This is a genomic window from Paenibacillus sp. EB106-05-06-XG162 (assembly GCF_058791655.1).
This window is the reverse complement of sequence record NZ_JBYTDT010000008.1, coordinates 173,015-230,685: the sequence shown is the minus strand read 5'-3', so window position 1 is coordinate 230,685 and position 57,671 is coordinate 173,015. Positions and strand designations below refer to the sequence as shown.

The window sequence follows — 57,671 nt, the reverse complement described above, 5'->3', positions numbered from 1 at the left end:
TTGCTTTACGAATTTTCATGCATGGACCTCCTTTAGTTGAAGCCTATCTACTTATTCTCCATATTATACAGGATTTCATAGATATCGAAACTTCAAAACATAAAGATGATAAAAAGAGCCTCCACGCATAATGCGTCGAGACTCCTAATTGTTATATCCTACTTCACCAGCTGCCCCCGCGTTACACCCAACTGGTTCGTCGCCTTCAGCGTCTTCCAGACCTTCGTGCCGCTGATCTTTCCTTGCAGCGCGCGCTTGTATAGATCGATGACCTCGTGGACTTGGTCAGCTGTCTCTTCCAGGAATTCAACCCGGTAGTGAGATACGCCAAGCTCCAAGAAGTTCTGAATGTACTCGGCACCGGACTGCTCAATGGCGTTGTAGACTGTGTTACGGCAGCCTTCATCTACACGTACCGGATGAGACATCCCGATACGGTCTTGCAAGGAAGCACGATGCTCTTCACAAGGACGACCACAGTTCGTGTAGTCTGTGCCTTCACTCATGAAGGTACAGTACACGCAGTGCTCTGTATGGAACATCGGGAGATGCTGATGGATAACGACTTCCATCTTCGATGTATCTGCACGACCTAGGAGGTCGACCATTTGTTGAATGTTCAAATCATATGATGGTGTGACAAGGTCACAACCTGCTTCGACGAATAAATCCGCTGCTTTATGGTTCGCGATATTCAGCGAGAAATCACCGATTAGACGCGGGAACTTCTCCATCTTCGCGAACGTATCCGTAAGGCTGCCCGTCGAAATGTTCGACGGCCCGGTCGCGGAACCTGCATGCAGGGTATCGCCGCTTGCCACAGCGTTCACGTTCATGCCGCTGCGCATTGCTTCGAACTCCGCACGAGCGCGCATGTAGAAGTACAACGCGCCCGTATTGCGCACCAGGATCGCATCCGGCTGCAGCTTCAAAATGTTGCGATGGTAGCCGTTCTCGTTCGGCATATGAATGCGCGGTGTTACAAGCGCAATCTGTTTGCCGGCTGCACGAGTCACTTCAACCGCTGCAGGGAACTGCTTGATGAACTCGAAGTCAGCATAGATCATGCCGACTTCACTCGCAGCCGCTGCCTGCACTTGTTCTAGCGTGCGGCACAATACCGTAAGCTTCGACTGCAGCGAACCAGCTTCGCGCCCCTTCGCATCCCCGTACACCTCAACCGCCCGTTTCACGTACACGGGCGGCTTCGGTCGCTCTCCTGCGAGCTGCTCCACCGCAGAGCGGCGCAGCGCGTTCAGCTCGCGCATCGGCAAGATGACCGCGCCCTCGAGGTGCGCGTCCATCACCTCCAGCTGGAACAACGTGCCGCCGAGACGGCCTAGTTGTTCCTCCAGCAATGCCGCGTCCATCGGACGCTTGAGCGCCTCTTCGAGCATGAGCTCCGAATCGACCTGCACGGTCACGCCCTTCTGGACGTCCGTCCACCACGTGCGAAGCGGCTCGCCTACGCGACCCTCGACACGCACGTGTACCGGGAATACCCGATACGGCTTCTCCGTCTCGAACGTCTGACGCAGACGCTTGTCCAGCGCCGGATCGCTCGTCTTCCAAATCCGGTCACCTACATTAACCTTCTGCAGGTTGACGTCATTCCGACCTGGCACAATATCGATGATCCAGCCTTCCGCCGCTTCTCCTTCCAGCTTCACGCCTTGGCGACGCACGTCATAGACGCGTCCGCCCTCTTCTTTCTTCGTCGGATCTCCCGCGTCGAACACGATACCGTCTCCACGCTTGAGTGGCGCTTCGATCTTACAGACAACACCGTCGCGAAGAATCTTCTCGACACGACCAAGATACACGCCGCGTGATTTCGGGAACGTCCCCTCCACTAACTTCTTGTTGTTCGTACCTTCCAAGAATCCATGCGTAAAGCCGCGTGAGAAGCTCTGCTGCAATTCCCGAATCTCTTCCTTCGACGGACCTGAACGATCGCCCTCAAAATACTGGTCAATCGCCTTCCGATACTTGCTCACCACGTTCGCAACATACTCCGGGCTCTTCAGGCGCCCTTCGATTTTGAACGACGTTACGCCCGCTTCAATCAGCTCTGGCACGATATCGATCGCAGCAAGATCTTTCGGCGAGAGCAAATACGCCACATCACCCATCGGCTTCTGCTCACCATCCACCATCAGATCATACGGCAAGCGGCATGCCTGCGCGCACTCCCCGCGGTTCGCGGAACGTCCGCCCCACATCTCGGATGTGAGACATTGTCCGGAATACGACACGCAGAGCGCACCATGCACGAATACTTCCATTGGAAGCTTTGCTTGATCGCCGATCATTTTGATTTGCTTCAGGTTATTTTCGCGGCCCAATACGACCCGCTCCATATCCCAAGGTTTCGTGAACTCAACCGCCTCTGGCGACGTAATCGTCATCTGCGTCGAACCGTGAATCGGGAAGTCCGGCGAGATCTCACGAATCATTTTAACGAGTCCGAGATCCTGCACGATCACCGCATCAACCCCAGCATCAATACACGCATCAATTAACACCTTCGCCTCAGGCAGCTCTTCCTCAAATACAAGGATATTGAACGTCAAAAACCCCTTAACCCCATAACTATGCAGAAACGCCATAATCTCTGGCAATTCATCCATCTGAAAATTGTTCGCCCGCGCACGCGCATTAAATTTCTCCACGCCGAAGAAAATCGCGTCCGCACCATTTGCCACCGCCGCACGCATGCAATCCCAATCCCCTGCAGGTGCTAACAGTTCAATATCCGCCCGTGTGAGCGTTGTCTGACTCATTACATTTACCCCTCTATTCCTATCATCCGCGGATGACTAATCTTTGAAAAAAAGCTCTACTCTCTAGTTTACCAAAGTTTCGTCCTAATAATCTATATGAATTCCAAGGAATTATCCAATTGGATAAATTACCTCACACCCCGTCCTCTACCCTACCACTAACGAACCCGGAAACTCTTATTTGCCTCATTATGGTCATTTCGAAATTGTAACGAATCCAACAAACGCTATTCCCTCCACGTTCCGTACCAAAATAAAACCGCAACCCCCTCCGGGAGCTGCGGCCTTCCTAGGCGAGCACATTCATTCACCACAATGTACCTGCCCTACCTTCTTCAATTCAACCATTTCAACGACTGGAACACGCTCTGAATCGCCTTCTCATTCACATCCGTACGATTCGCCTTCATGATCGTCGATAACAACGAGTACACTTTGCCATTCTTCACGATAACATATTGCTCGTGATGCGCATCTTTGCCGTCCAGCACGATCTTATAAGCCGGTTGACCTGCGAGCGTTGTGGATTCCGTGCTCGTTACTGTGTAATTCTTATACAGAATACGCTGCTGCTCATAGACGTACTTATACGCCTCAACCTCTTCGCTAAGCGTACGATCCGACGGATTCACCGACACTTCGAACGAACCACCCGGGAGCTGATACTGCATTTTTCCCGGATCTGCTCCATACTCGCTTTCGATACGCATCCAGTAATTCGGAATCGTTAATGAATAGCCGTTTTTCTTAGACGATTTCACCGACGTGAGACTACGATCTACATACGCCCGTGTATCCTCCAGGAAGCCGAAGTTGCTGCTGAGCTCCTTCGCATTGAGCTTAATCCCTTTCACCAACGCCCCGAACAAGCTGTCAGCCGATGTGTTTTTCGAATCGTAATCATATTGAATCAAATACTTGTAAGAACCTGAAATTAGGAAAATTTCCGACTGTACATATGTATCTTCCCCAGTTGTATACTGATATTTCTTAAGGACACCCTCTTGTCCGTCTACCTTAATCGGCTCGGTCGTGAGCAGCTTCCATGCATCAGGGACGAACACATCCTTGAAGTATTGATCCATCTGCCCTGCCCATGCATCCACTTTGAGACCCGAAGCTGCCGACGAAATATCGAACGTTAACTGCGCAGAACCGTCTTCATTCCCGAAAATCAAATCCTCCGGGTACAAACTCCACGAAGCCGGAACCGTTACCGTTACGCCATAGTCACTGTTAACTGCTTTCCGCATGCCACCCACAACAGTAGACAAATCTTTCAATTTCGCATTTCCTTTGTCATAAGCTGGTCGGAACGAATTAAGCAGATCATTGTGTTTTGCAAGATCTTTATAGTTTTTCGCTAATCCGTCGCTGTAGTACAGCTCATAATAAGTATCGTTCGCAAAATACCCCCGGATCGCGCTAAACACGCCATCCTCACCTTTGGAGATCACTTGCGCATATGGTGTTGCTCCACTTTTGACCGTTTTTTTATCGACAACCAAACCATTCTCCGATAGCGCCGCGTTCGTTAATTGCTTCAATAGATCCTCATCCGTCATCGGATCATCGACCTTCGTGACAGATACAGCAAGCAGGTACGTTCCTTTCTCATCGGTAAAAGAAACATAATCATCCGCTTCGCTCTGGAATTGCTTCACAAGCCCTGTCGGATAGCGCATCGACCACATGTAGTAGCTGTCGCCAATCATCGTCTTGCCCGCATCGCTATCAATGCCGCCGACGGCTCCAGACCCTGCGCTCGCATCCAGATTAGCTGTAATAACGATCGTACGATCCGCTTCCACCTTCACATTTGCCCCCAGCGCATCCGTCACGACACGCATCGGCACCATGACCACGCCACCGACCAGCTTCGGCGCTGCTCCCGTCTGGACCGTTCGTCCATCTACTGTCGCATTCGTACTACCAATCACGAATTGGATCGTATGCTCCCCGGAAGTGATCGTAATTTTCTTATTATTTTCGAACGAAAATTCCACCTGGAACGCCTTCGTAATAAGCGAGAGCGGCACCATCGTCGCACCATTCTCCGTATAAGGCTTGGCAATACTGATTCGCTGGCCGTTTAATGTTGCGTTCGTACTGCCCAGCTTGAACTTCAGTTCCACACTATTTCCTTCACTTGCCATAGCAACGCCCGGAATCACCATCGTGAATACCAGGGCAAGACATATCAACCAACCGCTTAACTTTTTCCCCATTACTGCTTCCCCTCTCACTTCTAGCTCTGTTCCGTTAATTGAAGCTTACGTTCGACCAAATCGCCGCCAGATTGCATCATTAGCTTCACGGACTGGCCTGGCATGTACCCCTTGAACAATTCATTAATATCGAGCATTGTCGTCACTTGCTTGCCGTTGATTGAATAGAGCACATCGCCAGCTTTGATCCCCGCTTTCACCGCTGCATCAGAATCGACCCGTGTCACCGTTAATGGTTCATTCGTCGGCAGACCAACAATCGCGGACCAGCTCTCCTCCATGTCAAAACCAAGGGTCGGACGCTTGACCTTACCGTATTGCATCAACTGATTCACGATATATTGCACCGTATTCGTTGGAATCGAGAACCCCATATTCTCCACACCGACTGCGGAATACTTCAATGAGTTAATGCCAACGACCTCACCCTTCATGTTCACGAGCGGGCCGCCGCTGTTCCCTGGATTAATCGCTGCATCCGTCTGAATCAGCTTGTAGATCGAATCCACACTGCGATTCAAGCCGCTAATGACACCGACCGTCGCCGAATTCCGGAAAGAGAACGAAATCGGCGTCCCGAGTGCCACGACCGACTCTCCTACCTCTACACTTGCATTCGAGGGCGAGAATACCGCTGGCGTTAAGTTCTTCGCATTAATCTGAATGATGGCAATGTCGCTGATCTCATCGACGAACTGCTTTGCAATCGTGTAGGACTTGCCGTCCGACGTCACGACCACCGCATGCTTCAAGCCGCTAACCACATGCGCATTCGTTACGATCCATCCATCCTTCTTTAGCACCACGCCTGTCCCATGCGCAAGATTATAACGATCCGATGTATCAACCTCGCCTTCGGACACTTTCCCAATAATCGCGACGACTGATGGAGATAATTTCTTAACAATAGAAGGGACTGAATTTCCCGCTTTATATTGATAGGTTTGACTCTTCGCATCATAGACGCCTTGTCCACCTAATTGACTTACGAGAGAGCTCGCCTTCACATAGACTTGTCCATTCACCACTTTCGCTTCTAGCGCTGCATCGCCAGATTGGCCTGCCGCTAGCGCACCTGCTGCATTCCCGAACACCATGAGGGCAATCGCACTCCCACATACCATTCGACGTACCCGCGCGCGATTTCCGCTCTTCATTCCTAACATCACTTGGCCTCCTTCTCTACTTTAATACTATAGATACATGATGAATCTCGTATCCTCGCATTCTTGTGATTATACTCTTTTTTCTCAACCCAAACATAAACAACTTCGTCGCCCTTGAATAGACGGGAAGCGTTTAAGCGAGAAATATAAGAACAGTTTATTTGTTAAACTGAAAATTCTTATATTTTGAAAAGACTTAAACTGAACCCTCCGTTATCATACGAAATCGAAGAGCAGATGGATGCATCATTTTGGAAAAAAGACGTATCTCAGTTGTAGCACATCCTTCCATTTATTTCAATTTAAGACCTCTACCATCCTACGCATACTCTCTCTCTAATATGACCTATTAAAATATCCTTAACACTCCAACAAAACTTTCTTTCAGACTAACAAACTTTTTGTTTGATTCAGGTCATTCCTGTGCTATCATGGGAACCATAACCACTCTATATGAGAACGGAAGTGATTTCACATCATGGAACAAGTGCAAGCTGAATTTGAATTTCTCACCTCTCTCGTCCGCGGGATTGCCGCCCAATTCGGAGACAACTGCGAGGTGGTGCTGCATGATCTCACAAGGTCATACGACAGCACAATCGTCGCGATTGAAAATGGTCATGTCACGGGACGCAAAGTCGGCGATCCGGGTACGAACCTAGGGCTCGAGCTGCTGCGCGGACAGTCCGACAGCGGCAATAAGATCAACTACGTCACGCAGACGAAGGATGGGCGAATCCTACGTTCTACTTCGCTCTATATGCGGAACAGCGAGGGCACTGTCATCGGCTCGCTCTGCATCAACTATGATATTACCGATCTCATGATGGCGGAGAAAACGCTGCAATCCTTAACAGCGAGCGGGCTCCAGCCAGAGGTAAGGGAAAGCTTCGTCTCCAATGTCTCCGATCTACTCGATCAATTGATTCAAGAGGCACAGGAGCACGTCGGCAGACCTGTCGCGGCGATGACCAAGGAAGACAAGATGCGTCTCATCCAACTGCTCGACCAGAAAGGCGCCTTTCTCATTAAGAAAGCGGGCGAGAAAATCTGCAGTTATTTGAATATCTCGAAATATACGCTATATAGCTATTTAGAAGAATCGAAAACAAGCGAATAGAGGAGAATCGCTATGTCCACACATTTGGAAACACCTTGTATTGTGATCGATGCGGCCAAAGTACGTCAGAATATCGACCGAATGGCACAGACCATCCAGTCTCACGGCGTGAAGCTTCGTCCACATGCCAAGACGCATAAAATGCCGTCTGTCGCCCATGCTCAGCTCACAGCAGGAGCAAGCGGCATTACCGTCGCCAAAGTATCGGAAGCCGAAGTGATGGCTGCGAACGGCATTACGGACATCTTCATTGCCTACCCCCTCGTCACGCCGTCCAAAATTGCCCGTGCCATCCTGCTTGGCCGCTCGATCCGACTGATTGTCGCTGTCGATAGCCTCGTAGGGGCGCGTCGTCTTAATGAACAAGCAGCGGCAACTGGCACTACGCTCGAAGTGAGGCTTGAGATTGATACCGGACTTCGCCGCACAGGGGTGAACGCGGATCACGCTGTCTCCTTGGCGCAGCAAATCGCGGCCTTCGACCATCTTCGACTCACGGGGATTTTCACGTTCCGTGGTGCACTTATGGACGGTGCAGCCACGCTGGACTTAGAACGTGCCGGTCGCGATGAAGGCGAATGGATGGTGCGGATTGCGACAGCGATGCGTGATGCGGGTCTCTCCATCGAGGATGTAAGCGTCGGATCTACACCGACAGCAGGATACGCAGCCACGGTTCCTGGCATTACGGAAGTTCGCCCTGGTACATATGTGTATCAAGATCGGATGCAAGCAGCATTTGGTGTATGCGCTATCAACGATTGTGCCGGCAGCATTCTCGTTACGGTCGTTAGCCGTCCAAGTCCAGAACTCGTGGTCATCGATGGCGGCAGCAAAACGTTCGCGACGGATGTACAGCCGGGTACGGCCCCCTTGCATCTTGTGGGCTTTGGCCATGTGATCGGTGCACCAGAGGCTGTTCTCGAACGACTCAGCGAGGAACATGGCATGCTCCGGGTTCCCGCAGATTGTCCTTGGCAGATCGGCGATCAGCTTCAGATCATCCCGAACCATATTTGCAGCACGGTGAATTTGCATAATCAAGTCATTTGGCAGGACCAAGGCGAATGGACAGCCATGCCTGTTCAAGGCCGAGGCATGCTGGAGTAGCAGAACTGTTTATCCTAATCACATTTAAACTCTTCTATTTTTAAAAAGGAGTGCAGCGCGATGCTCGATCTCATTTTAAAAAACGGCAAAATTGTTGATGGTACAGGAAACCCATGGCTCGCTGGAGATGTAGGGATTAAGCAAGGACAGATCGTTCATGTGGGGCAGCTTAGGCAGGAAGCCCACCGTACGATCGATGTGCACGGTCAAGTCATCGCACCGGGATTTATTGATGGTCATTGCCATTCAGATCTGATGATCCTCGATCATCCGTATAGCGAGATTAAGCTGCAGCAAGGGGTAACGACCGAAGTCGTCGGCAACTGTGGTCTGGCGCCAGCTCCCTTTTTCCCTGAGACAGCAAGTCTGCTCCAGACCTATGTTGAACCCATCCTCGGGAAGACCAAGTGGAACTGGCCTTGGAAGACGGTTGAACAGTATATGGAGGCCCTCGCGAAATCGAATCCATCGGAAAATATCGCGACGTACGTCGCGCATGGCGCACTGCGGATTGCGGTCATGGGATTCGCGAACCGTCCAGCGACGCGTGAGGAGCTGGATCGAATGAAGCAGCTATTAGAGGAAGGACTTCGTGCGGGAGCCATCGGTTTCTCGATCGGATTGCTCTATGCGCCGGGCAGCTATACCTCCCGCGAGGAAATCGCCGAGCTGTGCAGCGTCCTACCGAAATATAACGGACTGTTCTCTACCCATATCCGCGGCGAAGGCAACAACCTGCTTCCTTCCATCGAAGAAGTCATCTGGATTGCGGAGAAGACGGGCGTATCGCTGCATATTAGTCATTTGAAAGCCGCAGGCCGGGCCAATTGGGGCAAAATTCTCGAAGCCCTCGAGCTGATTGAAGACGCACGTGGTCGAGGTATGGATGTCACCGTGGATGTCTATCCGTATAACGCAGGATCGACGATGTTAACGACGGTGCTCCCGCCTTGGGTTCTCGAAGGGGGCATTGAACGGACGCTCGAAGCGTTCCGCGATCCTGCCATCCGGCGTCGTGTTCACGAAGAATTGGGTAGCGAGCAGCAAGATTGGGATAACCTCGTCTATTCGACAGGTTGGCATAGCGTCTACCTCTCTGCGGTACAGACGGAAGCGAATCGTCCACTCGAGGGCAAACACATCGAGGAGATTAGCGAGCTCCGCGGGCAGCATCCTGTCGACTGCGTGATGGATTTACTGCTCGAGGAAGGCGGACAGATCTCGATCGTCTACTTCCATATGTCGGATTCCGACGTGAAGGAAGTTATTCGTTACGACAAGTCACTGATCGCTTCCGACAGCCTGACCTGTGAGACGGGCAAGCCGCATCCGAGGCTATACGGTTCCTTCCCACGCATTTTCGCCAAGTATGTTCGTGAAGAGAAGACGTTAACGCTGGAGCAGGCTGTCCGCAAAATGACATCCTTCCCAGTCCAACGCTTCAAGCTCGGCAAACGCGGCTTAATTGTACCAGGGTATATCGCAGACCTCGTCGTCTTCGATCCGGAGACCATTACGGATACGGCGACCTACCAAGATCCGCGACAGTATCCGACAGGCATCTCGGAGGTCATTGTACGTGGTGAGCCAACGCTCTCGCAAGGACGCCATACAAGAGCTCGTGAAGGGGCATTTATTCTGGCTCAGCACTGCTGTAATCATTGATTCGTTGTTACACCCTTTTATATCATTCCACAAATCTACGTAGCCATATCAGGCTTCAAATTCAGGAGGATCTTATCATGTCCAAAATTGAACAACGTCTGCAAGAACTCGGCATTACATTACCTGAAGTCGGCGAACCGAAATTCGCTTACCTGCCTTGCAACCAAACAGGCAACCTCGTCTATACGTCTGGCCATGACTGCCGTATTAACGGTGTATTGATGTATGAAGGTAAGCTGGGCAGTGAATTAACGATCGAACAAGGCCAAGAAGCGGCGCGTCAAGTGATCATTAACTGCCTTGCTGCCCTTCGTGCGCATTTAGGAGACCTCGACCGCATTGTTAAGGTTGTCAAAATGCTCGCATTCGTCAACAGTGCGCCGGGCTTTGCCGATCAACCTTATGTCATTAACGGTGCTTCAAACCTGCTTATCGATGTGTTCGGCGAGAGCGGACGCCATGCGCGTTCTGCGATAGGGACGAGCGATCTGCCTTTCCATACCCCGGTGGAGATCGAGCTCATCGTCGAAGTACGCGATTAATCAAATCTAATGATGAACGCAAAAGACCCTCTGACAGCTGTCAGAGGGTCCCTTCATGATTACGTTAAGCTAACCAACTTGTTTTTACCATCGCAACGTCTGCAACCAAGAACACGATAAGGCTTACAGTCGTGAATGCGATAGCAAATTTATTCTTCTCACGTTCGCTCAATAGACGTACAAGAGCCACTACGAGGATAAGCGTTGCGACAACCATGATGACATCGAACCACTCGAATTTCTTCGCAGCTTCTGCAGCTTCAGCTAACAACATGCCGGGACCCCCTTGAAAATTCTCACAATTTACCTATCTTCATCTATGTTAGCGCCCAGTGCCAACATATGCAAGCAAAAAACATGAACTTTAACAAACTTGTCACCTATTATATCCCATTTTGCAATGAAACTAGTCACATTTATCATAATAAATTTTCGATCTATTTATAATATTTCCTTATACATCGAATTGATAATAATGAATTTACGCCAAACTGGAAATATGTTACGATAAATCCATATTTCATACCGTTTTAATCGGAATTAAACTCAGGGGGCTTCAGAATGGCATATGAACCGTTGTGGACAGCGGATCCGTCAAAGTTAAATAAGTTCGAATTTGTCAAACTCGAGAAGGATGGCCTTGATGTCATTCGTACGATCATCGAGAAATACGCGTTAGAAGGCTATGATTCCATTACACCCGAAGATATGGACCGCTTCAAATGGGCGGGTGTCTACCAACAGAAACCGAAAAATGGATTTTTCATGATGCGTATTCGGATTAACGGCGGGATCCTCACGACAGCTCAAGCCCGCGCAATTGCCGAGATCGGCCAATTGTACGGACGCGGCTTGATCGATGTGACCACACGTCAAGCGATTCAATACCATTGGCTGACCGTTGAGTCGTTGCCGGATATTTTCAGACGCCTGGAAGAAGTCGGACTCTACTCCTACGAAGCTTGCGGCGATTGCCCGCGGACGATTGTGGGTAACCCGCTTGCAGGGATTGACCGCGATGAACTGATAGATACGGTCGATCTGGTCGAACAGATCAACGATTACTTCTTAATGAATCGTGATTTCTCGAACCTGCCTCGTAAATATAAAATGTCGATTTCAGGCAATATTTATAATAATGCACACGGGGAAATCAATGATTTGGCATATGTACCGGCTACGAAAGTCATTGACGGTGAGGAAGTCATCGGATTCCACGTCTTGGTCGGCGGTGGATTATCTGCCAAGCCTCATTTGGCACAAAAGTTAGATATCTTCGTCCGCCCAGAGGAAGCTTTGAACGTAGCGATAGGTGTCACGACGATCTTCCGAGATTACGGATATCGCGAGAAACGCCACCATGCACGTCTCAAATTCCTTGTCGCAGACTGGGGCCCAGAGAAGTTCAAAGAGAAGCTCATCGAACTAGTCGGTGAATTGCCGTCTTGCGGCGAAGATAAACTTGTTGGCTGGCAAGCCGCTTACTACGACGGTGTTCACCCACAGAAGCAAGCAGGCCTGAACTACATTGGTCTGAACGTTCCTGTCGGGCGCTTGAACTCCGATGAATTGATCCAGCTCGCAGACGTGGCAGATCAATTCGGTGAAGGCAAGCTACGCACGACGATGTCACAGAACATCCTTATTAGCGGTGTGCCAGACGACAAAGTCGAGGAAGCACTGAAAGCGCAAGTGTTGCAGCGCTTGACGCCATTCCCTGAACACTTCATGAGCCGTACGGTTTCCTGCACAGGCAACGAATTCTGCAACCTTGCTGTCGTCGAGACGAAGGAACGTGCACGTACAGTAGCGCAGTATCTAGATGAGAACGTCGAACTCGATGAGAAAATTCGCATCCATTTCATCGGATGTCCGAATGCTTGCGGTCAGAAGCACATCGCGGATATCGGCCTCCAAGGTGCTCTTGTAAAGACACCGGATGGTATGATTGATGCTTTTGATATCGCGGTTGGCGGCACGCTTGACCCGCATGCACCGAAGTTCAACCAAGTGCTTAAGGGCCGCGTTAAAGGGGATGATGTCGGTGCTGTCTTATCACAGCTCATCTTGTTCTACAAGGAAAACCGTAAGGCTGAGGAGACCTTCCATCAATATGTGAACCGTGTTGGGATTCCTGCCTTCCAAGAGAAGCTTACTGAAATTTTAGCATCTTAATCATAGAAATCGTGGATCTCGTCCAGCATTGGGTGAGGTCCATTTTTTTTGCTCAAACGCTACATTCCATCGTTCACACCAAAAATAGCCGTGTCCTATTGAGGACACGGCTATGGCTATATAGACATGATGAATGTTGTTACACCGAAGCTGTCTCCAGCTGCTCCTCTGTACGAACACGGTCGCGTTCCAGAATTGGCTTCAGATATTTCCCGGTGTATGAGATCTCAGTCTGAACCACTTGCTCAGGCGTGCCTGTTGCGATGATCGTTCCACCGCCACTTCCGCCCTCTGGTCCGAGGTCGATCAAGTAATCCGCTGTCTTAATCACATCCAGATTGTGTTCAATCACAAGAACCGTCTCTCCGGAATCAACCAGCCGATGAAGGACCTTGAGCAGGCGGTCGATATCATGGACATGCAGACCTGTCGTCGGCTCATCCAGAATATACATCATCTTACCTGTGCTGCGGCGATAGAGCTCTGCTGCCAGCTTCACACGCTGTGCTTCCCCACCGGACAATGTCGTTGCAGGTTGGCCTAGATTGACATAACCCAAACCGACATCCAGCAAGGTCTGCAGCTTGCGATGAATCTTCGGAATGTTCTTGAAGAACTCTACCGAATCTTCCACTGTCATTTGCAATACATCCGCGATGCTGCTGCCTTTATATTTCACCTCTAACGTCTCACGGTTGTAACGTTTACCTTTGCAGACTTCACATGGCACGTAGACATCCGGTAAGAAGTGCATCTCAATCTTAATGATACCATCGCCACGGCAAGCCTCGCAGCGGCCGCCCTTGACGTTGAAGCTGAAACGGCCTTTTTTGTAGCCGCGAATCTTCGCTTCGTTCGTCGAAGCGAACACATCACGAATATCGTCGAACACGCCAGTATAGGTCGCTGGGTTGGAACGCGGCGTCCGTCCAATTGGCGATTGGTCAATATCGATAACACGTTCGATCTGCTCGATACCTTTCATCTCTTTATACTGACCTGGGCGCACTTTCGCGCGGTTCAGATCACGCGCCAAGGTTTTATACAGAATTTCATTGACGAGCGTCGATTTCCCAGAACCAGATACCCCCGTCACCGCCGTGAATACACCGAGAGGTATTTTCACATTTACGTTGCGCAGGTTGTTCTCCTTGGCTCCCTTGATCTCAAGCCAACGGCCATCGTTCTTACGACGTTCAAGAGGTACCGGAATGAACTTACGACCGCTCAAATATTGACCTGTTAACGAGTTCTCATCCGCCATGATCTCTGCCGGTGTTCCTTCGGACACCACAGCACCCCCATGAATCCCGGCCCCTGGTCCCATATCGATAATATAGTCCGCAGCCAGCATCGTATCCTCGTCATGTTCAACGACGATAAGCGTGTTCCCCAGATCTCGCATATGTTCGAGTGCTTTAATCAAACGATCATTATCCCGTTGATGCAAGCCGATACTTGGCTCGTCCAGAATATAGAGAACGCCCATCAGACTCGAACCGATTTGTGTTGCAAGTCGAATCCGCTGCGCCTCACCACCGGACAACGTTCCCGCTGCACGACTCATCGTCAGATATTGGAGCCCCACATTGACCAAGAAGCCAAGCCTTGCATTAATCTCTTTCAAGATCAACTGCGCAATCTTCTTTTCCTTCTCCGTCAAGACAAGTCCGTTGAAGAATTGTTCCGCATCACCAATCGATAATGCCGTCACATACGCCATGTTCTTGTCATTGATCGTGACCGCAAGACTCTCTTTCTTCAAGCGATCCCCTTTACACGTACCACAAGGCTTCGCGCTCATATACGCTTCGATATATTCACGAATCCCTTCGGATCCTGTGTCACGGTAACGGCGCTCTAGATTGTGAACAATCCCTTCGAACGGTACGAAAGCTTCCTTCTTATGCCCGAAATCATTCTCGTATTTGAAGCGAACCTTCTCTTTACCGGTGCCGTACAACAGCTTCGCAATCTGTTCCTTCTCAAGTGTTGATACCGGAACATCCGTCTGAATACCATAGTGTTCGCAGACCGATTTCAAGAATTGCGGATAATAGTTCGATGTACTTCCCGCCCATGCCTCGAAGGCTCCATCTTCAATCGTCGCTTCGGGATTCGTCACGAGCAAGTCAGGGTCTACAATCATCTTAAGACCGAGTCCATCACAATCTGGACAAGCCCCGAACGGGCTGTTGAAGGAGAACATCCGTGGTGCAAGCTCATCCATACTGAATCCACAGACAGGACAAGCAAGATTCGAGCTGAACATCAGTTCTTCTTGATCGATGATATCGACAAGCAGCTGCCCGTTCGATAACTTCAATGCCGTCTCAATCGAATCCGCCAAGCGTGTCTGAATATCTTCTTTAATCACAATCCGGTCGACGACGACTTCGATATTGTGCTTCTTATTCTTCTCCAGTTCAATGGTCTCACTCAAATCACGAATTTCGCCATTCACACGAACCCGTACGAAGCCTTGCTTCTGTACATCGGCTAACAGCTTCGTATGTTCGCCTTTACGCCCTGATACAATTGGCGCCAGAATCTGCAGCTTCGTCCGCTCTGGATATTGCATGATCCGGTCCACCATTTGCTCGACCGTCTGCGAGGTAATCTCGATACCATGCTCCGGACAATGCGGTCGTCCGATTCTCGCGAACAATAGACGCAAGTAATCGTAAATTTCGGTAACGGTACCGACCGTTGAACGCGGGTTTCGGCTTGTCGTCTTCTGGTCAATCGAGATCGCAGGAGACAATCCGTCAATCGAATCGACATCCGGCTTCTCCATCTGACCTAGGAATTGTCGTGCATATGCAGACAATGACTCGACATAGCGACGTTGTCCTTCCGCATAAATCGTATCGAATGCAAGCGACGATTTCCCGGACCCACTCAGGCCTGTTAATACAACGAAGCGGTCGCGCGGAATGGTCACATCAATATTTTTCAAATTATGCGCACGTGCGCCTTTGATTACTATGTTATCACTAGCCAATCGAAACCCTCCTAAATGTCTCCCTTACTTCTCTTAAAGGAATCTTTCTCCCCTATATCCCCTCCGGGGACTACCTTCAATCTCTCTTGAAGATCCCCCTAAATCCCCCTTAGAAAGGGGGACCCCAGAGGGCTTGCCCTCTGGACACCCGAAAGTCTGTCTAGCGAGCTAGCCATGCGATCCCTGGATTTAGCGAGGGAGGAACGCTATCGTTCAAAATCAGGGGTTAGCCCCTTGCTAACCCCTGATTCCGAACACGCTTTATGTTAACGTGACTTTGCTACTCAGAAATAACCATATATCTTACTGAACTATGATCTACACCATCTATCTCCATCATGCCCACCTAAGCATGCTCATAGACTTATAGATTCAATCGATTCCGCTGGATCTTAGTCCTGCGACTTCAATTCCATCAACGCGTCACGTAGCTCTGCTGCACGCTCGAACTGCAAGTTCTTCGCGGCTTCTTTCATCTCGGCCTCGAGACGTTCGATCATCGAACCACGGTCTTTCTTCGACATCTTCGCAGCAGCGCCTGTGAGATAATCGGCCTTCTGCTCCGCAACCTTCGTCGCCTCGATGACTTCGCGCACCTTCTTCTTGATCGTCTGCGGCGTGATGCCATGCTTCTCGTTGTAGGCAATCTGAATCGTACGACGACGTTCCGTCTCCGAAATCGCCTTGTTCATTGAATCCGTCATTTTGTCCGCATACATCAGTACCCGACCTTCCGAGTTCCGTGCAGCACGGCCTATCGTCTGGATTAATGAGCGCTCAGCGCGCAGGAAGCCTTCCTTATCCGCATCCAGAATCGCGACGAGGGATACTTCCGGCAAGTCGAGACCTTCCCGCAGCAAGTTGATACCGATCAAGACGTGGAACGTACCTAGACGGAGATCCCGCAGGATCGACATACGCTCTAATGTCTTTATATCGGAGTGAAGGTAACGCACCTTGATGCCGATCTCCTTGAAGTAGTCTGTCAGATCCTCTGACATCTTCTTCGTGAGTGTCGTTACGAGTACACGCTCATCTTTCGCGATCCGATCACGGATCTCCCCGATCAGATCATCAATCTGCCCTTTCGTTGGGCGAATCTCAATGATAGGGTCCAACAGTCCTGTCGGACGAATGATCTGCTGTACCATCTCGGGACAACGTTCCAGCTCATACGGACCCGGAGTCGCGGATACATAGACACACTGTCCAGCCTTTTGCTCGAATTCCTCGAACTGCAGCGGACGGTTATCAAGTGCGGACGGCAGCCGGAATCCATGCTCGACCAGTACCGTCTTCCGTGCACGGTCACCATTGTACATCGCCCGAATCTGCGGCAATGTCACGTGGGACTCGTCGATCACGATCAAGAAATCGTCCGGGAAGTAATCCATCAGTGTATAGGGTGTTGCGCCAGGCTCACGGAACGTCAGCGGGCCTGAATAGTTCTCAATCCCCGAACAAAACCCGACTTCTTGCATCATCTCAATATCGTATCGCGTACGCTGCTCAAGCCGCTGTGCTTCCAGCAGCTTACCATTGGAACGCAATACTTCTAACCGTTCTTCCAGTTCACGCTCAATATTTACAAGCGCGCGCTTCATCGTCTCTTCTTGGGTTACGAAGTGAGATGCCGGGAAGATCGACACATGTTCACGTTCACCGATCAATTCACCGGTCAAGACATCGATCTCTGTAATCCGTTCAATCTCATCACCGAACAGCTCGACCCGTATCGCATGTTCTCCCTTCGAAGCCGGGAAGATCTCCACAACATCGCCGCGAACCCGGAACGTCCCCCGCACGAAATTCAGATCATTGCGCTGATATTGAATCTCTACAAGCTTCGAAAGAATCTGATTCCGCGGCTTCTCCATGCCAGTTCGAAGCGACAATACCATGCTCTTATATTCCATTGGCGATCCTAAACCATAGATACACGACACACTCGCGATAATAATGACATCTCGACGCTCGAACAAAGAAGATGTCGCGGAGTGGCGTAGCTTATCGATTTCTTCATTGATGCTGGAATCCTTCTCGATGTACGTATCCGTGGACGGAATGTACGCCTCCGGTTGGAAGTAATCGTAATAACTGACGAAATAGGACACCGCATTATTCGGAAAGAATTCCTTGAACTCACTGCACAGCTGCGCTGCCAGCGTCTTGTTGTGTGCAATGACTAAGGTCGGCCGGTTCACTTGAGCAATCGTCTGTGCAATCGTAAATGTCTTCCCTGTGCCCGTCGCACCGAGCAGCGTCTGATATTTCTTCCCGTTATGAATCCCTTCCACTAATTCCGCTATCGCATGCGGTTGATCCCCTTGCGGCGAAAATTCAGATTCAAGCTGGAACTTACTAGAACTTACGACAATATCACTCATTGGACTCTCATCACCCACACATGTAAAATATTTACCTGCACGCCTAACGCAGCAGGTGCTAAACTATATATTCGAACTTCCCGATAAAAACATCAGGAAGATGTTGCTCCATTCTGGACAGATAGGAATATTTGTTCCCGTTCATTATACCTTTTTCTGTTAGTTGTTGCAAATTCTAAATCCAATTCGGGAGTGTAATGTTTCATGGATATGACCACAATCTTCGGCTTACTAGCCGGCCTAGCCGCTCTGATTAGCGGATTTCTCTTGGAAGGCGGTCAACTAAACGGTCTGTTCAAGGCAACAGCTGCGCTTATCGTATTTGGCGGCACCTTCGCAGCTGTTGCTGTCAGCTTCCCGATGTCTCGTTTGCGTATGATTCCGAAGGCGCTCCAATTCGCCTTCACGAAGCCGCAGCATGATCCTTACGAAAAGATGGACGAGTTCACGGAATATGCGTCGATCACAAGGCGTCACGGGATGCTCGCGATTGAGAAGCGCGTCTCTGCCCATCCGGACGATTTTATGCGCGAAGGATTAATGATGGTGATGGATGGGACAGACCCCGCTTTGATTCGACAAATCTCGGAACTTCAGATGGATGTCGCTGAACAGCGGCATGAAGGATACGCCAAAATATTCGAAGCCGCTGGCGGCTATGCGCCGACCATGGGGATTATCGGAACAGTCATGGGGATGATTCACGTCTTGGGCAACTTAACGGATCCGGGTACGCTCGGACCGTCGATCGCAATCGCCTTTACCGCAACCCTCTATGGGGTGGTTAGTGCGAACCTCATCTATTTGCCCATTGCCAGCAAGATTAATACGCGCAGCATGGATGAGATCCAACATATGGAGTTTATGATGCATGGGATTCTAGCGATTCAAGCTGGGGAACCGCCGCATGTTATCCGTAAAAAGCTGGACGCGCTCCTCCTGACCGACGATCCGTCCATAACACTCATGCAGCTGAAGAAGAAGGCGGTCGAACATGAGATACAGGAGTAGACGCCGAAAATCCGCCGCACCCAAAGGACATGAACGGTGGCTCATTACCTATGCGGATTTAATAACGCTGCTCATGATATTCTTCGTCATCATGTTCTCGGTCAGCCAGATTGACCCTGATAAGTACAACTCCCTCTCCAAGGATCTGCATGCGACTTTTCACGATCCCAATGGAGTTCTCGAGCAGGGCAAAGGAGTCATGCAGCAGCCTGGCACGAACAAGACGTCTCAGCAGCCCGCATCCAAGGCCGCTACCACAGAACCAACTGCGGCACCGATGACCGAGAGAGAACTGCAATTCCGCAAGCAGGAACAAGAGCTGCAGACGTTCAAATCCGTCATCACATCTTACGTGCAAGACAATCAATTAGGTGATCAAATCTCGATCTCCGATACAGAACAAGGGATCTCCATTCGATTAAACGATCAGTTCTTGTTCGATCTCGGCAAAGCCGATATTAAGGAAGTATCTGTACCGATGCTGCACAAGCTCGCCAGTCTATTCAATCAGCTCGATACCACCATAAGCATTGAAGGACATACGGATGATCTACGTATTCAACCCGGTGGGGTATTTAAAGACAATTGGGAGCTATCCGCCGGACGCGCGTTGTCTGTCCTTCGTTATTTCATGGATCAAGAGCAGATGAATGCAGCGAAATTCCAGATTGCCGGATATGGGGACACCCGCCCTGTCGCACCCAACAATTCAACCAGTAACCGTCAGAAAAATCGTCGCGTCGAAATGATCGTACTTCGCAAGATACAACAGCAATGATAAAATCTTCAATCGGATTACATACGATGATGAGCGACCAAGTATAGATGTTATCTCTATTGTGGTAAGCATAAACTGAAGAAGGCTGCTCTAACGTCAATCAAAACACCTGACGATTGAGTAGCTTTTTGGTATAATTTCCCACATTCCCCGTCCCGAGTCTAGGAGGAATCCCGACGTCCGCATGTTTTCACCAAACCTTTCCTGACCTACAATAAAGGTATTATTAAACAGGTTGGTGAACTGATTTGAGTAGGAAAGTCTATATTCTTCTAACAGATACGGGAACGTGGTTCTCCAAATTAATCGGGTTGTATACGAGAGCAAAGCTGAATCATGCTTCGATCGTGCTCGATGAGGAAATGAAAGAAGTCTATAGTTTTGGTCGTAAAAATTCATTAAACCCCCTCAGCAGCGGTTTCGTGAAAGAAGAGGTATTCGGAAATCTCGTTCGAGCCGTAACGCGCAGAACCGAATGCGAACTTTACTGCTGTACGGTTAGTGAAGAGACTTACGAGCGCATGCGTTTGCAAATTCGTCATATGGAGTATCATCAGCACAAGTATAAATATAATTTCCTGGGCCTCTTCGGTGTGGTCTTTAATATATCCATTGAGCGGAAAAACGCGTTCTTCTGCTCGCAATTCGTTGCCTATATGCTGCAAAAGCATGGGGTTCCCATCGTGAATAAATCAATCGCTCAGATTACACCGGAAGATCTGCAGAATTGTGAGAGCTTGGAGCTGATCTATTCAGGAGATCTTCGCCATAAGGCTAAGAATCTGCATCAGCTGCCGATGACCTCATAACGAGTATTTTGAAAGGAGAGCAAATGGCTAATTGGTTTGAGCATACCTATCACTATTTATCCCAGCTTGATATGAATCAAATTGAAGGACTTCTAGATAAGTACTCGTCGCTCGGCCCGTTGCCAGGCATCCTCCTGCCATTTGCAGAAGCCTTCTTGCCGTTCCTCCCACTCTTTATTATCGTGGTGGGCAACGCATCAGCTTATGGACTAGGACTTGGTTTTCTCTATTCTTGGATCGGTTCCGTGCTTGGGGCGCTGATCCTCTTCTTGTTAGCAAGACGCTTCGGCGGGCGATTCAACGACTATCTGTCACACAAGTATCCCAAAGCAGAGCATTTCTTCAGCTGGGTGGAACGCCGAGGGTTTACCCCCCTATTTATACTATATTGTTTTCCATTCACACCTTCATTTTTCATTAATATAGCCTCCGGCATGAGTCGAGTTCCACTCGTTATTTTCATGGCTTCCGTTGCACTTGGCAAAGCCGTCATGATCTTCATGATATCTTTCGTCGGGCATGATTGGCAAAGCTTCATCACTGAGCCGTGGCGTATCCTCGCCTTAATCATTGGACTTGCCGTGCTGTGGTTCGGCGGTAAACGAATCGAGAAACGTTTCCAAGTTAACTAAGAGCCCTTCTCCTGATCCAGGGGGCTCTTGTCATTTAGTGGTCCTTACGCTTGTCTGCGGTACCACGGCAGCCGACTTAATGGTACATCAATCTCATGTCGCGATGGGCCTGTAATAACACTCCCGTCATCCCCGAGCCATGTTCCAGAAGGAAATACGACAGTACGGGATCTCGTTCCTTTGGTCGTGACTGGCGCAGCTAGAATCTGACTTCCGAGCATAAATTGATCCTTCATTTCTTCGAGTCCTTCTTCCGGGAATTCATAGGCCATCGCTCTTAACATCGGCTCTCCGCTTGCTGCAGAATCTTGCGCGATTTGCCAGATTTCCTCCCCGAGCTGGGTATGCAGCTGTGCGGCTTCAACACAGAATGCGAGATGCTCTGCATCCAAGATGCGCCACGGCGCAGCAGAGAACTGCATCATCGGGAACAGTGCCGAACACTGTGCATAACGCACGATCAATTCTGCATCCAATCGATCCGATTGCGTCGTGAAACTCATATATTCACCGCCGCCAATCATATCCGGACAGATGAAGGCATAACCGAGCAGGCCCTGCGCAATGCCATCCGGAATGAGCGATGCTAGACCACTATAGCCCCATTCATGCCCTTTATCCTTCAAGCGTTGTACCAAGGGCTGCCCAGCGAGCTTCCAACAGGCACGATACTCATTCAGCGGGTAGCGTAGACCTACCTTCGCCCAAGCTTCACAATGCCCATTGCGGCTTGACTGTACTGCACTCTGATCCGATACCTCATAGAATGGCAAATCCCCTGCATCCAGCTTAAATCCGTCAATCCCATAGGTCGTCTGAAGATGATCCAGCTTCGCATGAAGCCATGCTACAGCATCCTCATTCGTACAATCGAGTACAGCGCTCACACCGTTCCACCACCGCCTGAATGCAGTATTACCCGTTTCATCTTTCAAGAGATAGCCTTTGGGCTCGACTTCACGGAAGGTCATCGAATCTGCGCTCACGAATGGGCATACCCATAACATCACTTTGAAGCCCATTTCATGCAGCTCATCCACCATGGCGCGCGGATTCGGGAATCGACCACTGTGGAATGTCCAAGCACCATAAGGCTCGTGCCAATTATCATCAATCATGATTACGCCTGGCGCCATTCCATTCGCGAGCACATCTCTAGCATATTGAAGAACGCCTTCCTGTGTCGGCTCATACAAGAGCTCAATCCATAGATTATATTGTGGTGCCGTGAACAAGAGCGGCTCTGGCGCCTCCCCAGACGATGGAAAATAGGTTGCCGATGCATGACGGTAAGCTCCTCGCACATCCAGTAATCCTTCATGAAGCTTCAAATCTCCCAAGTCACTTTTTACTTCTAATTTGCCGCCATGGAATCGAAACCGAAATGGCTCCTCCGACCAGATATATCGCCCTTTGCTCGATAGGAGCAAGGGACAAGCCTGATTGCCATGCAAATCCGTTGATAAATCCACTTGAATATCTATCATCCCATAAGGCATCTGCTGCCCATCCGATACACGGCCTCCCCACCAATATTCCTCGTGCTTAACATCAATCGTTAACTGGTTTGTCGCCATCGCTGCCCCTACTTTCTATGCATTTTCCTAAATTGACTCCATCTTATCAGCGATAGATTGCAGCGACAATCTGAACATATTGCCCTATACTATAACGAGATTGATCTATTGAATTGAAGGAGGTTCTCGGAGTGAAACCGTTCAACATCGGCTTTCAAGCAGCGGAAGAAGCGCCTTTTATGACACTGGATTCCTTAGGTTGTCAGGAGGTCGATTCAGCCAGCTATTCCTTTCAAGGCAATGAACGTCCGGACCGCGGTCATATCATATTTCAATATACGCTGTCGGGCGAGGGACGTGTAGAGATCGAAGGAACGACATACTGGCTGCCCGAAGGCACTGCCTTTCTCGTTCAAGTGCCCAGTTCGCATCGTTACTATTACGATTCCGCATCCGAGCAGCCATGGAAGTTCATTTGGCTCAATGCCCGGGGCGAAGATGCACAGCGAATTTGGGATCGCATTATTGCTCAAGAAGGCCCAGTTGTAACACTCGATGAGCACGCCGAACCCATTCGCGCATACTGGAAACTCTATCATCGTATCGTAACGGAGCAAATCCGCGATCCTTATATACTATCTGTACTTGTCTATGAATGGATGTTGACCTTACTTCGGCCCCGATCCCATGCGACCACAAACGCGCAGGATAGTCCGGTGATCCTCCAGGCCAAACAGTTCATGGACACCCACTATGCTCAGCCTATTACACTCGAAGAAATCGCTGCGAGCAGTCAGGTAAGTCGACATCATCTGTGCCGCATTTTCCAGAAGATCGAACACTGCTCCCCCTTCGAATACTTGCGCCGGCGACGTCTGGACGCCGCAGTTACTCTACTCCGCCAATCAGACCTTCCGATCCATGAAGTTGGGGTACACTGCGGGTTCGAGAGCCCCAGCTATTTCGGCAAAGTCTTTCGGCAGCACTATAACATGTCGCCAACCGAGTATCGGGCTAAGTCTGTCTTTTCCGGATAAGTAGTACTCTTCCTTTCCCATTCGACGGGAACTTCTGTTCAAAAAAAGGCTGCCCTCAGATCACTTCGCGTGATGCCGAGGACAGCCCTTTTGCTATAAAAACTTATTTACTTGTGACATAGAATTCGTAGTAATCCGGATTCCATTTCAATTGACCACCAAATGCTTCGACGATGAATCGCAGTGGCACGTTCGATGCATCATAATCATCAACCAATACCGGTTGAGACATCGTCTTCGCTTCACCGTTCACATAAGCCGTTGTCGATCCGATCTTAAGCTCTACGGTAATATCGTTCAGTGCATCATAGACAACGATTTGTTTCGTAGCTGCATCCCACTTCACTTCTGCCTCAAACCCATCTGCAATGACGCTGAGTGGCACCATACCAACGCCGTCGAGTGTCCACCAGCCTGGATAGTAGTCATCACTTCCATAGCTATCTTCTTCGAATACGGAGAAGTTGGTAATGCCAAGACCTAGGTCATTCTTCAGAATTCCGAAAGCAGCCGAGCTCTTATCGAAATTCGCCAAGAAGCCTTTGCCCGAAAGCGCATATCCATCCATCTTCTCTACGCCTCTCGTTGTGTCGATGACATCTAGCTTCACGGCTTTATTGATATTCCACGTCTGACTTGAGGTACGCACAATAATCTTCTGAACCGGAATATCTTCAGCATCTGGAAGAACAACCGCAAGCTCTAGGTTCTGTTTGCGTACTTGATTATCACTATCTACGTAAAGGTCTAGCTTCAAACCGGATTCTTTGCTAAGTACTTGCTTCACTTCATCTTGTTTCATAAGCGCTTCTGCTTGCGCATCGAAATCCTTCAGGATTTCATCAATTCCGTTCTTCACGAACTTGTAGAGTACCAACGAACCAACTTCCTTGTCCTTCGCTATGGAAGAAAAGAAGTTATCTTCTGCGCCTTGATCAGCGTATATCCCCATTTGACTTTCAACAATTGGATAGAACGCATCGTATAATGCGGTTGTAATCTCGCGTAATCCCGCATCATCTTTGACCATATTCGTTAATAATGTCTTCACGAGACCGATGACTTCGTCACCATTAATCTCGATATGGAGCTTCTGCAGATTCAGGCTCTCCCCGTATACTGTATATGTTACGGAAGATACCGATACGGTGTTCGGTACAGGTGCTTGCTTCACGAGGTAGGCACCTAGCTTCTGAACAGCTCCCCGGAACACATCTTGCGATTTCTCGATTTCGGCAACCAGCTCGCCTTCCAACTCTTCATTGGCTAGAGAGACAACGACCGGTTTCTTAATCCCTTCAATCCACACGGTTACATTCGTGTCTTCCATGCCAAGTTTGAAAGGTACAGCCTTCCCGCCATATGTAATCTTCCCTGCTAATGACATATGTGATGGATCTTGTGCTACCGCATGGTCAATGTCCAATTTAAAGCCATTTACAAGATCAATAATCTTCTTGTCCTCAGCTGTTAATGCGCCATCTTTGCGAGGGATTAACTCCACAGACAAGTTTTGGCTGGATTCACTAGACTTCACGTTGAGACTGTTCTCAACAACTTTGACAATATTCACTCCGCCGATCGATTGACAGCCTGCAAGCACGACCATCATCGCGACTAGCGTGACGCCTAACCACTTTTTCCACGTCTTCGCTCTCATTTCTTTTTCCCCTTCCACTATGTAACAATTATACTAATCTCTTTATTATCCCAAAGCTTTCCAAAACTGTACAGTGAAAAAAAACCTATATTTCTTACAATATTCGATCAAACATGGCATTTTTATGACAAAATTGATAGAAACGGATCGTAAAACAATCTAGCCTTCGAGAACCTATGAATATAGCGCTTACTTCAATCTACAGCTTCTCAAACTTCAAAATACGGTGATTCCCACCATTTTACAAAAATCTCACACAGGCGTATGATACAGCCAATTGATTAATCGCTGAATTCTCATGATGAGAGAAGCGGGGGAACCAACATGTGAAGCTAATCTAGCTTCTTGGGGTGAATCGGCTGTAAGCCGTAGGGTCATCTCTCAGACCCGAATCCGACAGCTAACCTCGTAAGCGATCCATTGAGAGAGGTCTCGCATCGTATTGCGCGCTCTCTTCGTGCTGCTCATTGCCCAATCGAGCGGTACGTAAGAAGCCCACAAACAGAGGAATCCTCTATTTCGTGGGCTTCTTTTTGTCGATCATATATATCGTTAAGGAGATGCTTCGTATGAACATGAACGTAACACACACGGTTTCGATGAAGAATCAACTATCAAGCCAACTGAGACAAATCGAAATTTTCCAATTGGAGAATCCTGACCATGCCACCACACTGATACTCAAGTTATTCAATGGCTTGCGAGTCGGCTGGGGGGAGTATCGAATCGTTACCTCTCCACCGACCGATTTGGTGAAATGGGCCTCCACGTACCATCATTTAGCAGGTATGAGTGCCATCCAAGCGATCGACTATCTCGTCCGTTATGGTGGTTCATGGCATCCCGCTAAAATCCAGCTCATCGAATCGGCACTCTTGGATTTATGCAGTACGAACGATCCTACATTTACCTATAACGTCAATGATCTAACAAACTTAGCTGTAGCTTATTACATCTTCATTCTCGAGTGAACGCCTGCTAGCTTCATCCGCACGATCGTGAAGATCGAAGCTGGCCCTTTGCCCACATAATAAGAAGCATCCTGATCCGGGGCGAGAATAACGCCAAGCTGATGGTGTTCCCCTGCGAATATCGCCCGCTGCAAGAACTTAATCTCTCCTGCAAGGTTAATCACTTCCAGCTTACAAAATGCGGGGTTGGTGCGAAGCGCTTGGTGCAGCTCTTCCTTCGTACGCACTGCAACCCCGTTCACTTTATGTACAATCTCGCCCGGTTCAATCCCGAGCTCCTGTGCAGGCGTCCCTGGGATAACCGCCAAGACGTGCAATCCTCGATCATCATGAACATACAACGGGCTGCGCTCGGCTTCTTCCTTCGTGCTGTACCAATAGATCCATTCATGCATCGCGATCGCGAACAAGGCTGCGATGAGCATGAGCGGACTCCATAGCCCCGCAGCGAATGCGAGCCCTAGCAAAACAATACTATATACCATTAACCAGAACGAGCTCTGTTTGACCTTCTTCTGCGGCAATCGGGATTGTGTCCATTCGCTGAAACCGATGACAACAGGAAACGCCATGAGCATCCAGCCATTCGTCCACGCTTCCCCACCGAAGAATGGCGTCCAAGGAAGTACCGATCCAACCGTCTGTGCCGGAATCATCAGAAACAAGGGGACAGGCCAATAACTTTGCATTTGATAGCCCCCTACGAGCTTCCCTCGTTTCCCTTCCACAAATAACGGACTCGCGAACTTTGCCCCTTGCAAGCGAATCAGAATCGCTTCCGCCAAATGTAGCAATGCAACCAAAGCCGCTAATGCCGGTATGTCGAGTGATCGAAGCGTCGTAAGCACTGATCCAGCGAACCCCGTCAACTCCCAATCCGGGAACCGATCGGCAATAAACTGTAGCACACCAAGTACCCCTACGGCATATGCAAGACATAAGAACCGGACACGGAATAGCATTAAAATCAGTGCAACGAACCATACGAGCAGGATTGCCTCCGTCGTCAGCGTCATTCCTGTGAAAGCTGAGACGAGTGAGATCCCAATCCCCGCAAGTAATCCACCAAGTAAGGTACGTATCAGTTGATCCCCTAGTGCGTGCATTTTGACAGAGAACAGCTTACGTTCCAACATCACCTGACGACGATATTGGAAGACAATCAGAATAATCGCTATATATAGAAACGGCTGTAAAAACATCTGCACGATCGCTTCAATAATATTCCATAAGATCTCCATCACAATTCCCATTCCTCAACCCCCAATTCATTCATAAGTAAGGCACAAAAAAGAGAAGGCTACATCCTAAGCCTTCTCTCCATATTCGACGCGGACTAACGGATTTCCTCCCGGAGCACCTCGACTGCTTTGTTCAATTGTGTATCGTACTTCGGATCTTGAATACGTATCTTGATGCCATCCTCGAGCTTCTGGGCTGTCGCATCATCCACATAGCCTGTCTCCGGCAAGCCGGATTGCATCTGGAACGCTCGCACCGCCTGCTCAGTCTTATGATCGAAATAACCGTCCTTACGGCCCGGATGATAAGCAAGACCCTCCAGCATCACTTGCAGGTTCTTCACATCTTCATTATTCATATCGTATTTCAGTTCTTCCTTCTGAGACAGCCGAGCGACGAAATAATAATCCGGCTCCTTCACTTCCAAATCCGGCTTAATGCCGCTCTTATGCACCCAAGTCCCTTTGGGGGTGAGCCACTTCGCGAACGTCATCTTGAGCAAGCTGCCATCATCGAACTCTTCCTTGTATGTGACCTGCATGGTTCCTTTGCCAAAAGACGATACGCCCACAAGCTTCGCTAACTGATGATCTTGCAACGCGCCAGCCAGAATCTCCGAGGCGCTCGCGCTGCCTTCATTAATTAACGTAATTATCGGATATTTCTTCGTCCCTTTTCCACGGGACAACGCCTTCGTCACCTTCTCATCCCGACGCTCCTGCTGATAGATCACCTGTCCAGATGGAATGAAATTCTCAGCAATGTCCGTTACAACAGGAACGAAGCCGCCAGGATTGTTACGCACATCAATGATTAGCCCTTTCATGCCGCCTTGCTCCAGCTTCGTTAGTTCCTCTTTGAATCGTTTTCCCGTATTCATCGAGAACTGACGAATTTCAATCAGTCCGATTTTCTGATCTAACATTTGCCCATGCACCGTCTCCAGACTAATGTCCTCCCGGACCACCTCGAACTCGAGCAATGCATCAACACCTGCACGGCGAACTTTTATTTTCGCCTTCGTTCCTTTCGGACCACGAATGCGGTCAATGGCTTCACTTAGCTTCAGCCCGTCCAGCTTCTCACCATTAATCGAGACGAATACATCCTTCGGTAAGATTCCTGCGCGTTCTGCCGGAGTACCCTTGATCGGTGACAATACCGTTACCTTGTTATCCTCCATGGTCACTTCCGCACCAATGCCCGTGTAGGTCCCTTCCAAGCTCGATGCGAATTGCCCTGCGGATTGCTCATTCATATATACGGAGTAAGGGTCTTTGAGCGCATCCATCATGCCATTCACTGCGCCGTCAATGACCTTCTCCCGATCAACATCACTATAATATTGACCTTCGATCAATTGCAGTGTTGTGTTCAACTTCTTAAATTCATTGTTCGTAAACCCAGAGAACTTCGTCGTGCTCGCTTGTCGATCACCACTTGTCAAAATCGGGTTCTCCACCACCGTCAACGTAATTAGGCACGTTGCGAACATGGTGAGCAGAACAAATGCGATCACTGCCCGACCTGTAAATTTCACAAGAATCACCACCTTATAACCAACTCCCGCAGGAGAGGTTTCCATCTTTTCACAAGATTCTCGTGGTAGTATATGACAAGCATGCACCTTTTATTTGCATATTTCAGGCGAGCGCGAGAAAAGTCTACCCTGCAGTCTATAAATGCATGTTCAAAAAGTCAGATTTTCAGCACCGAGAAGGTTGCGAGAACCCGAAGAAGGAGGAACGGAGTTTAGGAGAAACCTAAATGAGTACCGGACTTCGAGGGTGAACGCAAGATTCGATGCTGAATTCGCTTCATGACACACTTCGTGATCAAAAGATGACTTTTTGAACTACCATTATAAATTCAAGTAACCGACTGGATTCTTCGGTACTTCATTCACCCGCACTTCGAAATGCAAATGGTTTCCTGTCGACTGCCCCGTACTTCCTACTTCAGCTATTTTCTGGCCTTTCTTCACTTCCTGGCCTTTCTCAACGACGATCCCGCCATTACGGATATGTCCGTATAACGTCCATATTCCATTGCCGTGGTTAATAATGACACAGTTCCCGTAACCGCTAACCGTCTGGGCAACGATGACGATCCCTGCTTCTGCAGCATAAATTGGTGTGCCTTTCGGCGCGGCGAAATCAAGCCCTGTATGCATTTTCCCCTTTTGCCCTGTCACAGGATGGGTCCGTGGTCCGAATCCAGATGAAATTCGGAAGGTCTGGATTGGCATACCCAGCTTGCCGCCTTTATATTTCGGCTTGAATTTTTTCTTCTTCTCTTGCAGCTCCGCTGTCTTCTTCGCGAGCTCCATGACGAATTTCTCTTGCTCATCGCTGATCTCTTCGCCCTCTTCAATCTTCTTGCTGAGGCTCGCGATCATCACTTCTTTTTGCTTCTCTTTGCCTGCAAGCTCTTCCTTGGTGAGGTTCATTTTGGTATAGAGCGCTCGAACTTGCTTCAGATCGCCCTCAACCTGCTTCTTCTTATCGATAACTAGCAGCTTGTCCCGTTTGTTGTCAGCTAAGATATCTTTGTCTTGACCTACAACCGATTTCAGCATATCAATACGATCTAGAAAATCTGAGAAACTCGCCGAATCGAGCAGTACATCGAGATAGGAGACAAATCCATTCGTATACATGAGACGCAAGCGTGAATCAAGCAGCTCACTTCGGCTCTGAACACGTTCGGTCGCTTCTTCAAGTTCAACCGCTGCCAGGCGAAGCTTCTCCTCCGTCTGGTCGATCTGTTCAGAGGTATTCATCATATCTTTGGTCACATCATTAATTTGCGCCATAATAGCCGTGATTTCTGTAGCCGTACGTTCTTTGGCAAACTTCGCTTCCTTCACGCTCTTCTCAGCTAGCTGCTGTTTCTTCATCGCGGAACGCTGTTGCTGTTGTAATTTCTTAATTTCTTTATTAATTTTATCGAGCTCCGACTCCGCATGGGTCTGCATCGGTGGCACCATCGTAAAGATAAGACCCATCATGATAAGCAATAACATCAGTTTCTTCTTCAAAAGACTTTCCCCTCCATGTTCTTCAGGTTCTTCTTCGATTATGAAACTAAAATAATAAATAAGAGTTCAAAATTCGACTTGCTAGCACCTGAAAGTTTCCAAAGGAAACTCTCATCGGAAGCATAATCTTAGGTTGCGAGAACCTAAAGCCAGGCTTACGAAGCGAGTTTTTCTACGAAAAACTTTCAGGAGGAGCGGAGTTTAGGAGAAACCTAAATGAGCACCTGAAATGTTTCTGAAGGAAACATCCTTCGTAAGCATATGCTGTTCAAGGGTGAACGCAAGATTCGATGCCGAATATCCTTCTCGATTATTCTTCGTGATAGTAAGATGAATTTTGAACCACCATTAGACTCTTAAGAATTTGCGGATGGAGACGGTTGACCCCCAAACCCCAATCAAGACACCTAATCCGAGGATAACCCCACCTACCGATAACCATAGCTCTTGCAGTGGCATCAGCTTAATCAGCATAAGTCCAAGCTCCACCTGTGTGAGCTTCACTAGACGATAGTAACCGGTGAACAGAATCCCAATCGTAACCGCGGAACCCAAAAATCCAATCAAGGCACCCTCAATAAAAAATGGCACACGGATAAAGTGGTTCGTTGCGCCCACCAGCTTCATGATACCGATCTCTCGACGACGCGCAATGATGGTCACTTTGATCGTATTCGAAATTAAGAACATCGACGTAATCGCAAGACCCGCCACGACGATGAGACCCGCATTCCGGATCGTGTCCGTCACGGCGAACATCTTCTCAACAGTGCCTTCACCATATTTGACTTTAGCAATGACTTTCTCGGTCGTCGTCTTCTTGAGCTCTTCAATTTTCTTCGCTACAGTCGGAATAGTCGTTGGTTCCAAGACATCGACAACCAATGTATCTGGCAGCGGATTCGTATCCTCCGTATATCCGGATAACAGCTCCTTACCGTCTTCACCTAAATTTTCACGGAAGATCTTCATGCCCTCTTCCTTCGTGACAACCTCTACCTTGCTGACTTCACTCATGTTGCCGATTTCGGTATGTAATTGCTCCCGCTGCTCTTTCGTCGTGTTCGGCTCCAAGTACACTTGGATTTGAACCTGACTCTCGACTTGTCCAGCGAGCGCGTTAATGTTCAGTGATAAGACCAAGAATACACCTAATATAAATAGAGAAATGACGATCGAGCTAATGGAAGCAAAGGACATCCATCCATTGCGAATCACATTCTTCGCGCCTTCCCGCAAGTGTCGAAGTATTGTTCTAAATGTCATAGCCGTAATCTCCTCGCACTTGATCTCGCACGATTTGGCCGCCTTCGATCGCGATAACACGTTTACGAATCGTATTTACAATCTCTTTGTTATGCGTTGCCATAATAATCGTCGTTCCGCGGAAATTAATCTCTTCCAGCAGGTTCATAATGCCCCACGATGTCTCAGGGTCTAAATTCCCCGTCGGCTCATCCGCGACAATCACGGATGGATTATTCACGATCGCGCGAGCAATCGAGATCCGCTGCTGCTCACCACCTGAGAGCTGGGCCGGAAGGCTGTTCGCCTTACTTTTCAACCCGACCAGATCCAGCACTTCGCTCACGCGACGCTTAATCAGCTTGCGCGGGGCTTCAATCACTTCCATGGCAAACGCAATATTCTCGAATGCCGTCAAATTCGGCAATAACCTAAAATCTTGGAATACAACGCCGATGTTACGGCGTACATAAGGAATCTTACGCTGCTTCAGCCGGCCTACATTAAAACCGTTCACTGAAATTTGACCCTTTGTTGGAACTTCTTCTCTATAAATAAGCTTCATAAATGTCGATTTACCAGCACCAGACGGTCCTACCAGATACACAAATTCATTTCGGTCAATACGAACTGAAACCCCGCGAAGGGCATGTGTTCCGTCCGCATACGTCTTCCATATATCCTGCATTTCAATCACAATATCACTCCCGGAACATAGTTAGCCCTTAATATATTCGACACATTACCCAAAATTCCTTTATTCCCATGTGATTTCCAACAAGTTTCGAGCGTTTCATAAATCGTTCAGAATGAAAATCATCTTGAAAATCGAACCAGCATATACATGAAACAAGGGTTGATTTTTAAAGATAAATTCAGAGGAGCGTTCAGCAAATGAAACGGATTCATATCGGATTCATCGTAGTAGCATTCATCGTATTGGTCGGTGTTGGCACGTGGGGTTGGCTGCACAGTTATGCATCGCAATCCACATTGCCGAAGGGCGTAACACTCGCAAATTGGAACGTTGGCGACATGAAAATGAACGAAGTGATCGCAGCTTATCAGCAGCAGATTGAGCAGCTTAACGAAAAGAAAATCACACTAAGAATCGATGCACCGAAGGCTGTCGAACGGGTTGTCACGATGAAGCAGCTCGGCGTAACGTTCGAGGAATCGGGATTATTACAAGAGATGAAGAAATTAACCGAAGGAAATCTGTGGGACCGCGTGCAATATCGCTACTCGATGCCTAAACAATGGAATCTCATCGTCAAGTGGGATGACACCGCCTTGATGAAGCAATATGATGCCGCTTGGGAGAAAAAATATATGGGACAGTCCGTGAATGCCGTACGGCTTATCAGCCCGCAAGATGTCGTCAGCTACATACCAGACCAGTCGGCCAATCGTATTGATTGGGAGCGAACCAAACAAGATATTGCGAAGCAAATTCCGCATGAATTTATAAGCGAGACAGCGGCAAAACAAGTTGCTACGGTTCAATTCACACTCAAGGAGATGCCTGCCAAAATCACACTCGATGCACTTAAGGCAGAGGGTGTCGAGCGCAAAATCATGGAGTTCACAACAAGCTTCGCAACGAGCACACAGGGTCGGGTGTACAATGTTACCGCCGCAGCCAAGACGCTGAACAATACCATTCTCAAACCTGGTGACGTATTCGATTACGGCAAAATCATTGCGGCAACAGAAAAGAAATTCGGTTTTCGTGAAGCCCCGGTTATTTTCAAAGGGAAGCTCATTCCCGGAATCGGGGGCGGGATCTGTCAAGTATCAAGTACCCTTTATAACGCTGTCATACGTACAGGGCTTCAAATTGTCGAACGGCGCAATCATTCTCTACCTGTAAGCTATCTGCCGATTGGGCTAGATGCGACGTTCTCCGAAGGCAATATTAACTTCCGCTTCAAGAACACGACAGGCAAAACCCTGCTTATTCGCGCAGAAGTTGTCAATAAAGAGCTGACCATCAAACTTTTCGGTACGATGGATAAAGATACGCGTTACGATATCAGCTCTAGTACGGTTAAAGTCCTCGAACCTCCGGTCAAATATGTCGTCGATAGCAGCCTGCCGGCCGGCGGACGTGAAGTCCTCTCAGAGGGCAAGCAAGGATTTATTGTAGAAACTTATCGGACGCTGACGAAGAACGGGAAAGTAATCGAGAAGAAGCGCATTTCACGTGATACGTACCAGCCTCAGCCCATGCTCGTCGCGGTTAATAATGGCGAGGAAGTATCGAACTCCAAATCGAAGGATGATACGAAGGAAATTTTGGAGGACGGCGTTTCTTGAAAAAACTAGTTCTTACCCTCGCAGATCGGTTATAATGAATACCGTGTTTTCGGGCGCCGTGCTAATGCCTCGGTGCCGTCGGACCAAACGAAACAACATCATCGCTCTTCATCGGGCGATGTGCGAAGGCAGGGTGTGCAACATGCAGGAAATCATCATGAAAGATCGCCCTTTCGGTGCGCGCGCGGAAGCGAAAATACCGCGTGCGCCATGGACGGATGGAAGAACAAGCGCGGAAGCTGTCCCGAATACGGCGGCTGACGCGTTTTATTTTCGTGCGCTGGAGGAGCGAGGTATCACGTTAAATGAATCGCAAATTCAAGCCGTTCGGCATGGTGACGGACCGTTATTGACCATCGCAGGGGCCGGCTCTGGCAAGACATCGGTTCTGGTCAGCCGGACAGGCTATCTCATCGCAGTGCGCAAGGTGGCGCCTCGTAATATCTTACTCGTTACTTTCACGAGTAAAGCCGCAGCGGAGATGAAGTCGCGGATTGCACGGCTTCCAGGAATATCGCCTCGTGCAGCGAATGAAGTCCAAGCCCGGACCTTCCATGCCTTCTTCTTGATGATTCTGAAGCATCATGGATATACCCAGCGCTTATTAAGCGAGACAAGGTTCCAGCAGATCGTCATGAAGCGCATCCTGCGTGAGCTCGGCTTGCACCAATCCTATGAGCCCGAGACTGTGCTCGCCCTACTCTCTTCCTATAAGATGAAATGCGTCCTACTCGATGAGCTGCCGGAGCAATCTCTCGAAGAGCGAGACTTAAAGGCAGCGATGCTCCGGTATGAGACCTGGAAGAAAGAGACCCATCAGATGGATTTCGATGATGTCCTCGTCTTCGCTCATCAACTGCTGCTTGAGAATACCTCACTCCTCGCCTCCTTGCAGCGGCGCTTCCAATATGTGATGGCCGATGAATTCCAGGATACGAATCATCTACAATATGTGCTGCTGCGCATGATCGTTGCAGGCAACCGCAATCTGATGGTCGTCGGGGATGATGATCAGACGATCTATACGTTCAACGGCGCGGAGCATACGTTTATATTGAATTTCCATTTGGAATATCCAGAGACGAAGACAATCACGCTCGACATTAACTATCGGTCGAACGCGAATATTGTCGGGCTCGGCAACGCCGTCATCGTCCACAATAAAGAACGGAAAGTCAAAACCTTGAAGGTCAGCGGGGAACAGCATAAAGAATGGCGCGAAGACGACTTTAAGCCGCAGTATATGCGCCCAGGCGGCACCGATGAAGAAGCAGAGCTCATCGTGCGGCATATACAGGAACAGATCGCATACGAGCAATTCGACTATCGGGAGATTGCCATTCTCCATCGTACCGCAAGCAGCAGCCGTGCTATGTTCGAGCAGCTGGTCCTAAGCGAGATGCCGTTCGTGCAATACGGCGCGGGGCCTCTCTTCTATGATCAGTGGCTGGTGAAACCCGTCATGGACCATCTGAGGCTCGCCTTGAACCCGAGGGATATGGTCTCGCTCGAGAGCGCCGTCGCGGCGCTTTACGTCTCACGCGAAGCTGGTAGCGCATATATCCAACGCCAGGATAAGCTGAAGCCGAAGAAATATCCGCTCATCCATTTGCAGGATTGGCCAGAGCTGAAGAGCTATCAGCGAGATGCCGTGAAGGAGCGTATTCGGTTGATCAAATCGCTCAAAGCGATGAAACCGATCTTCGCGATTCAAGAAATTCGTCGTCAATTCTATGAGAAATACGTCGAAGTGCATGATGTGCATAAATGGACGCAGCATAAGGAGACACTGACGGAGACATTAGATGAACTGGAATCCGCGACCAAGCGATTCGATACGGTGGAAGCCTTTATCGCCTTCGTCGACGAGATGTCCGCGAAGCATACGGAAATGACCGAGCTGATGCACAATAAAGATGCCGATGCCATCACGCTCATGACGATTCACCGCTCGAAGGGCCTCGAATTCCCATGCGTCTATCTCATCGGCGCATCCGAAGGAATTCTGCCGCACAGCTCTGCGCTGCAGGAAGCAGAAGAGCCGAAGGGCGACGCGAAGCGCGGTGAACGAGCGATGCGGCGCATGAAGATGCGGACTGAGCGGCGAGGCGAGGGCCGTGGCGGTGATGACGCCGAAGCCATGGCTGCGCGCAGCGAGATCGCAGCTGCTACAAGCGAAGCGGCAGGCGGCATGTCTACCGCCGCTGCCGCGCTAGAAGAAGAGCGACGTCTCGCGTACGTCGCTGTCACCCGGGCGCAGGAGGAGCTGTACATCAGCTCCCCCGCGCACTACCGCGGCAAAAAAGCGGACGTATCCCGCTTTTTTGCCGCAGCCTTTGGCGGCGCCGTGCCGGAGCGCCGCCCAGCCGCCCCGCACGCGCGCACGACGACAGCGCGTGCGGGCGGGGCCCGCACCGCCGCGGCTCCCGCAGGCGCGGCGATGCGGCGCGTCCGTGCATGGCTGTGCACGGACGCGGGCTGCCCCGCGTGGATGCGTATGAATCCACGCGAGGCAGCTGACCCGGCAGCGGCGAGCAAGGCGTGCCCGCTGTGCAAGGGCCCCATGGCACCTGGAGAACGCCAGGTGCCTGCCCGAGACTAGCGTGGCTTAGTCAGGCCATTACCTATCTTTTATCCTTTTTCACGCATTAAACTTGATCAAATGAACTACTATTATTAGCCATCCTTCTTCAGGTGGTGCTCGCCTTCTATTTTTAGTACACTAGAAGTAGAGTATAACAGGATAGCGCATGACCCGGAAAGGAGCATCCTCTGATGGAATTATACCCCGCCCAATCAGACAACCAGGCGATGAAAATCCCGAGCAATCTGGATCACCTGATCTGTAAAATTGAACAATGGAACCAGGTTCCAACCTTGTACCAGCTGGCTCTCAAGGAGCTTGAGAATAAGATGAAGGTCATCGAAGCCGAATGGAAAATGCGAGATGGCTATTGTCCGATTGAACATACGAAGACGAGGATCAAATCCATCAACAGCGTTATTAAGAAGCTGGAGCGCAAAGGCATCGGCGTTACGATCGAGAACGCCATCACCCAGATCTACGACGTCGCAGGCATGCGAATCGTCTGTGCCTTCGTGAACGATATCTATATGATTCTAGATCACCTCAAGCAACGAGATGACTTGAGCATAATCGAGATTAAAGACTATATCGCGAATCCGAAGCCGAATGGTTATCAAAGTCTGCATGTCATCGTGCAGGTACCGCTTGTGTTATTCGAAGATACATGCTGGATTAGCGTCGAAATTCAGCTCCGCACCCTTGCGATGGATTTCTGGGCGAGTATGGAGCATATTATCTTCTATAAATATGACAAGGAAGTACCACCTCACGTGCTGCAAGAGCTCACGAAAGTAGCGCTCGCCGCCGACGATCTCGACAAGAAAATGTTCGCACTCCGCAAGGAAGTGCAGTCTTACAGCGTGACCCAAATCGAAGCGGAAGAGTCCCCTAAATCGATGTCCGTTCGCGACCTACTTTTCGACACGAACGACGCATAGATCAAATGCGGTTCCCCATACTAACCCTTATAGAGAGGGGGGAGAACCGCAGATGGCTAAGCAACAAGGACATGCTCGTCAGAATACAACGACACGCACCAAAGACCGCAAAAGCGGCAAAGGCAAGGGCTAACATCCAATTATAGCTACAAACGGCCCGAGCCGATCTCTTCGACGAGGCGGTCCGAGCCGTTTTTCAATTTCTTTGCACTTGCTGCCAATCCGAATGATCGATAAATTTTTATATTTGCAAAAAGTCATGTATGAAACGCTATTCCCATGAGATAATACACCTATTCTGCATTGCCTCGTTCTTCAAATTCGCAACTTTTTCTCAATCTGAATTTTATCGTGTTTACATGGGCACTAAAATCCATTAAAATTTGAGTGACAAGACGTAATGAGGGCATCATAAACACTTAAACGCTTGATCACGGAACACATGTGTTATTGAAGCAAATCTTATTGACTTCATAAGAGGAGGAATGATGGATGAGTAACATTAAGTTGCAGCATATGATCGATAACACCGTATTGAAAGCAGACACTCGTAGGCAGGAGATTATTACGCTATGTGAGGAAGCTAGAACATATAATTTCGCTTCGGTATGCGTCAATCCAACGTGGGTTGAGCTTGCTGCGAAGGAACTTGAAGGATCCGACGTTAAGGTATGTACCGTTATTGGATTCCCACTTGGGGCGAATACACCCGAGACGAAAGCATTCGAAGTGCGTGATGCGATTAGCAAAGGCGCAGGAGAAGTGGATATGGTCATTAACATCGGGGCGCTGAAGGATCAGGACGATGCATTGGTCGAGCGTGATATTCGTGCGGTTGTTGAAGCCGCTGCAGGTAAAGCGCTCGTGAAGGTTATTATCGAAACTTGTCTGCTGACAGAAGAAGAGAAAGTCCGTGCGTGCAAAATTTCGGTGAAGGCTGGCGCAGATTTCGTCAAAACATCGACAGGCTTTTCAACAGGCGGAGCAACGATCGAAGATGTTGCGTTAATGCGCAAGACAGTCGGTGAGCATGTTGGCGTGAAAGCTTCTGGTGGTGTACGCAGTCTAGAAGACATGAACAACATGGTCAAGGCTGGAGCCAATCGAATTGGCACAAGCTCTGGCGTCAAAATTCTTCGTGGCGAGCAATCCACATCCTACTAAACGCCAAATATACAAAAAGCGGCTGAATGCGATTCAGCCGCTTTTTGTTGTATATCGAATGATCCGCCGATTATGGCAGAATCTCTTCGGTAAAATAATCCAATATCATACAGCCCGCCCCTTGCGCCACACTATTGTAGTCCGTTGTTGCCTTCGTAATCTCGATATGACTGTTCGGGTAATGCGCCATTCGCTTCAAGGCCGCATCGGACGCCACTTCGTAGAAGAGCGGTTTCGGGACGAGCGTCCCTCCGCAGACCACAACATCCGGATGCAAGAGGAAGATGAGGTTCGTAAGTCCGATGCCGAAATAATAAGCGGCTTCCTTGATCACTTCCAGACACAGCGGATCTTCTTGTTCAAGCGTATCTAGAATGTGATGGAAGTCGATCTCCTCCACGTCAGCCACCTGTTCTTGAAGGGATGAGTATTTCCCTCTCTTCATCTGCCGAATGACTTCATTCCGTATCGCCGGCAGACTGCTGTAGGCTTGCAGACATCCATAAGAGCCGCAGGAACAACGCTGCCCATGAATATCGACAATGATATGACCGAAGGCATCCTCCATACCGTTCTTATGGCTCACCATGCGGCCATTCTGAATGACACCGCAGCGAATCCCCATGTCGCTCGAGACGAACACGAGACTGTCCTTATCCTTCCAATGGTTCTTCCGATATTCTGCTAGAGCCGCCAGATTGGTTCCATTATCGAGCAGCACGAGCGTGTTATTTTGCTTCGTCAAATATTCTACAATATTTAGATCCCAGCCCTCCGCCTTGAACGAATGATGGTGGATCGCGCCCCGCTCAGGATCGATCGGATCCAGGACTCCTACGCCGATGCCAAGCAGTTTATCTCTATGGATATGATGTTCCGCGAGCAGAAGATCGATACACTCGGTTACGTAATTCAACGTGTACTCACCTGTGTACTTTTCATTCATCTTGAGCTTCTTGGATCCTAGAATATCGAGACTCAAATTCAGAAGCAGTACGGTAGTGTAAAGGTTGGTCACCTCAACGCCAATTAAATAATGGGCATTCGGATTGATCTCATACATCAGAGGCTTCCGCCCCCCGCTCGACTCCCCTAGACCGCTGTCCTGCACAAGCCCCACTTGCGCCAGCTCGTCCAACAGGCGTGCACAAGTTGTATGCTTGTAGCCCGTCATTTCTGACAGAATATTAATCCTTACCGCACCTAACTTGCGGATCAGGCTATATAGAAGTTTTAAGCTTTTCATCTTTGGCGATGTCACACCAACGAATTCCGTTAACATAATGCCCTCCAGAACAGTTCATTTTATCGGCTATGCCTCTCATTATACAACAAAAAAATGCCTAACAGCGGTTATGAGCCTCCCCTTTAATCATTTTCTGGTTTTTCTACACATCACCCTCCCAACTTTATCTATATATTTGAGTAAAGATGATTAATTTCACCAATTAATCGAACATTCTATAGATATTCATTTCTATCTTTTATTCAATTTGAATTTTTCTTATTTACTTTCAGGATAAGATCCGATACACTTGAACCATACTAAATGAATAAGCACTTAGGAGGTATGAGATTCATGCATAACTTAGAACAAATTAACGAAGCAAGCGATTTCCTACGAAACAAGACGGATTATCGTCCAACGATCGGTATGATTTTAGGTTCCGGCTTAGGCACACTTGCTGACGAGATTGAAAACCCTTTCAAAGTCCCATATAGCCAAATCCCGCACTTTGCAAAATCCGGTGCTGTAGGCCATGCGAATGAATTGGTCATCGGACAGCTTCAAGGCAAGACCGTTGTAGCGATGAAAGGCCGCTTCCACTACTACGAAGGTTTTACGCTCGATGAAGTGACATTCCCGGTTCGTGTCATGAAAGCATTAGGTGTGGAGAATATTCTCATCACCAATGCATGCGGAGCAGTTAATACGTCATTTAAGCCTGGCGATTTGATGCTCATTACCGATCACATTAATCTCGTGGGCACCAATCCCTTAATTGGACCAAATAATGATGCGCTCGGTACACGTTTCCCTGACGTCTCCCAAGTCTACAACCGTGAATTGCGTGCGCTTGCCGCTGAGGTTGCGAAGGAGCAAGACATGAGCTTGCAAGAAGGTGTCTATGCTTGGTGGAGCGGCCCGGCTTATGAGACGCCAGCTGAAATTCGGATGATTCGTACGCTTGGCGCCGATGCCGTCGGGATGTCAACGGTTCCTGAAGCAGTCGTTGCGGTGCATGGCAATATGAAGGTGCTCGGTATTTCCTGCTTAACGAATATGGCTTGCGGGATTCTCGATCAACCTTTGAATCATGAAGAAGTGATCGAAGTCGCAAGCCAAGTAAGAGCGAAATTCGTGGAACTCGTCAAAGGCATTTTGCGCAAAATGAAGTAAAGAGGCGACAATCCTTCAATTTATATCGGCTTCACTAGCTCGGGTAACCGAGTAGCTATATTTAACACCCAAGCCAAAAAGACCCTGAACCGCCAAAGTTCACAGGGTCTTTTTTGTTATTTTAAAAAGCCATTTTTTGTGCCTATTCTTCTACGCTTTCGTCGAACCCGTATCATCAAGGTATTGTTCCAACGTCACGCCTGCAGCTGCAATTTCCTTCGCCAGATCTACGCCGACATAACGAATATGCCAAGGCTCATAGACATAGCCGGTAACATCCTCTTTCCCTTCGAGATAACGAATAATGAATCCGTACTCCGCAGCATGCTCTGCAAGCCACTTGCCTTCCGTCGTATCCCCGAACATCTGCTCAAGGCCGAAGCTTGCACTCTCACTAGATACATCCATCGCAAGACCTGTCTGATGTTCACTTTTCCCAGGAACCGCACTTACCTTCTCTGCGTATTCACGACCGTTTCTTTTCACATTGCTGTTAAACACAGTCACTTGGCGTTTATACGAGCGGTACCCCGATACGGCAAACAGATGAATCCCATCCTGCTTCCCGCCTTCGAACAGCTTCTCCAGCGCTTCAGCAGCTTCTTTGCGCATCAGACGCTTCTCTACTTTCTCATTAAAAGAAAACTTCACATTCGGCTCCACCAAGTCAGGCGGTTCATAGCCATCGGGCAAGGATCGTTGTTTGTTGACAACGACTGCCATGGATTCCGGATTCGTCACTACTTCTTTATCCCCCTGCTGGGTAACTGTCTTGCTAAGCGCATATTCACTAGCAAGCGTTGATTGAGTCTTATCTCCGTCAGGTTTCTCCTGTTGTTCTCCCGTATTCCCCTGCTGCTCCTCTGCCGACGTCTCAGAATCGGCATGTACCGATTGAACGATTTCTGTCGATTTACAAGCAGTCAAGCCGACACATAGCGCGAGTAACATCGACATCAGCACCCGTTTCTTGACTTTGTTCATCACAGTCTCTCCCTACTCTTCACATGTTGATAGCTCTTTTAAGTATAATCGAGTGGAAAATAGGGGTCAACATCCGACAAATTCTATCAAAAATGCAAAAATGTCCATTCGACGAAAACTTGCATTGACAGCATTACCCAGGCAGGCCTACAATACAGTTTATTATATTGCTAAGGTAGGCGAACCCTTTGGATTCTAAGGCTCCACGCCTGAATCAAGAAGGGTTCTTCCAGCACTCGGAACGTATCGTCTCCCTCGTCCTTCAGAGGATGTACAGCATGGAAGAAAGGTGTGATCCGCAGGGTGACAAATGCAAAGAGCGCAACTGCTGCGCAGACGGTATTCCCGATTATATTCGCGGTATGCTTCGTCCATTTATTGAATGATACCGTCCAGGCGGTCATTCCTTCGATTTACCCGATCCTAAAAGTATCGCTAGATCTCAGCTATACCCAGATCGGTCTCATCGGATTTGCGCTAAGCGGCACGGCGTCGGTCCTTCAACCCATCATTGGCTTGTACACCGACCGCAGACCAATGCCTTACCTGCTGCCGATCGGCGTCGTATTTACACTTGCTGGTGTCATCAGCGTCGCATTCGCGTCCCATTTCTTGATGGTCATGCTCGCCGTTATTCTCATCGGAATCGGCTCTGCGATTTTCCATCCGGAATCCTCAAGGGTAGCATTCCTAGCTGCCGGCCCACGCAAAGGCATGGCGCAGTCCATTTTCCAATTTGGCGGGAACGCCGGGCAAGCCCTTGCACCGATTATGACGATCCTGATCTTCGCCAAAGTCGGTCAATTCGGAGCCATTTGGTTCTCTTTTGCCTCGATTATCGCGATTGTCGTCCAATTCTTCGTCGGCAGATGGTATGCAGGATATCTACATACGGCACAGCTTGAGCGCAAACAAAATGTGAAAGTCATCAAGGCGAACCCACTCAATCGGAACGCAACGGCATTTGCGATCTTCATCTTAATGCTCTTATTGTTCTCAAAGAACGTCTATACGGCGGCGATCTCGAATTACTACTCGTTCTATTTAATGGAACATTTCCATGTTAGTCTGCAAATGGCACAGGTCGTGCTGTTCGTCTTCTTGATTTCGAATGTCATCGGGCTTCTCATCGGTGGGGCACTGACGGATCGATTCGGACGGAGGAATATTATCTGGTTCTCCATTCTCGGCACAGCACCTTTCTCCCTTGCGCTGCCTTACGCGAATTTCACGGTATCGATCATCTTGCTCGTTCTCGTCGGATTGATCTTATCCTCCGCGTTCTCGATTATTGTCGTCTACGCACATGAGCTGCTGCCAGGCAAGGTCGGTCTCGTGTCGGGCATTTTCTTCGGCATCTCGTTCGGACTTGGCGGAATTGGCACGGCGTTTCTGGGAAATCTAGCGGATACAGCAGGAATCCCGTACATCATGCAGCTTACTTCCTATCTGCCGCTGCTCGGTCTCTTAACCGTCTTCCTACCAACCGACCAGAAGCTGAGCCAGTCCTAAATCAGAACTCGTAATTCATAGAAACAACGCTTACAATAGTTGAATAGAAGACTCTAAGATTCAGAAAGAAGGGATTCACCGTGCAGAACGATTCCGCCGTCAAGACGGTATCCATGGAAGATATCATCTTGGCGCATCACATGCTGAAAAATGTCATCACACGCACTCCGCTGCAGCATGATGCCAAATTATCCGAAAAGTATGGTTGTAACGTCTATATCAAACGTGAGGACCTTCAAATTGTCCGATCGTTCAAATTACGTGGTGCTTATAATCTCATTCGGAACTTGTCCGAGTTAGAGCTCCAACAAGGCATCGTCTGCGCAAGTGCAGGGAACCATGCGCAAGGTGTCGCATTCTCATGTAATGCACTGCAAATTCAAGGCAAGATCTTCATGCCAAGCACGACGCCAAGGCAGAAAATCACGCAAGTGAAGCGATTCGGAGGTTCTTACGTTGAGGTCATTCTAACGGGAGATACCTATGATGATGCTTATGACGCGGCGATGAAGACTTGTGAGGAGCATGGCATGAAATTCGTGCATCCTTTTGATGATCCGAAGATTATTGCGGGCAACGGGACGGTAGGTATGGAGATTTTCGAGAAATTGGATACGCCAGCCGACTACGTCTTCGTTACCATTGGGGGCGGCGGACTCGCAGCGGGGGTCGGTACGTATGTGAAAGCCGTCAGTCCTTCGACCAAAATGATCGGCGTCGAACCGCTTGGGGCTGCTTCCATGCAGGAATCGCTAAGACTGGGTGAAGTTGTGCCTTTGGACAATATCGATAAATTCGTAGATGGCGCTGCGGTCAAACGTGTCGGCAATCTCACCTTTGATATATGTAAAGATCTGATCGATGATATCGTTCTGGTCCCTGAAGGCAAAGCTTGTACGACCATTCTCGATCTTTATAACGAAAACGCCATCGTCGTCGAACCGGCAGGATCACTGCCGATCGCAGCACTCGACTACTACCGAGACGAAATTCGCGGGAAAACGGTCGTCTGTGTCATCAGCGGCGGCAACAATGATATCGACCGGATGCAGGAAATTAAAGAACGCTCGTTAATTTTCGAAGGCTTGAAACATTATTTCGTCCTTAATTTCCCGCAGCGGGCTGGTGCATTACGTGAATTCCTCGATGATGTATTAGGTCCGAATGATGATATTACACGATTCGAATATACGAAGAAGAATGATAAGAACAACGGTCCCGCACTCGTCGGCATCGAGCTGAAGCATCGCGAGGATTATGACGCTTTAATCGCCAACATGAAGAAGAAGGGTATTACCTATAACGAAATTAACAATGATCCGGTCTTGTTCAATCTATTGATTTGATCCATTCGCACGCGTGTGTCGCAGCGGATAAGCATAGAAGAAGATCAGTCCAATCAGCAGCGCTAGAATCGGGATTCCGCTAAGCATCCAGCGGATCCCAGCGGCAACGCTGTCCGGCTGTACCGCACTCGCAGCACTGTAACCGCTCCGCTCCAAGACGAACCCCATCACGACCGCTTGCAAGGACACGCCCCACCGCACAATAAACCCATTCATCCCGTAATACATCCCTTCCCGACGTTCACCCGTACGACGTTCATCTTCATCAATGACTTCGGCCAGCATCACATCGAGCAAGACCATGACACCTGCGAGAACCGCACCGAATCCCGCTGCCGTAGCAATCGCACCCGGTATACTTCCAACCCACATAAATGGAAGAAGCGCGGCAATGAACAATACGGTTGTCGCAAGGGCAATGAATCGCGTTCCCCACTTCGCAATGCCACGACTCCAAGGATAGATCAAGACCATGGCCACCGCGAAAATCGTACCGAGCATGATCGTATTCATCGTATCCGCTTCATGCAGCACATATTTGGTGAAGAACGGAATGGCTGCGGGCAACAGCGCGAAGCAGAACTGCACGCAGAAGCTACCGAGGACGTAACGGACGAAAGCTTTATTCGTCGCCGTGTAGCGAATCGCTTGACCAACCGAGAACGTAACGACTTTTACATCAGCGCGCTCCTTCGAACCGAGCCAGGAGATAAAGAAGAAGACGGCGACGATCACGCCGAACATAACGCCCATGCTCACCCATCCCATCTGGGTGTAGAGAAGCGGCGGGATGGCGACTCCGACGACCATACCAATAATGCCGAAGAACTGGCGCCATGAAGACGCGGTCGCACGTTCACGAAGCGAAGTGAACATTTCCGGGAACAATGCTGTCCAGTTTAAGACGAGCATGACGGATACCATATCGTAGAGCATCACGATGATCAGGAAATACCAGAAGAGCGCTGCGCCCTCTACGAACGGTGTCCAGATGAGAGTAAACAGGAGCGCAACGGGTACGATCCCGGCGAGGATATAGGGTTTTCTGCGTCCCCATCGTGATGAGGTGCGATCGGATAGATGCCCGAAAATCGGGTTCATAACGGCACATACAATGCCATGGAAGACCATCGCGATACTAATGAGCGCAGGGCGTACACCGAGATGATCCACATAATAGAAAACGGCGTACGTCGCGAACATTTGCGCAATCAGATTAACAGGAAAATTACCACTGCAATAGGCGAGAATAGGACGAATCGAGAGCCGGTTTGTGTGCATAAGCACCTCTCCTTTACGAATTGCGCTGTGATTCCATCAGGTCACGCCACGAGATCAGACGAATACCCGCTTCCTGGATCGTCTTCTGAATCAGAGCATCGCGGAACAGCTTCGCCTCCATCCCTCGTTTCTGCGCATAGGGCATGATCGCCTCAAGCTCATCGGTCACGAAGGCTGGATGAATGATGATCTCCGTTAAGCCCGGCCGAATGTTTCGGAGCAGGTCCGCCATTTGCAGCCTAACATTCATGTACGTATCCCCTTCTTGCACCGCATAAGGTAATGACACGAGATCATCGATCATTTGGACGCCCCGCTCCTCCGCGAGTTGAATCCGAGCTGTCGCCATCGGCAGCAATGCCTCCGGGAACGACGCATCCTCGATCATTCGGCAGGGGAGTCGCAGCGGTAGACCGTAGTGAGTGCAGGCCTCAATGACCGTTTCCAGAAAATCACGTCCTGTCGCTAGCCCATACAAGCTGCCCATATGAATATCCAGATGCGTGGGCTGAATACCTAATGCGATTGCATGTTCAATCTGGGCGTATATCTCGCGATGCACTTCCTCCGCATTCGCTTGTTTCTCAAATGTCTCGCAGTCTTTCGGGAAGAACAATCCTTCATCGAGCAGGGAAGCTACCGTATCCCGCCCAGAAACCGGCCCCCACCGATATCCCTCCCATTCACTCGTAAACGTGAGATGCACCCCGATATCGAGCTGCGGGTTATTTTTACAGAATGTTGCCGCTTGCTTTGCCCATGGGCAGGGGATCATCACGGTCGCCGAGGAGATATCTCCCGCCAGCAGCAGCTTCTCAATGGCCGCATTCGCTGAACGACACATACCAAAATCATCCGCATTGACGATCAACAGTTTCTCCTCCGCACCATATCCTAATTTCTCCGATTGCAAGGCCATGGCTGCTGTCCCTCCTTCACGTTCCCGTTATTTTCTTACTAACCAATTTATGTGGAAACGTGTACAGATTATGCTCGTCGTTGATCAAGTTACTTCAGCTTTGCCGCTATCTTCTAACACGTACAACCCTACCCTACTAACCCTCAACCCGCTCGACACACGCCCTATATTGGATTTCTGCATTAGCTTTAGCCTAAAGTTCCTCACCCCGCGCCCTATCATGGATTACTGCATTAACTTGTGGGAGATCTGACGTAATCGAGGCATTTGGAGCCTCCTATCGTGCGACAATCCATGATAGACAGCAAAATGATCCAAATTCGCCTGCTATCCTACATAAAATCCAGTATAGAGCACTCACATCTCCCTCTTATCCCTTGGCTCACGCGCAATTGTGCAAATCCCCCTCGCACAGTGCATGCTCCCACTCCAAATTACACTCGCTCGGCGTTCTAACAACAACCAAAAACACCCCCATGGTTCCATGGAGGTGTAATTCATTAGCTCATCGGCGGCGCCGTCGTGGACAGGAACCCTGCAACGATGAAAATGATCATCGCGATGCACAATTCCGCACGAATACTGAATTTCCAGAGGGTTAGCATACGTCCTTCTGCCTCGCCAGCCTGACGCTGAAGATACGGCAGGACTACTAGCCGTTGTACCCCTGCGAGAAGCATAGCCAAGATAAAGAGGATAATCTTCCATACTAGCGTCTGCCCATAATCAGAATGGAACAGCGCATTCCAAGAAGTGACCCGAATGAGCGATAAGAGGAGGCCCGTAATCGCCACAGTCGCAGTGAGTGCAAATGCGACATTGGAGAACCGCCGTACCACTTGATGGATTTTCTCCAGTTCCACGCGATCCTTCGGCAGCCGCCAAGTCATGACGCCAAGTGCTACTAACCCACCGAACCAGACGACAGCCATTGCGAGATGGAGCAGATCAAACGAAACCGTGACGAGGCGGATCGATTCGTCCGCCCAAGAATGCCCCGTGAACGGGAACGTGATCGCAACAGCCGCTAGGAGAATGCCTTGCACCCCGATTCGCACAGCCGCAGCACTTCTCGACAACACAATCGAACTAACAATCAGCACAGCGAGCAGAATCGGACGCACCCAGACTACCGTCCCAACCAGCGTAGAGCGAAGCAGCACACCTGTATTACGCCACGCTTCGGCATCCAATGTACCACTTGTGTTCAGTTGTACAGCTAGCTGTAGCAAATGACCGATCCCCGTCATGAGGAACAGGATGATCCCAACGAGATAAACGAGCCGTTCTGTCTTGGCCGAAAATATACGATGCACAAGACCATCAGCAGGCACTTCATCCTTACGCAGCAAGAAGGATCGGACATACCAGAGCCCCCCAATGGCCGCCATAACGAATAGCTCTATCACGCGGAGCAGCTTATTCCAATCGATAGTGATGCCGCTAGCACCCATGCCTTCCATATCCTCCATGTCCATCCCATCCATAGAATGCGAATGATCCATCCCGGACATATCAGAGTCAGAGTTGTCCTGCGATACGGGCGTACTCCCGGAATCCGCACTTCCTTTTACATCAGTAGAAGCTTCGATTACTGGCACCTCATCCTTCGATGGTTCGCCGCCCTGCCCTGCAGGTACAGAAGAAGAGCCACCCGTTTCTCTAACTGATTGTCCTGCCTGAGGTGAGGTCGCCGAACCGGAATCGGATGCTCCAGCTTCTACCGCAACAGCCTCTTTACCCGCATTCGACTTCGCCTTATCTTTCACTTGACCCGCAGAGCCAGCCTGATCACTGGATCCCCCCGCATCCTTTCCCGTAATCGGTTTAGATGTAGCACCTTGATCCTTCGGTTTCGAAGCCTCTGCAGCTACCGATTTATCGGAAGTTCCCTTATTACTTGCAGTCGGTTGCTGCGCCTTCTTGTCTTTGGATTGCGATGTATCCGTTGAAGGCTTCACTGCAGCCCCCGTACCCGTGCTGGACTTTCCCGTATCCGTCGTATCCCCATCGAGTGAGATGGTGTCATGCGGACGAATGGTTTCCAGCTTCGCTCCTACAGCAAAACGGAACGATCCTTCTGTCACATGTGTATCCACAGAGAGCACTTGCCATTTGACCTTATACACCCCATCTGCGAGATCCGATGAAGGCGTTACGATCAGGACATTATCATTCTCGGTCGACAGCTTCACAGACACAGAGCCGCCCGATTCCGTCCAGAGCGTCGCCGTACTCAAATCACCATTAATATTTTCCGTATACGTGATTCGGATCTCTCGCGGCGCACTAGACAATTCGGATTCCGCTGCCGGGCTCGAACGTTGAATCTGTGCGTGTGCGTCGACTCCTTGCGGGAACAAGACGAAGAGGACCATCACACACACGAGCCATCCGATATGGAATTTCTTCATGTCATTCCTCACCACCATAACTGCGAAAGAGCCGCCAAGATTCAGACGGCCCCTCCCCTATCTTTTATTTCGTGTAGATTAATACCGCGGCACGCAATTCACCCACCGCATTCAATACTTCGACCTTCGCACCAGCCGCTTCGGCAGCTGCACGAAGCGAGGCGGAACCTGTACCTTTATAGTCTGCCTGAAGTTGCTCGCGAACAAACGCTGCATCCACCATCGTTACACCATTTTTCACCGCGATACCTTGTGCATCTACGACTTTGCCGTTCACATAGACGCTAGGCACGCCGCTTGCTTTGCCTGGAACCGCAGTCGCTCCATTCTGCACGATGAACGTCATCGTCGCTTCATAATTCACGCTGCTGTATTGACCTTCCACCTTCTCATCTGTCGATGGCTTGGCACGCACTAAGTAATAGTCAGCAGCACCCGTCTTGAACGTGATCATTCCGTTGCTATCGGACTTTAGCTTCTGCGAATCGGAAGTGCTGCGCTGAATAATGGAGACATCCGTGTTCGCGAGCGGTTTGTCCTTCAAGAACAATTGGATTTGAACCTCTTGGTTCGGCTTCACCGAAGCCGGGTTGAATGCAGGCACCAGCTCTGCACGGTCTGGCGTTACATGCGCCTGAAATCCTTTCAAGCTCTGAACCCGCTGTGCGAGTGGAATATCCGCAACCGCTACGAATGACTTCGCGCTCCGAAGGGTACGGCTGGACACTTCACCATTTTTGAATAGGCTATCGCCTTCCGCTGAAATAATGTATGCACCCGGTGCGGATGCAGAGAACTTCGTAATATAGTCGTTGTTGATCCCAGCATTTGCGTCTTCTTTTTCCTCACCCGTATAGAAGATCGTAGATGTAATGTCTGCTTTCTTGCCCGCAGGTGTTGTTACATATACCTTCGTGGTACCGGTGCTCCATTTGCCCGCAACTCGGTAGCTGGCATGCTCATTCGTATGATTGCCGAGCATCAGATCCACATAGCTGACTTCTCCGGCTGCAACCACAGGTGCATTCGTCTGCGACCAACCATCATGAGCCGAGACAGGCACCGCAGCAGCTGCAAGTAATAGGGTAGACATAGCAAGAATCGCTAATTTCTTTTTCTTTTTCATCATTTGGCCTCCAAATCTATTCAATCCAATATGTATTTCTTGTATAGATTTGAGCATATAGCAATTCGAATATGATGAATATCACCCGATCGGGCTATTATTGTTACCGAGTTGTGACATGACCTCGCAAACATAGAACGAGAGCGCCCCCCTATCTCTAGGAAGACGCTCCATCATTTGATTATGGCTGGGAATATCTCATATAATAACATGTATCTATACCACCAAGGAGCTGAACACATCATGGGCTTTACCGGCATTACCGATTTTATCGACGAACTCAAAACAGCAATTAACAGCATTAAGGACACAACGACGAATTCCATTAACGGGATTAATCAACAAATCACGACGATCAGTGATCATATCCATACGATGAACATTCTCCTTATGATTCTCATCGGTGTAAGCGTGCTGCGATTAGGATTCAGCATTTACAGCTTCGTGAGAAGAAACAAGTAAAAGTTTCTTACGCTTCTGGTTTCAGTCCCTTCTCCATCGAAGATACGGCTGCGACTTTCCCCCGGAACATCATGTAACAAATACACCCTCCGATAACAATAGACAATCCCCCGCAAGCAACCAGCAGACGAAGCGGCAGCAGTGCATACAACCAGCCCGTCGATACGAGCGCAATGGTCATAAACCCGATCAACGTCGTCTGGAATGTCATATTCACACGCCCCTGGTATGCGTAATCGACTTTGGTCTGCATTAAGGTCGCCATCCCGATATTCAGCGCAATCTGCCCCAGACTGAATACGACCAGCGCCCCTGCCGTTGCCATCAGGCTCGGATACGCCACCATCGACCCTAGGCCTATGCCCATCACGATCATACCGTAGGAGACGAATTTATCGAATGGCAGCTTGATCCGTTGAACAAGCAAGGTACAAACGAGCATACTGATCCCTTGCACGGATACAAGCACCGCCATCATCGTCTCGGGCAGCCCCAGAAAATCCGTCACGACGAAAATTTCCAACACATTAATCATCCCCGCGCCAAAACCAACAAACACTGCGCCGAACAAAATTGGACGGATCGTTGCATGGCGGAACGCGTAGCGCATGCCATTAGTTAAGTCATCCCACACGGAACGCAAACCCTGCTTCGCCTCGGTCCCTGGACACTCCTCCGGGGGAGCCGTACGAATCGTCGACGTTACACCCGCACTCAGCATGAATAAGGTAAACACGAGCAGGAACACCCATCCCGGACCTAAGAACATATAGAGCGATGTCCCGATCGCTGGGCCGAGCATGAGCATGACGCTGAGGGATAATTGCCGAAGGCTTGCTGCCGTCTTCCGATCCTCTTCTGGCACGAATTGCATCGTGAATGAGCTACCCGGTGCGCGGAAGAACAAGGTACAGATCGAAGAGAGGAACGCCGCCACATAGAGCAGCCAGATTGCATGCACCATATAGGCCAGAGCGAATACGCCCATCATCAAGGCACGGCACATATTAGCCCAGACGATCGTCTTCTTCCGATTCCAGCGATCCGCCATCACACCAACGATCGGACCCAGCACGAAGATCGGTACATACTCCGCGAACATCGTCCAAGATAATGCAATCGGTGAATTATTCGATAAATTCAAGACAAGGTACATAACCGCCATATTCCGTATCCAGTCTCCAAGCTCCGAGAACCAAGTTCCGAACCAGTAGCGACGAAATAATGGGTTCCCCCGCAGGAATTGAAGCATCGCAGCACCGCCTTTTTAAGATTTAGATTGAATAAAAGCCGATAAGAACAGCCGAGAGTTCATCGTATCTGGTCCTTCCGGGTCATCCAGTGAACTCCACTTCTCCATGAATTGTCTTAGCTCCGATACCATCTGTTTATGCTTCTCCTCCGTCAGGCGCAGCGTGCTTGCGGACATAAATGTTCCCTGCTCGCCATCCGATTTCTTACTCTTCTTCCGTTCATCCTTGCGCTCGATCGCCTCCAAGAATTCCTCCTGATAATCGCGAAAATACGACTTCGAGATCAGATACTCGCCTGATTTCTCGCCCTCATTTGGCGTCTCGTCATCTTTCAGTCGAATGTGAATTTGCTTCGCGACAGGTAAGTAATACTTTTCGATTATGCCGCCCTTCTCTTTCGTCTCCGTTAAGACAAGCAGCCCCACCTTCGCGAGCTCGCGCACATGATAATGTACCTTCGACGCGGGAAGCCCCATCTGATCGGCAATCTGCTTCGACGTCTTCGCCACTTCATCATCGAAGAGCGAGAAAATTTTGATCCGCAGCTTATTGGAGAAGACTTTGGCCTGCACATAGGATGTAATTTCGTAGACGTCATGGTTGTTTGGTTGATCCATTGTATCTCACCTCGTTAAGCGATTATTGAGTTAGGTTTAATTTTTTTGTTCGATCAAACTTTTTTGATCGGTCAAGAAAGATTGTATGGTGTTATCCATTAATTGTCAACTAATTTATGGAAATCATTTATATTTGGACTTATGAAGAGCCAAATTGAATGATATAAAATTCAAATTTACAAATTATTCAAATCTATTGCAATGACCTATCCATAGCGAACAAGCCAGTCCCTGTCTCCATGCAATCGATTATGATGAGTAATATGAGTCCATGCATTTGTAACATAACTGAAATATACCTTTCATGTAGCCTTAATGTTCATCGGTTACTATAGCTACATGACCCCCTTTTAATAAATATAGACTTAAGCCCTGCAGCGACGCTGTAGGGCTCCTTTTTTGTCTCTCATGCCATAATAAAAGCGATATTTTGTTATAGCGATCCACACAAGCGAAATGAATCAGCCCGCAATTCTATATCCCTATGCTGGATTTGATCCATTATAAAAGCCCGATTTTAACCTCTATGACCCACTATAGTGGATATTTGCATCAACTTCGGGCATGTTGCTCACAAAGGAAGCATTTTCAGCCCTCTATCCTGCATCAATCCATGATAACGTACATACGCACGACAAAATGCCCTCCACATTGCAAAAATCCAACATAGAGGGCCATTACTTACGTAAATTCTAAAAAAGGCCCGCGGCCCCTTCATCAAGGACGCCGCAGGCGTAATATCTATACCGTAATCACCAACTGACCGCCCTCAGCGCGATCGGCCACCTGCATGTGCAGCTCCCGCTTCACTGCATCCCACGCCCAACCCGCTTGACCCGCGGCAAGCGCATCAAGCGACAACTGCTCCAATCCTGCAACGGCCTTCGGAACGAAGCTCGGCTGATGCAGTGTGAAGACTAGCTGTTCCCGGTTCACTCTGAACGCGCCCGGACTGCTGTACGACCAGCTTACCGTAACCGACTCGCTGCCACCCGCAACTTGTACAGCCAACTCCGAGCGAGCCCCTTGTTGATAGGCAAAGCTTACCCCGTCATCTTCATAAAGCTTATATACTGCGGCAAAATCCGCCGAAGCCGCCGCCCCATAAATGTGGAACGTCACTTGCTCATTCGCCGTATCATCCGCACTCTGCTTGAGCAGCCCTTCCGCGATGATCGATCCCGCCTTCACGTACATCGGCATGATCTCGAGCGGCGCGTGTGCTAGGATATGGCGTCCACCTGCATGCGCTTCGCCAGTCCAATAATCAATCCAAGTGCCCTCTGGCAAATAGACCGCACGATGTGTTGTATCCGGACGGTATACCGGAGCGATCAACAGATCCTCACCGATCAAGAACTGATCGCTGAGATTCGTCACATTCGGATCATTTGGGTATTCGAGCAGCAATGGACGTAATACCGGCAACCCATTCACCGCAGCAGCGTGGAACAAATTATACAGATGCGGCATGAAGCGATAGCGCAGCCCAATATATTCGCGTAGAATCGCTTCCGTCTTCTCGCCGAATGACCATGGCTCTTGACGAACCGTGCCAATCGCCGAGTGATTCCGGCAATACGGGAAGAACGCACCCATCTGCGTCCAGCGAATGAGCAATTCGCTCGAAGTATCATGCGCGAAGCCGCCAATATCTGGGCCCGCGAACGGAATGCCGGACAAGCCCATATTCATCACCATCGGCATTGCCATCGCCATATGCTCCCAGAAGCTGCGGTTATCGCCTGTCCATACAGCTGCATAGCGCTGAATGCCTGCATAACCCGCACGCGTCAACACGAATGGACGCTGTCCATCAAGCTGTTCGCACAAGCCTTCATACGTCGCTTTGGACATCAACATCCCGTAGATGTTGTGTAGCTCTTCATGCGTTAACGGCTTGCCGTTGTTGCCATGCATGGCATCGAGATCCATCGTCTTGCTCTCATTGAAGATCGCTGGCTCGTTCATATCATTCCAAATGCCTTGAATGCCAAGGTCCGTATAGTACTTATGCTTGTCTCCCCACCATGCAGCGGTACGATCTTCCGTAAAATCAGGGAAGGCACTCGTTCCCGGCCATACTTCACCGAAATAGATATCCCCTTCCATCTTCTTCACGAAATGATTCTCTCTGACGCCTTCTTGATAAATCTTATACTTCGCATCCTTCTTCACGCCCGGATCGACGATCGGCACAATGCGAATACCCATGGAGCGCAGCTCCTCCATCATCCCTTTCGGATCAGGGAATCGTACCGGGTCGAATGTGAACACCCGATACTCGTCCATATAGTGAATATCCAGATAGATGACATCACATGGAATTTGCTTCGCACGGAATGTCCGCGCCAGCTCCAGTACTTCCTGCTGATTCATATAGCTGTAGCGTGATTGATGATACCCGATTGCCCATTTTGGCGGAAGGTCCATGCGACCTGTGAGTGACGTATAACGAGACACCACATCTTTTAGCTGCGGCCCATGAATGAAGTACAAATCGTAAGCCCCCGTCGAGCATCCGATCTTGAACGACGTCTCTTGTGAACGCATATCGAAATCCGACCGACCCGGATTATCGAGGAATAAGCCGTAACTACGACCTTCCACCATGTGAATTAGCAGTGGAATCGATTCATAGAGCGCTTCAATCTCCGGCACATGCGGCGCGTAGACGTCGGTGTTCCAATTCGTATATTTCTCCCCGCGTTTATCAAGGAAGCTCGTCTTCTCTCCAAGTCCGTAGAAGTGTGACTCCGTCGGCATCGCGTAAGACGCATTCATTTCACCGCGTGCATTCCACTCTACTGGATGCTGCTGCATAATCAACTGTCCATTCAGATCTTCAACAGCTAGGCTCAAGTTACTCTTATCCAAAACCACTTGGATCGACGCCGTACGGAAAATAACCTGTTCCGCATGCTCAGCCACACTTACGCTCACATGGCCCGATTGCGGCAATACCGCGACCGTCGAGGAGAGATCCACCTGCTCGCCGTGGAATATTTTCACCCGGAACATATCATCGCTTAAGAATACAATCGCCGCGCTCCCCTTCGCACCTCGGCAAATATATGTCTCGCCGTCCTTCTCTAACGCTTCAAAAGCCCCAATCCGCTGCCATAACGCTTGCTCATGCACCTGCCCGTATTTATCCGGCTTAATCGCTGCGCTTCCATCCATAACCATAACCGTTACCCCCTATGATGTCATGGCAAAGGGCCCTGTTCACCAGAGCCCTCCCCTTTTGTAAATGTATTGCCGTGTAGGTTCGTGCTACATAGCCTTATTTCTTCGATAGGCCTTCCCAAGCTTTTTGAAGTCCGTCGAACAAGCCGTTTTTATCCGATTTTCCTGCAATGTACGCCTGCATCGCGTTACCGAATTCGTTCATGCCGCCATCCGGGAATTTACTGAAGTTCCAGCTCAGCACTTTGCCTTCTTGGCTATATTTCACCACATCAGCGCCTAGCTGACCAAGATCTTCGCTCGTTGCATCAATGTTCTTGAACGCAGGGATGAACTTGAATTCTTTGGTAATATATCGTTTGCCGGCATCGGAAGTAACGAGCCAGTTCAAGAATTCCTTCGCTTCCGGTTTCACTTTCGAGTTCTTGTTCACAACCCAGTTGTTCGGTACGCCGACATAGATCTTGTCGTTCGCTGCAGCATCATCGCTGATCGGCATTGGCAGAATGCCAACATTCGCCTTCGGATTAATGCCGTTGATTTGAACTTGCGTCCAGTTGCCTTGCTGCGTCATCGCCGCTTCGCCGCTTGCGAACATCGTCATTTCCGTGTTGTAGTCCGTTGTCAGCGGGTTTTTGTTGCCGTATTTGATGGTGAGGTCGAAGAGCTTCGCCCAGTTTTCGAAGACAGGGTTGCCAGGAATTTTCGCTGTGCCATCATTCAAGCCTTTGATGAATGCATCCGGATCTTGCTGATTGGCGAAGGCTACGTTCAGGTTGTGAAGTCCGAGAATCCAAGTTTCTTGATAGCCGTTCGCGAATGGCGTTATGCCGGCTGCTTGTAATTTCTTCGCAGCGTCTTCCAGCTGCGTTAATGTCTTAGGCGTCTCAGTAATGCCCGCTTTTGCGAATAGATCTTTATTATAGAGGAAGCCGTAGCCTTCCAGATTCATCGGCATACCGTAGATTTTACCGTCCTTCGTCATCGGCTGCTTCGCCACGTCAACCGCATCTTTTACCCAAGGCTGATCGGATAAA

At 49.4% G+C, this 57,671-nt stretch carries 43 protein-coding genes and 1 riboswitch (2 of these 44 running past the window's edge); of the genes, 19 read left to right on the top strand and 24 right to left on the bottom strand.

The window, feature by feature from the left end:
• The 4 genes from galU to AC3WU2_RS18435 all read right to left on the bottom strand — a co-directional run.
• Positions 1-19 carry the 5' portion of a UTP--glucose-1-phosphate uridylyltransferase GalU gene (gene galU / locus AC3WU2_RS18450; RefSeq protein WP_492456560.1) on the bottom strand. The gene continues 851 nt to the left of window position 1, outside the view, so only the first 19 of its 870 coding nucleotides appear in the window; it begins with the start codon at positions 17-19; the stop codon falls past the left edge of the window.
• A gap of 139 nt (positions 20-158) precedes the next feature.
• A complete protein-coding gene (locus tag AC3WU2_RS18445; RefSeq protein WP_492456559.1) occupies positions 159-2,783 on the bottom strand; it encodes a U32 family peptidase in 2,625 nt (874 codons plus the stop codon).
• A 335-nt stretch (positions 2,784-3,118) separates the two neighbouring features.
• Entirely contained in the window at positions 3,119-5,011 is a 1,893-nt protein-coding gene (locus AC3WU2_RS18440; protein WP_492456558.1) for a copper amine oxidase N-terminal domain-containing protein, read from the bottom strand.
• A gap of 20 nt (positions 5,012-5,031) precedes the next feature.
• A complete protein-coding gene (locus tag AC3WU2_RS18435) occupies positions 5,032-6,177 on the bottom strand; it encodes a S1C family serine protease (protein WP_492456557.1) in 1,146 nt (381 codons plus the stop codon).
• Between the two features lie 478 nt (positions 6,178-6,655).
• Between AC3WU2_RS18435 and AC3WU2_RS18430 the strand changes: the two genes are divergently transcribed.
• The 4 genes from AC3WU2_RS18430 (at position 6,656) to AC3WU2_RS18415 (ending at position 10,614) form a co-directional block, all read left to right on the top strand.
• Positions 6,656-7,297: a helix-turn-helix transcriptional regulator gene (locus AC3WU2_RS18430; protein WP_492456556.1), complete on the top strand. Its 642-nt coding sequence runs from the start codon at positions 6,656-6,658 to the stop codon at positions 7,295-7,297.
• Between the two features lie 12 nt (positions 7,298-7,309).
• Positions 7,310-8,407, top strand: a complete 1,098-nt coding sequence (locus tag AC3WU2_RS18425) for an alanine racemase (protein WP_492456555.1) — start codon at positions 7,310-7,312, stop codon at positions 8,405-8,407.
• Between the two features lie 60 nt (positions 8,408-8,467).
• A complete protein-coding gene (locus AC3WU2_RS18420) occupies positions 8,468-10,072 on the top strand; it encodes an N-acyl-D-amino-acid deacylase family protein (protein ID WP_492456554.1) in 1,605 nt (534 codons plus the stop codon).
• Positions 10,073-10,149: 77 nt separating this feature from the next.
• A complete protein-coding gene (locus AC3WU2_RS18415; RefSeq protein WP_492456553.1) occupies positions 10,150-10,614 on the top strand; it encodes a RidA family protein in 465 nt (154 codons plus the stop codon).
• Positions 10,615-10,678: 64 nt separating this feature from the next.
• On the opposite strand, the gene AC3WU2_RS18410 is transcribed toward AC3WU2_RS18415, so the two are convergent.
• Complete coding sequence (locus AC3WU2_RS18410) at positions 10,679-10,888, bottom strand: hypothetical protein (protein ID WP_492456552.1); 210 nt, start codon at positions 10,886-10,888, stop codon at positions 10,679-10,681.
• Positions 10,889-11,175: 287 nt separating this feature from the next.
• Here AC3WU2_RS18410 and AC3WU2_RS18405 point away from each other — a divergent pair, with 287 nt between their 5' ends.
• On the top strand, positions 11,176-12,789 hold the full coding sequence (locus tag AC3WU2_RS18405) for a nitrite/sulfite reductase (RefSeq protein WP_492456551.1): 1,614 nt from the start codon (positions 11,176-11,178) through the stop codon (positions 12,787-12,789).
• Positions 12,790-12,928: 139 nt separating this feature from the next.
• On the opposite strand, the gene uvrA is transcribed toward AC3WU2_RS18405, so the two are convergent.
• Positions 12,929-15,793 carry an excinuclease ABC subunit UvrA gene (gene uvrA / locus AC3WU2_RS18400; RefSeq protein WP_492456550.1) on the bottom strand — a complete coding sequence of 955 codons (2,865 nt, stop codon included), beginning with the start codon at positions 15,791-15,793 and terminating at the stop codon, positions 12,929-12,931.
• Positions 15,794-16,185: 392 nt separating this feature from the next.
• Positions 16,186-18,180, bottom strand: a complete 1,995-nt coding sequence (gene uvrB / locus AC3WU2_RS18395) for an excinuclease ABC subunit UvrB (protein ID WP_492456549.1) — start codon at positions 18,178-18,180, stop codon at positions 16,186-16,188.
• A gap of 204 nt (positions 18,181-18,384) precedes the next feature.
• Here uvrB and AC3WU2_RS18390 point away from each other — a divergent pair, with 204 nt between their 5' ends.
• From AC3WU2_RS18390 to AC3WU2_RS18375, 4 genes are all read left to right on the top strand, one after another.
• Positions 18,385-19,191, top strand: coding sequence for a flagellar motor protein (locus AC3WU2_RS18390; RefSeq protein ID WP_492456548.1), 807 nt, complete (start codon positions 18,385-18,387; stop codon positions 19,189-19,191).
• On the top strand, positions 19,175-19,969 hold the full coding sequence (locus tag AC3WU2_RS18385) for a flagellar motor protein MotB (RefSeq protein WP_492456547.1): 795 nt from the start codon (positions 19,175-19,177) through the stop codon (positions 19,967-19,969). Before AC3WU2_RS18390 ends, AC3WU2_RS18385 begins: the two co-directional genes overlap by 17 nt.
• A gap of 248 nt (positions 19,970-20,217) precedes the next feature.
• Positions 20,218-20,778 (top strand): hypothetical protein, encoded by a 561-nt coding sequence (locus tag AC3WU2_RS18380; RefSeq protein ID WP_492456546.1) that lies wholly within the window; start codon positions 20,218-20,220, stop codon positions 20,776-20,778.
• Between the two features lie 23 nt (positions 20,779-20,801).
• Complete coding sequence (locus tag AC3WU2_RS18375; protein WP_492456545.1) at positions 20,802-21,410, top strand: TVP38/TMEM64 family protein; 609 nt, start codon at positions 20,802-20,804, stop codon at positions 21,408-21,410.
• A 44-nt stretch (positions 21,411-21,454) separates the two neighbouring features.
• Here the strand turns inward: AC3WU2_RS18375 and AC3WU2_RS18370 are convergent, their stop codons facing one another.
• Positions 21,455-22,987 (bottom strand): glycoside hydrolase family 31 protein, encoded by a 1,533-nt coding sequence (locus AC3WU2_RS18370; RefSeq protein WP_492456544.1) that lies wholly within the window; start codon positions 22,985-22,987, stop codon positions 21,455-21,457.
• Positions 22,988-23,118: 131 nt separating this feature from the next.
• On the opposite strand from AC3WU2_RS18370, the gene AC3WU2_RS18365 reads away from it, so the two are divergent.
• Positions 23,119-23,964 (top strand): helix-turn-helix domain-containing protein, encoded by an 846-nt coding sequence (locus AC3WU2_RS18365; protein WP_492456543.1) that lies wholly within the window; start codon positions 23,119-23,121, stop codon positions 23,962-23,964.
• 103 nt (positions 23,965-24,067) lie between these two features.
• Here the strand turns inward: AC3WU2_RS18365 and AC3WU2_RS18360 are convergent, their stop codons facing one another.
• On the bottom strand, positions 24,068-25,624 hold the full coding sequence (locus AC3WU2_RS18360; protein WP_492456542.1) for a copper amine oxidase N-terminal domain-containing protein: 1,557 nt from the start codon (positions 25,622-25,624) through the stop codon (positions 24,068-24,070).
• A 276-nt stretch (positions 25,625-25,900) separates the two neighbouring features.
• Positions 25,901-26,054: riboswitch (cyclic di-AMP (ydaO/yuaA leader) on the top strand.
• 139 nt (positions 26,055-26,193) lie between these two features.
• Here AC3WU2_RS18360 and AC3WU2_RS18355 point away from each other — a divergent pair.
• A complete protein-coding gene (locus AC3WU2_RS18355) occupies positions 26,194-26,595 on the top strand; it encodes a hypothetical protein (RefSeq protein WP_492456541.1) in 402 nt (133 codons plus the stop codon).
• On the opposite strand, the gene AC3WU2_RS18350 is transcribed toward AC3WU2_RS18355, so the two are convergent.
• The 5 genes from AC3WU2_RS18350 to ftsE all read right to left on the bottom strand — a co-directional run bounded on the left by AC3WU2_RS18350 (position 26,574) and on the right by ftsE (position 32,819).
• Positions 26,574-27,848: a PDZ domain-containing protein gene (locus AC3WU2_RS18350; protein ID WP_492456540.1), complete on the bottom strand. Its 1,275-nt coding sequence runs from the start codon at positions 27,846-27,848 to the stop codon at positions 26,574-26,576. The genes AC3WU2_RS18355 and AC3WU2_RS18350 overlap by 22 nt on opposite strands.
• 83 nt (positions 27,849-27,931) lie before the next feature.
• Positions 27,932-29,377, bottom strand: coding sequence for a S41 family peptidase (locus AC3WU2_RS18345; protein ID WP_492456539.1), 1,446 nt, complete (start codon positions 29,375-29,377; stop codon positions 27,932-27,934).
• A 321-nt stretch (positions 29,378-29,698) separates the two neighbouring features.
• Entirely contained in the window at positions 29,699-30,877 is a 1,179-nt protein-coding gene (locus AC3WU2_RS18340; protein ID WP_492456538.1) for a murein hydrolase activator EnvC family protein, read from the bottom strand.
• Between the two features lie 348 nt (positions 30,878-31,225).
• Positions 31,226-32,143 carry a permease-like cell division protein FtsX gene (gene ftsX / locus AC3WU2_RS18335; RefSeq protein ID WP_379341873.1) on the bottom strand — a complete coding sequence of 306 codons (918 nt, stop codon included), beginning with the start codon at positions 32,141-32,143 and terminating at the stop codon, positions 31,226-31,228.
• Positions 32,133-32,819 carry a cell division ATP-binding protein FtsE gene (ftsE, locus tag AC3WU2_RS18330; RefSeq protein ID WP_018758722.1) on the bottom strand — a complete coding sequence of 229 codons (687 nt, stop codon included), beginning with the start codon at positions 32,817-32,819 and terminating at the stop codon, positions 32,133-32,135. Before ftsE ends, ftsX begins: the two co-directional genes overlap by 11 nt.
• A 197-nt stretch (positions 32,820-33,016) precedes the next feature.
• Here ftsE and AC3WU2_RS18325 point away from each other — a divergent pair, with 197 nt between their 5' ends.
• The 4 genes from AC3WU2_RS18325 (at position 33,017) to deoC (ending at position 39,130) form a co-directional block, all read left to right on the top strand.
• Complete coding sequence (locus AC3WU2_RS18325) at positions 33,017-34,441, top strand: VanW family protein (protein ID WP_492456537.1); 1,425 nt, start codon at positions 33,017-33,019, stop codon at positions 34,439-34,441.
• A 157-nt stretch (positions 34,442-34,598) separates the two neighbouring features.
• Positions 34,599-37,043: a UvrD-helicase domain-containing protein gene (locus AC3WU2_RS18320; protein WP_492456536.1), complete on the top strand. Its 2,445-nt coding sequence runs from the start codon at positions 34,599-34,601 to the stop codon at positions 37,041-37,043.
• 209 nt (positions 37,044-37,252) lie between these two features.
• Positions 37,253-37,966: a GTP pyrophosphokinase gene (locus AC3WU2_RS18315; protein WP_492456597.1), complete on the top strand. Its 714-nt coding sequence runs from the start codon at positions 37,253-37,255 to the stop codon at positions 37,964-37,966.
• Between the two features lie 492 nt (positions 37,967-38,458).
• On the top strand, positions 38,459-39,130 hold the full coding sequence (gene deoC, locus AC3WU2_RS18310; protein ID WP_492456535.1) for a deoxyribose-phosphate aldolase: 672 nt from the start codon (positions 38,459-38,461) through the stop codon (positions 39,128-39,130).
• Between the two features lie 70 nt (positions 39,131-39,200).
• On the opposite strand, the gene AC3WU2_RS18305 is transcribed toward deoC, so the two are convergent.
• Entirely contained in the window at positions 39,201-40,412 is a 1,212-nt protein-coding gene (locus tag AC3WU2_RS18305) for an ROK family protein (protein WP_492456534.1), read from the bottom strand.
• Positions 40,413-40,709: 297 nt separating this feature from the next.
• Here AC3WU2_RS18305 and AC3WU2_RS18300 point away from each other — a divergent pair, with 297 nt between their 5' ends.
• Complete coding sequence (locus AC3WU2_RS18300; protein WP_492456533.1) at positions 40,710-41,531, top strand: purine-nucleoside phosphorylase; 822 nt, start codon at positions 40,710-40,712, stop codon at positions 41,529-41,531.
• Positions 41,532-41,681: 150 nt separating this feature from the next.
• Here AC3WU2_RS18300 and AC3WU2_RS18295 read toward each other — a convergent pair whose 3' ends face one another.
• Complete coding sequence (locus AC3WU2_RS18295) at positions 41,682-42,515, bottom strand: M15 family metallopeptidase (RefSeq protein ID WP_018758729.1); 834 nt, start codon at positions 42,513-42,515, stop codon at positions 41,682-41,684.
• Positions 42,516-42,818: 303 nt separating this feature from the next.
• Between AC3WU2_RS18295 and AC3WU2_RS18290 the strand changes: the two genes are divergently transcribed.
• Both AC3WU2_RS18290 and ilvA read left to right on the top strand, forming a co-directional pair.
• Positions 42,819-44,027: an MFS transporter gene (locus tag AC3WU2_RS18290; RefSeq protein WP_492456532.1), complete on the top strand. Its 1,209-nt coding sequence runs from the start codon at positions 42,819-42,821 to the stop codon at positions 44,025-44,027.
• Between the two features lie 113 nt (positions 44,028-44,140).
• Entirely contained in the window at positions 44,141-45,373 is a 1,233-nt protein-coding gene (gene ilvA / locus AC3WU2_RS18285) for a threonine ammonia-lyase IlvA (protein WP_040675745.1), read from the top strand.
• Here ilvA and AC3WU2_RS18280 read toward each other — a convergent pair.
• From AC3WU2_RS18280 to AC3WU2_RS18265, 4 genes are all read right to left on the bottom strand, one after another.
• Positions 45,362-46,654 carry an MFS transporter gene (locus AC3WU2_RS18280; protein WP_492456531.1) on the bottom strand — a complete coding sequence of 431 codons (1,293 nt, stop codon included), beginning with the start codon at positions 46,652-46,654 and terminating at the stop codon, positions 45,362-45,364. The two genes, ilvA and AC3WU2_RS18280, sit on opposite strands and share 12 nt — an antisense overlap.
• A 13-nt stretch (positions 46,655-46,667) precedes the next feature.
• Positions 46,668-47,573: a polysaccharide deacetylase family protein gene (locus tag AC3WU2_RS18275; RefSeq protein ID WP_492456530.1), complete on the bottom strand. Its 906-nt coding sequence runs from the start codon at positions 47,571-47,573 to the stop codon at positions 46,668-46,670.
• A gap of 500 nt (positions 47,574-48,073) precedes the next feature.
• On the bottom strand, positions 48,074-49,987 hold the full coding sequence (locus AC3WU2_RS18270) for a copper resistance CopC/CopD family protein (RefSeq protein WP_492456529.1): 1,914 nt from the start codon (positions 49,985-49,987) through the stop codon (positions 48,074-48,076).
• 64 nt (positions 49,988-50,051) lie between these two features.
• Positions 50,052-51,116, bottom strand: a complete 1,065-nt coding sequence (locus AC3WU2_RS18265) for a DUF4198 domain-containing protein (protein WP_492456528.1) — start codon at positions 51,114-51,116, stop codon at positions 50,052-50,054.
• Between the two features lie 240 nt (positions 51,117-51,356).
• On the opposite strand from AC3WU2_RS18265, the gene AC3WU2_RS18260 reads away from it, so the two are divergent.
• Positions 51,357-51,575, top strand: coding sequence for a hypothetical protein (locus AC3WU2_RS18260; protein ID WP_492456527.1), 219 nt, complete (start codon positions 51,357-51,359; stop codon positions 51,573-51,575).
• Between the two features lie 7 nt (positions 51,576-51,582).
• Here AC3WU2_RS18260 and AC3WU2_RS18255 read toward each other — a convergent pair whose 3' ends face one another.
• The 4 genes from AC3WU2_RS18255 to AC3WU2_RS18240 all read right to left on the bottom strand — a co-directional run.
• Entirely contained in the window at positions 51,583-52,827 is a 1,245-nt protein-coding gene (locus AC3WU2_RS18255; RefSeq protein ID WP_492456526.1) for an MFS transporter, read from the bottom strand.
• A gap of 15 nt (positions 52,828-52,842) precedes the next feature.
• Positions 52,843-53,445 carry an ArsR/SmtB family transcription factor gene (locus AC3WU2_RS18250; RefSeq protein ID WP_492456525.1) on the bottom strand — a complete coding sequence of 201 codons (603 nt, stop codon included), beginning with the start codon at positions 53,443-53,445 and terminating at the stop codon, positions 52,843-52,845.
• Between the two features lie 741 nt (positions 53,446-54,186).
• The gene (locus tag AC3WU2_RS18245; RefSeq protein ID WP_492456596.1) at positions 54,187-56,628 is read right to left on the bottom strand and encodes a glycoside hydrolase family 31 protein; all 2,442 of its coding nucleotides are present in this window, start codon (positions 56,626-56,628) and stop codon (positions 54,187-54,189) included.
• Positions 56,629-56,731: 103 nt separating this feature from the next.
• Positions 56,732-57,671 carry the 3' portion of an ABC transporter substrate-binding protein gene (locus tag AC3WU2_RS18240; protein WP_492456524.1) on the bottom strand. 356 nt of this gene lie beyond the right edge of the window, so the window shows 940 of its 1,296 coding nt (coding positions 357-1,296); the start codon falls outside the window, past its right edge — the gene reads right to left on this strand; the stop codon is at positions 56,732-56,734.

What these genes read in the sequence shown, in the direction of transcription:
- AC3WU2_RS18445 (WP_492456559.1), bottom strand. Translation starts at nt 2,783, where the DNA reads ATGAGTCAGACAACGCTCACACGGGCGGATATTGAACTGTTAGCACCT.
- AC3WU2_RS18440 (WP_492456558.1), bottom strand. Translation starts at nt 5,011, where the DNA reads ATGGGGAAAAAGTTAAGCGGTTGGTTGATATGTCTTGCCCTGGTATTC.
- AC3WU2_RS18435 (WP_492456557.1), bottom strand. Translation starts at nt 6,177, where the DNA reads ATGTTAGGAATGAAGAGCGGAAATCGCGCGCGGGTACGTCGAATGGTA.
- AC3WU2_RS18430 (WP_492456556.1), top strand. Translation starts at nt 6,656, where the DNA reads ATGGAACAAGTGCAAGCTGAATTTGAATTTCTCACCTCTCTCGTCCGC.
- AC3WU2_RS18425 (WP_492456555.1), top strand. Translation starts at nt 7,310, where the DNA reads ATGTCCACACATTTGGAAACACCTTGTATTGTGATCGATGCGGCCAAA.
- AC3WU2_RS18420 (WP_492456554.1), top strand. Translation starts at nt 8,468, where the DNA reads ATGCTCGATCTCATTTTAAAAAACGGCAAAATTGTTGATGGTACAGGA.
- AC3WU2_RS18415 (WP_492456553.1), top strand. Translation starts at nt 10,150, where the DNA reads ATGTCCAAAATTGAACAACGTCTGCAAGAACTCGGCATTACATTACCT.
- AC3WU2_RS18410 (WP_492456552.1), bottom strand. Translation starts at nt 10,888, where the DNA reads ATGTTGTTAGCTGAAGCTGCAGAAGCTGCGAAGAAATTCGAGTGGTTC.
- AC3WU2_RS18405 (WP_492456551.1), top strand. Translation starts at nt 11,176, where the DNA reads ATGGCATATGAACCGTTGTGGACAGCGGATCCGTCAAAGTTAAATAAG.
- uvrB (WP_492456549.1), bottom strand. Translation starts at nt 18,180, where the DNA reads ATGAGTGATATTGTCGTAAGTTCTAGTAAGTTCCAGCTTGAATCTGAA.
- AC3WU2_RS18390 (WP_492456548.1), top strand. Translation starts at nt 18,385, where the DNA reads ATGGATATGACCACAATCTTCGGCTTACTAGCCGGCCTAGCCGCTCTG.
- AC3WU2_RS18385 (WP_492456547.1), top strand. Translation starts at nt 19,175, where the DNA reads ATGAGATACAGGAGTAGACGCCGAAAATCCGCCGCACCCAAAGGACAT.
- AC3WU2_RS18375 (WP_492456545.1), top strand. Translation starts at nt 20,802, where the DNA reads ATGGCTAATTGGTTTGAGCATACCTATCACTATTTATCCCAGCTTGAT.
- AC3WU2_RS18370 (WP_492456544.1), bottom strand. Translation starts at nt 22,987, where the DNA reads ATGGCGACAAACCAGTTAACGATTGATGTTAAGCACGAGGAATATTGG.
- AC3WU2_RS18360 (WP_492456542.1), bottom strand. Translation starts at nt 25,624, where the DNA reads ATGAGAGCGAAGACGTGGAAAAAGTGGTTAGGCGTCACGCTAGTCGCG.
- AC3WU2_RS18355 (WP_492456541.1), top strand. Translation starts at nt 26,194, where the DNA reads ATGAACATGAACGTAACACACACGGTTTCGATGAAGAATCAACTATCA.
- AC3WU2_RS18350 (WP_492456540.1), bottom strand. Translation starts at nt 27,848, where the DNA reads ATGGGAATTGTGATGGAGATCTTATGGAATATTATTGAAGCGATCGTG.
- ftsX (WP_379341873.1), bottom strand. Translation starts at nt 32,143, where the DNA reads ATGACATTTAGAACAATACTTCGACACTTGCGGGAAGGCGCGAAGAAT.
- AC3WU2_RS18325 (WP_492456537.1), top strand. Translation starts at nt 33,017, where the DNA reads ATGAAACGGATTCATATCGGATTCATCGTAGTAGCATTCATCGTATTG.
- AC3WU2_RS18320 (WP_492456536.1), top strand. Translation starts at nt 34,599, where the DNA reads ATGAAAGATCGCCCTTTCGGTGCGCGCGCGGAAGCGAAAATACCGCGT.
- AC3WU2_RS18315 (WP_492456597.1), top strand. Translation starts at nt 37,253, where the DNA reads ATGAAAATCCCGAGCAATCTGGATCACCTGATCTGTAAAATTGAACAA.
- deoC (WP_492456535.1), top strand. Translation starts at nt 38,459, where the DNA reads ATGAGTAACATTAAGTTGCAGCATATGATCGATAACACCGTATTGAAA.
- AC3WU2_RS18305 (WP_492456534.1), bottom strand. Translation starts at nt 40,412, where the DNA reads ATGTTAACGGAATTCGTTGGTGTGACATCGCCAAAGATGAAAAGCTTA.
- AC3WU2_RS18300 (WP_492456533.1), top strand. Translation starts at nt 40,710, where the DNA reads ATGCATAACTTAGAACAAATTAACGAAGCAAGCGATTTCCTACGAAAC.
- AC3WU2_RS18295 (WP_018758729.1), bottom strand. Translation starts at nt 42,515, where the DNA reads ATGAACAAAGTCAAGAAACGGGTGCTGATGTCGATGTTACTCGCGCTA.
- ilvA (WP_040675745.1), top strand. Translation starts at nt 44,141, where the DNA reads ATGGAAGATATCATCTTGGCGCATCACATGCTGAAAAATGTCATCACA.
- AC3WU2_RS18280 (WP_492456531.1), bottom strand. Translation starts at nt 46,654, where the DNA reads ATGCACACAAACCGGCTCTCGATTCGTCCTATTCTCGCCTATTGCAGT.
- AC3WU2_RS18275 (WP_492456530.1), bottom strand. Translation starts at nt 47,573, where the DNA reads ATGGCCTTGCAATCGGAGAAATTAGGATATGGTGCGGAGGAGAAACTG.
- AC3WU2_RS18270 (WP_492456529.1), bottom strand. Translation starts at nt 49,987, where the DNA reads ATGAAGAAATTCCATATCGGATGGCTCGTGTGTGTGATGGTCCTCTTC.
- AC3WU2_RS18265 (WP_492456528.1), bottom strand. Translation starts at nt 51,116, where the DNA reads ATGATGAAAAAGAAAAAGAAATTAGCGATTCTTGCTATGTCTACCCTA.
- AC3WU2_RS18260 (WP_492456527.1), top strand. Translation starts at nt 51,357, where the DNA reads ATGGGCTTTACCGGCATTACCGATTTTATCGACGAACTCAAAACAGCA.
- AC3WU2_RS18255 (WP_492456526.1), bottom strand. Translation starts at nt 52,827, where the DNA reads ATGCTTCAATTCCTGCGGGGGAACCCATTATTTCGTCGCTACTGGTTC.
- AC3WU2_RS18250 (WP_492456525.1), bottom strand. Translation starts at nt 53,445, where the DNA reads ATGGATCAACCAAACAACCATGACGTCTACGAAATTACATCCTATGTG.
- AC3WU2_RS18245 (WP_492456596.1), bottom strand. Translation starts at nt 56,628, where the DNA reads ATGGATGGAAGCGCAGCGATTAAGCCGGATAAATACGGGCAGGTGCAT.